The 56334-nt window shown below is 71.9% G+C and carries 53 protein-coding genes and 1 pseudogene (2 of these 54 running past the window's edge); 24 read left to right on the top strand and 30 right to left on the bottom strand.

The window, feature by feature from the left end; all coding sequences use genetic code 11:
• The 3 genes from dapF to miaA all read right to left on the bottom strand — a co-directional run.
• Nucleotides 1–52, bottom strand: the 5' portion of a protein-coding gene (gene dapF, locus AB6L24_RS34575) for a diaminopimelate epimerase (RefSeq protein WP_405661993.1). The gene continues 842 nt to the left of window position 1, outside the view; the window shows 52 of its 894 coding nt (coding positions 1–52); it begins with the start codon at nucleotides 50–52; its stop codon lies beyond the left edge, outside the window.
• 71 nt (nucleotides 53–123) lie between these two features.
• Nucleotides 124–639 (bottom strand): hypothetical protein, encoded by a 516-nt coding sequence (locus AB6L24_RS34570; RefSeq protein WP_405663535.1) that lies wholly within the window; start codon nucleotides 637–639, stop codon nucleotides 124–126.
• A gap of 107 nt (nucleotides 640–746) precedes the next feature.
• Entirely contained in the window at nucleotides 747–1685 is a 939-nt protein-coding gene (gene miaA / locus AB6L24_RS34565) for a tRNA (adenosine(37)-N6)-dimethylallyltransferase MiaA (protein WP_405661990.1), read from the bottom strand.
• 182 nt (nucleotides 1686–1867) lie between these two features.
• Between miaA and AB6L24_RS34560 the strand changes: the two genes are divergently transcribed.
• Both AB6L24_RS34560 and AB6L24_RS34555 read left to right on the top strand, forming a co-directional pair.
• Complete coding sequence (locus AB6L24_RS34560; RefSeq protein WP_405661988.1) at nucleotides 1868–2209, top strand: hypothetical protein; 342 nt, start codon at nucleotides 1868–1870, stop codon at nucleotides 2207–2209.
• Nucleotides 2210–2234: 25 nt separating this feature from the next.
• Nucleotides 2235–2528, top strand: coding sequence for an antitoxin (locus AB6L24_RS34555; protein ID WP_405661986.1), 294 nt, complete (start codon nucleotides 2235–2237; stop codon nucleotides 2526–2528).
• Between the two features lie 160 nt (nucleotides 2529–2688).
• On the opposite strand, the gene AB6L24_RS34550 is transcribed toward AB6L24_RS34555, so the two are convergent.
• Entirely contained in the window at nucleotides 2689–3426 is a 738-nt protein-coding gene (locus tag AB6L24_RS34550; protein WP_405661984.1) for a class III extradiol dioxygenase subunit B-like domain-containing protein, read from the bottom strand.
• Between the two features lie 186 nt (nucleotides 3427–3612).
• Complete coding sequence (gene miaB / locus AB6L24_RS34545) at nucleotides 3613–5154, bottom strand: tRNA (N6-isopentenyl adenosine(37)-C2)-methylthiotransferase MiaB (RefSeq protein WP_405661982.1); 1542 nt, start codon at nucleotides 5152–5154, stop codon at nucleotides 3613–3615.
• 120 nt (nucleotides 5155–5274) lie between these two features.
• Here miaB and AB6L24_RS34540 point away from each other — a divergent pair, with 120 nt between their 5' ends.
• Entirely contained in the window at nucleotides 5275–5781 is a 507-nt protein-coding gene (locus tag AB6L24_RS34540; RefSeq protein WP_405661980.1) for a GNAT family N-acetyltransferase, read from the top strand.
• A gap of 10 nt (nucleotides 5782–5791) precedes the next feature.
• On the opposite strand, the gene AB6L24_RS34535 is transcribed toward AB6L24_RS34540, so the two are convergent.
• The 3 genes from AB6L24_RS34535 to AB6L24_RS34525 are packed head-to-tail and all read right to left on the bottom strand — an operon-like array spanning nucleotide 5792 to nucleotide 7376.
• Entirely contained in the window at nucleotides 5792–6142 is a 351-nt protein-coding gene (locus tag AB6L24_RS34535; RefSeq protein WP_405661977.1) for an Asp23/Gls24 family envelope stress response protein, read from the bottom strand.
• Nucleotides 6139–6801, bottom strand: a complete 663-nt coding sequence (locus AB6L24_RS34530) for a hypothetical protein (protein WP_405661975.1) — start codon at nucleotides 6799–6801, stop codon at nucleotides 6139–6141. The genes AB6L24_RS34535 and AB6L24_RS34530 overlap by 4 nt, the downstream gene beginning before the upstream one ends.
• Nucleotides 6792–7376: an RNA polymerase sigma factor gene (locus AB6L24_RS34525; RefSeq protein ID WP_405661973.1), complete on the bottom strand. Its 585-nt coding sequence runs from the start codon at nucleotides 7374–7376 to the stop codon at nucleotides 6792–6794. The genes AB6L24_RS34530 and AB6L24_RS34525 overlap by 10 nt, the downstream gene beginning before the upstream one ends.
• 298 nt (nucleotides 7377–7674) lie before the next feature.
• Between AB6L24_RS34525 and AB6L24_RS34520 the strand changes: the two genes are divergently transcribed.
• The 7 genes from AB6L24_RS34520 (at nucleotide 7675) to AB6L24_RS34490 (ending at nucleotide 13446) form a co-directional block, all read left to right on the top strand.
• Nucleotides 7675–8190, top strand: a complete 516-nt coding sequence (locus AB6L24_RS34520) for an Asp23/Gls24 family envelope stress response protein (protein WP_030362826.1) — start codon at nucleotides 7675–7677, stop codon at nucleotides 8188–8190.
• A 55-nt stretch (nucleotides 8191–8245) separates the two neighbouring features.
• Nucleotides 8246–8431, top strand: coding sequence for a hypothetical protein (locus AB6L24_RS34515; RefSeq protein ID WP_380860144.1), 186 nt, complete (start codon nucleotides 8246–8248; stop codon nucleotides 8429–8431).
• Nucleotides 8428–9531, top strand: a complete 1104-nt coding sequence (locus tag AB6L24_RS34510) for a DUF6286 domain-containing Asp23/Gls24 family envelope stress response protein (RefSeq protein WP_405661970.1) — start codon at nucleotides 8428–8430, stop codon at nucleotides 9529–9531. Before AB6L24_RS34515 ends, AB6L24_RS34510 begins: the two co-directional genes overlap by 4 nt.
• A complete protein-coding gene (locus AB6L24_RS34505; protein WP_405661968.1) occupies nucleotides 9528–10121 on the top strand; it encodes an alkaline shock response membrane anchor protein AmaP in 594 nt (197 codons plus the stop codon). The genes AB6L24_RS34510 and AB6L24_RS34505 overlap by 4 nt, the downstream gene beginning before the upstream one ends.
• A gap of 300 nt (nucleotides 10122–10421) precedes the next feature.
• Complete coding sequence (locus tag AB6L24_RS34500) at nucleotides 10422–11198, top strand: SAM-dependent methyltransferase (RefSeq protein ID WP_405663532.1); 777 nt, start codon at nucleotides 10422–10424, stop codon at nucleotides 11196–11198.
• A gap of 80 nt (nucleotides 11199–11278) precedes the next feature.
• Nucleotides 11279–12322, top strand: coding sequence for an aminoglycoside phosphotransferase family protein (locus AB6L24_RS34495; RefSeq protein WP_405661965.1), 1044 nt, complete (start codon nucleotides 11279–11281; stop codon nucleotides 12320–12322).
• Nucleotides 12323–12453: 131 nt separating this feature from the next.
• Entirely contained in the window at nucleotides 12454–13446 is a 993-nt protein-coding gene (locus AB6L24_RS34490) for a TAXI family TRAP transporter solute-binding subunit (RefSeq protein ID WP_405661964.1), read from the top strand.
• A gap of 8 nt (nucleotides 13447–13454) precedes the next feature.
• Here the strand turns inward: AB6L24_RS34490 and AB6L24_RS34485 are convergent, their stop codons facing one another.
• Nucleotides 13455–14927: a sensor histidine kinase gene (locus AB6L24_RS34485; protein ID WP_405661962.1), complete on the bottom strand. Its 1473-nt coding sequence runs from the start codon at nucleotides 14925–14927 to the stop codon at nucleotides 13455–13457.
• Between the two features lie 9 nt (nucleotides 14928–14936).
• Nucleotides 14937–15626, bottom strand: coding sequence for a response regulator transcription factor (locus AB6L24_RS34480; RefSeq protein WP_030362834.1), 690 nt, complete (start codon nucleotides 15624–15626; stop codon nucleotides 14937–14939).
• A gap of 361 nt (nucleotides 15627–15987) precedes the next feature.
• Between AB6L24_RS34480 and AB6L24_RS34475 the strand changes: the two genes are divergently transcribed.
• The 8 genes from AB6L24_RS34475 (at nucleotide 15988) to AB6L24_RS34440 (ending at nucleotide 22954) form a co-directional block, all read left to right on the top strand.
• Nucleotides 15988–16764 carry an amino acid ABC transporter ATP-binding protein gene (locus AB6L24_RS34475; protein WP_405661959.1) on the top strand — a complete coding sequence of 259 codons (777 nt, stop codon included), beginning with the start codon at nucleotides 15988–15990 and terminating at the stop codon, nucleotides 16762–16764.
• 132 nt (nucleotides 16765–16896) lie between these two features.
• Nucleotides 16897–17817, top strand: a complete 921-nt coding sequence (locus tag AB6L24_RS34470) for a glutamate ABC transporter substrate-binding protein (protein WP_380860123.1) — start codon at nucleotides 16897–16899, stop codon at nucleotides 17815–17817.
• Nucleotides 17818–17926: 109 nt separating this feature from the next.
• Nucleotides 17927–18574, top strand: a complete 648-nt coding sequence (locus AB6L24_RS34465; protein WP_405661957.1) for an amino acid ABC transporter permease — start codon at nucleotides 17927–17929, stop codon at nucleotides 18572–18574.
• Complete coding sequence (locus AB6L24_RS34460; protein ID WP_405661955.1) at nucleotides 18571–19650, top strand: amino acid ABC transporter permease; 1080 nt, start codon at nucleotides 18571–18573, stop codon at nucleotides 19648–19650. Before AB6L24_RS34465 ends, AB6L24_RS34460 begins: the two co-directional genes overlap by 4 nt.
• 222 nt (nucleotides 19651–19872) lie before the next feature.
• The gene (locus tag AB6L24_RS34455; RefSeq protein ID WP_405661954.1) at nucleotides 19873–21708 is read left to right on the top strand and encodes an FAD-dependent monooxygenase; all 1836 of its coding nucleotides are present in this window, start codon (nucleotides 19873–19875) and stop codon (nucleotides 21706–21708) included.
• 67 nt (nucleotides 21709–21775) lie between these two features.
• Entirely contained in the window at nucleotides 21776–21862 is an 87-nt protein-coding gene (locus AB6L24_RS34450) for a putative leader peptide (RefSeq protein WP_346009348.1), read from the top strand.
• Nucleotides 21863–21932: 70 nt separating this feature from the next.
• Nucleotides 21933–22493 carry a cysteine dioxygenase gene (locus AB6L24_RS34445; protein ID WP_405661952.1) on the top strand — a complete coding sequence of 187 codons (561 nt, stop codon included), beginning with the start codon at nucleotides 21933–21935 and terminating at the stop codon, nucleotides 22491–22493.
• On the top strand, nucleotides 22490–22954 hold the full coding sequence (locus AB6L24_RS34440; protein ID WP_405661950.1) for a rhodanese-like domain-containing protein: 465 nt from the start codon (nucleotides 22490–22492) through the stop codon (nucleotides 22952–22954). The genes AB6L24_RS34445 and AB6L24_RS34440 overlap by 4 nt, the downstream gene beginning before the upstream one ends.
• Nucleotides 22955–23047: 93 nt before the next feature.
• Here the strand turns inward: AB6L24_RS34440 and AB6L24_RS34435 are convergent, their stop codons facing one another.
• The 4 genes from AB6L24_RS34435 to recA form a co-directional block, all read right to left on the bottom strand.
• Nucleotides 23048–25609: an FtsX-like permease family protein gene (locus AB6L24_RS34435; protein WP_405661948.1), complete on the bottom strand. Its 2562-nt coding sequence runs from the start codon at nucleotides 25607–25609 to the stop codon at nucleotides 23048–23050.
• Complete coding sequence (locus tag AB6L24_RS34430) at nucleotides 25606–26382, bottom strand: ArsR/SmtB family transcription factor (RefSeq protein ID WP_405661945.1); 777 nt, start codon at nucleotides 26380–26382, stop codon at nucleotides 25606–25608. Before AB6L24_RS34430 ends, AB6L24_RS34435 begins: the two co-directional genes overlap by 4 nt.
• Nucleotides 26383–26477: 95 nt before the next feature.
• Nucleotides 26478–27239, bottom strand: a complete 762-nt coding sequence (gene recX / locus AB6L24_RS34425) for a recombination regulator RecX (protein WP_405661943.1) — start codon at nucleotides 27237–27239, stop codon at nucleotides 26478–26480.
• A 3-nt stretch (nucleotides 27240–27242) separates the two neighbouring features.
• On the bottom strand, nucleotides 27243–28370 hold the full coding sequence (recA, locus tag AB6L24_RS34420) for a recombinase RecA (RefSeq protein ID WP_380860102.1): 1128 nt from the start codon (nucleotides 28368–28370) through the stop codon (nucleotides 27243–27245).
• 327 nt (nucleotides 28371–28697) lie between these two features.
• Between recA and AB6L24_RS34415 the strand changes: the two genes are divergently transcribed.
• Nucleotides 28698–29495, top strand: a complete 798-nt coding sequence (locus AB6L24_RS34415) for an ArsR/SmtB family transcription factor (RefSeq protein WP_405661940.1) — start codon at nucleotides 28698–28700, stop codon at nucleotides 29493–29495.
• Between the two features lie 189 nt (nucleotides 29496–29684).
• Nucleotides 29685–30620: an SDR family NAD(P)-dependent oxidoreductase gene (locus AB6L24_RS34410; protein WP_405661937.1), complete on the top strand. Its 936-nt coding sequence runs from the start codon at nucleotides 29685–29687 to the stop codon at nucleotides 30618–30620.
• 10 nt (nucleotides 30621–30630) lie between these two features.
• Here the strand turns inward: AB6L24_RS34410 and AB6L24_RS34405 are convergent, their stop codons facing one another.
• Nucleotides 30631–31872, bottom strand: coding sequence for an AI-2E family transporter (locus tag AB6L24_RS34405; protein ID WP_405661934.1), 1242 nt, complete (start codon nucleotides 31870–31872; stop codon nucleotides 30631–30633).
• Between the two features lie 124 nt (nucleotides 31873–31996).
• Nucleotides 31997–32191, bottom strand: a complete 195-nt coding sequence (locus tag AB6L24_RS34400; protein ID WP_405661932.1) for a DUF3046 domain-containing protein — start codon at nucleotides 32189–32191, stop codon at nucleotides 31997–31999.
• A gap of 79 nt (nucleotides 32192–32270) precedes the next feature.
• On the opposite strand from AB6L24_RS34400, the gene AB6L24_RS34395 reads away from it, so the two are divergent.
• On the top strand, nucleotides 32271–33227 hold the full coding sequence (locus AB6L24_RS34395) for a hypothetical protein (RefSeq protein ID WP_405661929.1): 957 nt from the start codon (nucleotides 32271–32273) through the stop codon (nucleotides 33225–33227).
• Between the two features lie 39 nt (nucleotides 33228–33266).
• Here the strand turns inward: AB6L24_RS34395 and AB6L24_RS34390 are convergent, their stop codons facing one another.
• The 3 genes and pseudogenes from AB6L24_RS34390 to AB6L24_RS34380 form a co-directional block, all read right to left on the bottom strand.
• Nucleotides 33267–33575 carry an AzlD domain-containing protein gene (locus AB6L24_RS34390; RefSeq protein WP_405661927.1) on the bottom strand — a complete coding sequence of 103 codons (309 nt, stop codon included), beginning with the start codon at nucleotides 33573–33575 and terminating at the stop codon, nucleotides 33267–33269.
• Nucleotides 33572–34306, bottom strand: a pseudogene (locus AB6L24_RS34385) (AzlC family ABC transporter permease); the annotation flags it as partial. The gene AB6L24_RS34390 and the pseudogene AB6L24_RS34385, both read right to left, overlap by 4 nt.
• On the bottom strand, nucleotides 34249–35259 hold the full coding sequence (locus AB6L24_RS34380; RefSeq protein WP_405661924.1) for an AraC family transcriptional regulator: 1011 nt from the start codon (nucleotides 35257–35259) through the stop codon (nucleotides 34249–34251). The pseudogene AB6L24_RS34385 and the gene AB6L24_RS34380, both read right to left, overlap by 58 nt.
• 89 nt (nucleotides 35260–35348) lie before the next feature.
• On the opposite strand from AB6L24_RS34380, the gene AB6L24_RS34375 reads away from it, so the two are divergent.
• From AB6L24_RS34375 to AB6L24_RS34365, 3 genes are all read left to right on the top strand, one after another.
• Complete coding sequence (locus tag AB6L24_RS34375; protein WP_405661922.1) at nucleotides 35349–40025, top strand: ATP-dependent helicase; 4677 nt, start codon at nucleotides 35349–35351, stop codon at nucleotides 40023–40025.
• Nucleotides 40026–40646: 621 nt separating this feature from the next.
• Entirely contained in the window at nucleotides 40647–41447 is an 801-nt protein-coding gene (locus AB6L24_RS34370; RefSeq protein WP_405661919.1) for an Fpg/Nei family DNA glycosylase, read from the top strand.
• Between the two features lie 103 nt (nucleotides 41448–41550).
• Nucleotides 41551–42327, top strand: coding sequence for an SDR family NAD(P)-dependent oxidoreductase (locus AB6L24_RS34365; protein ID WP_405661917.1), 777 nt, complete (start codon nucleotides 41551–41553; stop codon nucleotides 42325–42327).
• Here AB6L24_RS34365 and AB6L24_RS34360 read toward each other — a convergent pair.
• From AB6L24_RS34360 to AB6L24_RS34310, 11 genes are all read right to left on the bottom strand, one after another.
• Nucleotides 42275–42535 (bottom strand): hypothetical protein, encoded by a 261-nt coding sequence (locus tag AB6L24_RS34360; RefSeq protein ID WP_405661915.1) that lies wholly within the window; start codon nucleotides 42533–42535, stop codon nucleotides 42275–42277. The genes AB6L24_RS34365 and AB6L24_RS34360 overlap by 53 nt on opposite strands.
• Before the next feature lie 135 nt (nucleotides 42536–42670).
• On the bottom strand, nucleotides 42671–42871 hold the full coding sequence (locus AB6L24_RS34355; protein ID WP_405661913.1) for a hypothetical protein: 201 nt from the start codon (nucleotides 42869–42871) through the stop codon (nucleotides 42671–42673).
• Between the two features lie 270 nt (nucleotides 42872–43141).
• Nucleotides 43142–43612, bottom strand: a complete 471-nt coding sequence (locus AB6L24_RS34350; protein ID WP_030362857.1) for a Dps family protein — start codon at nucleotides 43610–43612, stop codon at nucleotides 43142–43144.
• A gap of 272 nt (nucleotides 43613–43884) precedes the next feature.
• A complete protein-coding gene (locus AB6L24_RS34345; protein ID WP_030362858.1) occupies nucleotides 43885–44259 on the bottom strand; it encodes a helix-turn-helix domain-containing protein in 375 nt (124 codons plus the stop codon).
• 109 nt (nucleotides 44260–44368) lie between these two features.
• The gene (locus AB6L24_RS34340) at nucleotides 44369–44884 is read right to left on the bottom strand and encodes a CinA family protein (protein WP_405661911.1); all 516 of its coding nucleotides are present in this window, start codon (nucleotides 44882–44884) and stop codon (nucleotides 44369–44371) included.
• Between the two features lie 107 nt (nucleotides 44885–44991).
• A complete protein-coding gene (gene pgsA, locus AB6L24_RS34335) occupies nucleotides 44992–45705 on the bottom strand; it encodes a CDP-diacylglycerol--glycerol-3-phosphate 3-phosphatidyltransferase (protein WP_405661909.1) in 714 nt (237 codons plus the stop codon).
• Nucleotides 45702–47231: a 30S ribosomal protein S12 methylthiotransferase RimO gene (gene rimO / locus AB6L24_RS34330; RefSeq protein ID WP_405661907.1), complete on the bottom strand. Its 1530-nt coding sequence runs from the start codon at nucleotides 47229–47231 to the stop codon at nucleotides 45702–45704. The genes pgsA and rimO overlap by 4 nt, the downstream gene beginning before the upstream one ends.
• Before the next feature lie 84 nt (nucleotides 47232–47315).
• Entirely contained in the window at nucleotides 47316–48182 is an 867-nt protein-coding gene (locus tag AB6L24_RS34325; RefSeq protein WP_380860063.1) for a helix-turn-helix domain-containing protein, read from the bottom strand.
• A 267-nt stretch (nucleotides 48183–48449) separates the two neighbouring features.
• On the bottom strand, nucleotides 48450–51230 hold the full coding sequence (locus AB6L24_RS34320) for a DNA translocase FtsK 4TM domain-containing protein (RefSeq protein ID WP_405661904.1): 2781 nt from the start codon (nucleotides 51228–51230) through the stop codon (nucleotides 48450–48452).
• 150 nt (nucleotides 51231–51380) lie between these two features.
• Nucleotides 51381–52064 carry a two-component system response regulator gene (locus tag AB6L24_RS34315; protein ID WP_030362864.1) on the bottom strand — a complete coding sequence of 228 codons (684 nt, stop codon included), beginning with the start codon at nucleotides 52062–52064 and terminating at the stop codon, nucleotides 51381–51383.
• 309 nt (nucleotides 52065–52373) lie between these two features.
• Nucleotides 52374–56334 carry the 3' portion of a HAMP domain-containing protein gene (locus AB6L24_RS34310; protein ID WP_405661902.1) on the bottom strand. 1574 nt of this gene lie beyond the right edge of the window, so only the last 3961 of its 5535 coding nucleotides appear in the window; the start codon falls outside the window, past its right edge — the gene reads right to left on this strand; its stop codon occupies nucleotides 52374–52376.

Below are 56334 nucleotides of genomic sequence, written 5' to 3'. Positions count from 1 at the left end.
CGAAGTCGTTCTCGGTCCCGTGCCCCTTGAGGAAGGCGATCCGCGTGCTCATCCCTCGATCGTACGGGGTGGGCAGGACAACCTGTCGGGGGCCGTCCACGGGGAGGGGCGACGTACGGGGACTCAGCGGAGGCGGGCGACCCGCCACACCGCGAGCACCGCGACCACCCCGACGACCAGCGTGTACGCGGACACCACGCGCCAGTCCGGGCGCCGCCCGGAGCCGCGCTCCGGCAGCCCCGGCCAGGTGTGGCCCACGCGGCGGGCGGCCATCATGCCCCAGCCCGCGGCGCAGGAGCTGAGGAGCAGCCCCAGCATCGCGACGACGGCGCCGCCGTCGCCGAACTCGAAGGCCAGCGGGAAGGCGAACATCAGGGATCCGACGGCGGCGAGGATCACGATCGGCGCGAGCTGCCAGATGCGCAGCCTGCGCTGCGGCCGCAGCTCGACCTCGACCTCGGGCTCCGTCGCCAGCTCCTCCTCGGTGGGGCCGTCGTCGGTCATGCCGCTCTCGGTGATCCCGGGGCTGTCGGGTCCGTCCGGGCTGAGCCGCGCGCCGTTGTGCGCGGCGTGCTCCGCACCGTCCTGTGCGGTGTGCTGCTCGCCGTCATGTGCGGTGTCACGAGGGCCGGCCTCCATCGCCACGCGCCCTCCCACTTCGGACTCCACTGGTCGATCGATGGTCGATGATGGCACGCCGTCAGGTGCCTCGATGACCGGCGGAGCGTCCCGATGCCATCACGTGATCAGGCTGTGACCGCTCGTTCGACCAACGCCATTGCACTCCCCGGGAGTTCCCCGCGGTCGGCGACGGCGCCGCTCAGCCAGTGCACGCGTGGATCACGCCGGAACCAGGAGTCCTGTCGGCGCGCGAAGCGTTTCGTGGCGCGCACGGTCTCGGCGCGCGCCTCGGCCTCGGTGCACTCACCGGCGAGCGCCCCGAGCACCTGTTGGTAGCCGAGCGCGCGCGACGCCGTGCGCCCCTCCCGCAGCCCTTGCGCCTCCAGCGAGCGCACCTCCTCCACAAGTCCCGCCTCCCACATGCGGTCCACGCGCGTGGCGATGCGCAGGTCGAGCTCGGGGCGGGCCACGTCGACGCCGATCTGCACGGTGTCGTACACGGACTCGTGACCGGGGAGGTTGGCGGTGAACGGCCTGCCCGTGATCTCGATGACCTCCAGGGCGCGCACGATCCGGCGTCCGTTGCCGGGCAGGATCGCGCGGGCCGCGTCCGGGTCGGCGGCGGCCAGGCGGGCGTGCAGCACGCCGGGGCCCCGCTCCTCGAGCTCCTCCTCCAGGCGGGCGCGGACGGCGGGGTCGGTGCCGGGGAACTCCAGGTGGTCGACGGCCCCGCGCACGTACAGGCCGGAGCCGCCGACCAGGATCGGCCAGCGGCCCTCGCCGAGCAGTCGGTCGATCTCCGCGCGCGCGAGCTTCTGGTACTCGGCCACGCTCGCCGCTTCCGTCACGTCCCAGACGTCCAGGAGGTGGTGCGGCACCCCGTCGCGCTCGGCGGGCGTCAGCTTGGCGGTGCCGATGTCCATCCCCCGATACAGCTGCATCGAGTCGGCGTTGACGACTTCGCCGCCGAGACGCTGGGCGAGGTGGACGCCCAGATCGGACTTTCCGGCCGCGGTGGGCCCGACGACGGCGATGACCCGCGGGGCGGGAGGTGCACTTCTCACCGACCCAGTCTCGCAAATCGCTCGGCGGGTGCCCGAACGAGCTACGTGACGGCACGGCTCCGGGTTCGTTGCCTGTTGCGAGGTTCCGGCCGCCGGTTTCGAGGATCGGTGACCCGGGCGACGCAATCGGACGCACCGGGTGGCGCGGGATTTCGCCCACACGAGTAACGTATGGAGTAGATATGGGCGTTTTTAGTCGGTTTCGCCGGAAGAGCAAGGACACGGACGAGGCATCGACCACCGACGCGGCGGCCGCCACCTTGACGGCCGACGCGGAGGACGCTGAGGCCTCCGCCGAGGCCAAGGCCGATGACGACAAGGCCGAGGACGGAACCGAGGCCGCAGAGGCCACCGCGTCCGCCACGTCCGCCAACGACAAGGACAAGTCCGAGGCGAAGGCCGCTGCCGAGGACGAGACGGAGGAATCGGCCGAGGCGGCTGCCGCGGAGGGTGTGGAGATCCCGAAGCAGCAGTCCGCGCAGGAGGCGGCCGACAACGAGGCCGGTGAGAGCGCCCGCAAGTGACTCCCCCGCGAAGGAAGGCGAATCCGTGGGCTTCCTGAACCAGCTGAAGGACAAACTCGCCCCTGCCAAGGACAAGGTCTCGGGCCTCGCGCAGCAGCACGGGGACAAGATCGACCAAGGCCTGCACAAGGCCGCCGACGTGGTCGATCGCAGGACCAAGGGCAAGTACAGCGACAAGATCCAGGCGGGGACGGGCAAGGCCAAGGACGCCCTGGACCGCCTCGCCGGGACGGACGGCGGCAAGGGCGGGGGCGGCGGTGCCACTCCCCCCGGCGACACCCGGCCCCCGTCACCGCCGACGCCCCCTTCGGCTTCCTGAGCGGCTCTGGACCACCGGCGGACGGCCGTGAAGCGCGACTGGCTTCACGGCCGTCGGCGTGTCCGGGAGACGGCTTCCTGGGGGCGTCGGCCGCGGCCGCGGCGTCCTCCCGAGAGCCCTCGGGCGGACCGGTGGTCCTCGACGGGGTCTCGGCGTCGCCCTACGACCAGGCCGCCACCAGGTAGCCCACCCCGTACGGCGCGTCGTCGAAGAGCAGCTCGCCGCGCAGGCCCGCGCCGTCGGCCGCGCCCGCGAGCACCTGCCAGGGCGCCCGGCCCGCCGCCTTCAGCTCCTGCGCGAGCTCCGCGTCCAGCGCCTTGAGCGCCGCCACGTCCGCCGCGGCGAGCGCCCGCGCCACGTCCGCGTCGAACCCCGCGGCCCGCTCGTCCAGATAGCCGGGCGCCTTGAGCGTGCGGCACGCGCTGGCGTCGCCCATCACGAGCAGCGCCACCCGGTCCGCGCGCGCGGCGATCTCCCCTCCCAGTTGGATACACCGCTCGGGCGCGAGAGGTTCCCCCACACCGAGGCCTTCGAGCGGGGCTGCCGACCACTCCGTACGCCCGAGCAGCCAACCGGCGACGGCCAACGGCACCGGAAGCCGACGCTCCGTGGCCTCACCCGTGCCGGCCCCGCCGTCGTCCGCGGGGGCCTCTCCGAGGCGTACGTCGAGGTCCACGCCGAAGCCCCGGAACGAACCGCGCGCCCCCTGGGCGTGCGGTCCGCGGTCCTGCTGCTCCGCGGGGCCCACGACGACGAGCCGGTCGGGCCGGGACGCGGCGAGCACCCCGATCGCGTCCGTGCACGCCGCCCGCGCGGCATCCAGTTCCGGCGCGGCGCCCGCGGCGACCTCAGGCACGAGCAGGGGCGGACAGGGGCAGACGGCTGCGGCGACAAGCATGATCCGCAGCGTACAGACAGGGCGGACGGACGCGGCGGACAGGCGCAGCGGACGCGGCTCCGGGAAGGAGACGCGGCTCTCCGTAGAGGCCGACACGCTCCGTAGAGGCCGACGCTCTCCGTAGAAGACGACACTCTCCGTAAAGGCCGTCTTGCGCCGCGCCCCGTCCTGGGAACGCCGGATGCGTCAGTCGATGGTGCAGCCGCCCGTGGCCACCGGAAGCGGCTCGGGGACGCCCACCTTGGGGAGGCCGAGGAGCACTCCGGAGGGCTTCGGGGCGTCGGCCGTGTTGCGCTTCTCCCAGGCGTCGCCCGCGCGGGTGCGCCGGACGTCGCGGACGGCGCCCTCGGCAAGCAGGTGGTGCGGCGCCGCGTACGTGATCTCGACCGTCACCACGTCACCGGGGCGCACCTCGGTGTCGGGCTTGGTGAAGTGCACCAGGCGGTTGTCGGGGGCGCGGCCGGAGAGGCGGTGCGTGGTGCCGTCCTTGCGGCCCTCGCCCTCGGCGACCATCAGCTCCAAGGTGCGGCCGACCTGCTTCTTGTTCTCGGCCCAGGAGATCTCCTCCTGGAGGGCCACCAGGCGTTCGTAGCGCGCCTGGACGACCTCCTTGGGGATCTGGTCGTCCATCTCGGCGGCGGGCGTCCCGGGGCGCTTGGAGTACTGGAAGGTGAAGGCGTTGGCGAAGCGGGCCTCACGGACCACGTGCATGGTCTGCTCGAAGTCCTCCTCGGTCTCACCGGGGAAGCCCACGATGATGTCCGTGGAGATCGCCGCGTCCGGCATGGCGGCGCGGACCTTCTCGATGATCCCCAGGAAGCGGTCCTGGCGGTAGGAGCGGCGCATCGCCTTCAGGACCGGGTCCGAGCCGGACTGCAGCGGCATGTGCAGCTGGGGCATCACGTTCGGCGTCTCGGCCATCGCGGCGATCACGTCGTCCGTGAAGTCGCGCGGGTGCGGGGAGGTGAAGCGCACCCGCTCCAGGCCCTCGATCCGCCCGCAGGCGCGCAGCAGCTTGCTGAAGGCCTCGCGGTCGCCGATGTCGGAGCCGTACGCGTTCACGTTCTGGCCGAGCAGCGTGATCTCCGAGACACCCTCGCCGACGAGCGCCTCGATCTCGGCGAGGATGTCGCCGGTCCTGCGGTCCTTCTCCTTGCCGCGCAGGGCGGGCACGATGCAGAAGGTGCACGTGTTGTTGCACCCCACGGAGATCGACACCCATGCCGCGTACGCGCTCTCGCGGCGCGTGGGCAGGGTCGACGGGAACGCCTCCAGGGACTCGGCGATCTCGACCTGCGCCTCTTCCTGCACACGGGCGCGCTCCAGGAGGACCGGCAGCTTGCCGATGTTGTGCGTGCCGAAGACGACGTCGACCCAGGGCGCCTTCTTGACGATGGTGTCGCGGTCCTTCTGGGCCAGGCAGCCGCCGACGGCGATCTGCATGCCGGGGCGCTGGGTCTTGCGGGGGGCGAGGCGGCCGAGGTTGCCGTAGAGGCGGTTGTCGGCGTTCTCCCGGACCGCGCACGTGTTGAAGACCACCACGTCCGCGTCGCCGTCGGAGCCCTCCGGAGCGCGCACGTAACCGGCGTTCTCCAGGAGGCCGGAGAGACGTTCGGAGTCGTGGACGTTCATCTGGCACCCGTAGGTGCGGATCTCGTAGCTTCGCGCGACGGCCGCTTCGTCCACTGCTTCGTCCACTGCTCCGGTCCGGACACTGCTGCTGGTCATCCCTCAAGGGTACGGGGGCTGCGGCAGTGGGCTCTCACCACCTTGGTCCCCGCCCCTGTCCCCGCGTCGCCCCGCCTCATTCAAGTGCGACCCACGGGGCGGTCCCCCTAGCTTCGGGTCATGAGCGCTTCCTTCGTCCCCGACGACTTCGTCGTCCCCTTGGAGCTGGTCACCCCGGAGTTCCGCCTGGAACCGCTGGAGGGCCGGCACAACACCGAGGACCTCGCCGCCTGGACCGGCAGCATCGAGCACATCCGTGCCACTCCGGGCTTCCGGGGCCGGAGCTGGCCCCCGGTGGCCGGGATGTCGCCGGAGGAGAACCTGCGCGACCTGCACGAGCACGCGGAGGACTTCGCCCGGCGCGGCGGGTTCACGTACACCGTGATCGAGACGGCGAGCGGCGAGGTCGTCGGGTGCCTCTACATCTATCCGCGCCGTGCCGACGGCTCTCCGCCCCATGCCGACGGTTCCCACACCGATGCCTCCGGAGGCGACGGTTTCGACGCCGACGTCCGGTCCTGGGTCCGGGCCGACCGCGCCGCCCTCGACGCGACCCTGTACACGGCCGTGAGCGCGTGGCTGGCCGCCCGCTGGCCGTTCGGGAAGGTCGACTACGCGGCCCGCTGACCCCACGCCGCTACACGACCCCGGTCACCGTCACCCTGACCCGCGCGGACGCCGCCTCCGGTGCCTGCTCCTCCAGAGCCGCCACGACCGCCGAGCGCACCGCGCGGGTCACGTCCAGGGCGCGGTGCCCCCGGCTCAGCACCACGTACACCTCGATGTCCAGGCCCTGGGAGCCCTTCCCGCGCTCCACGCGCACTCCGGAGGCCCCGGCTGCCCCGGACGTGCCGCGGCCCGCTCCCAGGCCCACGGAGGAGCGCAGGAGCTCGGCCAGGCCGGGGCGCAGGAAGGCCACGCCACGGGTGGCGAGCACGGCACTGCCGACGAGGTCCGCGAGTGCGCGCGGAGCCTGTTGTTCCGTCATCCCTGCCGCCCTTCGGTGCCCGCGTCGTCGAGCAGGTCGGTGATCACCACGTCGACCGCCGCGACCCGCATGCCCAGCTCGCGGTCCGCGGCCGCGACGATCCGGGTGCGCACCTCGTCCGCGACGAGCTGCAGGTTCCAGGAGAGGCCGACCTGTACTTCGACGCGGATCCTGGCCGGTCCGCGCGGCAGCCGTCCCGGGGGCGGTGCCGCGGCCGGGCGGACGGTGTCCTGGGGGTCGGCCTCTATGCGGCAGCTGCCCGCGCGGACGCCCGGCAGGGAGTCCACGGCGGCCCGGAACGTCCGCGCTGCCGCCGCCTCCACGATCCACGCGTCCTCGTCGGCCTCGCCCAGCGGCAGGGTGCGGCCAGGACGCAGCTCCAGGCGTACGACGTCCATGACGCGGCCGGCGAGCGCGGCGGTGTCCCACGTGTGTTCCTGGGGCTCGTCGTCGCGTGTCCGGGCGACGGCGTCCTCCAGGGAGCGCAGCGCCCGCAGCGCGTCGGCGCAGTGCGGGCAGCCGGCCGTGTGCGGGTCCGGCTCGCCCGTCTCCGCCTGCTCCCACACCTGCGCGAGTTCGCGGCCGCAGGGCAGGATCTCGTCCTCGGGCACGTCCTCGAACGACGTCCCGCCCGGTGCCCCGCCTTCGTTCATCGCCATCCGGCCATCGCCTCCGTCAGATAGCGCCGGGCCCTGAAGACGCGGCCTCGCACCGCCTCCTGGCTGATGCCGACCGACTCGGCGATGGACTCGTAGGGCACGCCGTCCAGCTCCCGCAGGACCCAGCACACCCGCTGCTCCGGTGAGAGCCCTTGTATCGCCCGTGACAGGTCCTGGACGGCGGCGTGCGCCTCGGCGACCCGCGGCGGGGACACCTGGTGCTCGGGAGCCTGCGGCTCCGCAACGCTGTCCAGGGCCGTCACGGGCTGCCGCGAACGCAGCACGTTGAGACAGCGGTTGGTGACGATCCTGTGCATCCAGGTGCCGAACCGGGCGTCCCCGCGGAACTCCGGAAGCTTGCGCCAGGCGCTCACGAAGGCCTCCTGCACGGCGTCCTCCGCCTCTGTCGGGCTGCCGAGCAGCCGTGTGGCGAGGCGCAGCAGGACGGGCGCGTGCCGGTGCACGAGCGCCTCGAAGGCCTCGTCGTCACCTTCGGCGGCACGCACCACCAGCAGCGCGTCCTCATGCGGCAACGCATCCTCGTCCTCCGGCGCTCTGCCCCGTTCCCCGGGCACACGTGGCTCCTCTCGCTCCGGTCGTCCTCTTACGACACACGACAAGCCGCCCGCGTTACGCGGCGCAGGCACGCTACCCGTCCGGGGAAGAAATTCCCGAGAGGCGCGTAACGGATCCGGGGCACCCGTGTCAGTGGAGGTGAAGGGCGCGACACGAAGTGGTGCGGCGCGGCGAGCGCCGTACGACGCGGAACGCGCCACGGGGGCAGCACAGCGACACGGTCGGCACGGCGTGCACGGCCGTTGAAGACCCGCACGACCAACGAGACAACGAGACCAACGACTAGGAGATGCCGATATGGCGACACAGGAGCTCACCTCGAAGTCGGCCGCTTCCAGCAGCACGGAGAAGGAACTCGTCGGCGGCCAGAAGAGCACCGAGGGAGCCACCACCCTCGCGGGCCGCACCGGCGCGAGCGAGCCGGCGGCGACGCGCGGCAAGACCTCGATCGCGGACGTCGTGGTCGTCAAGATCTCCGGCATGGCGGCGCGCGAGATCCCCGGAGTGCACGACATGGGCGGCGGTCTGTCCCGCACCATCGGCGCCGTGCGCGACCGCGTGCCCGGCGGGCGCCCGAACGTGGGCCGCGGCGTGAAGGTCGAGGTCGGCGAGCGGCAGACGGCGATCGACCTCGACATCGTCGTCGAGTACGGCGTGCCCATCACGGACGTCGCCCACGACGTGCGCGAGAACGTCATCGCGGCCGTGGAACGCATCACCGGCCTGGAGGTCGTCGAGGTCAACGTCGCGATCAACGACGTGCACCTGCCCGACGACGACCGGGACGCCACCGCCGAGACCCGCGTCGAGTAGGGCCAGGCCCCTTGCCCGACGGCTCCGATGTTCCTTCTGCGGTGTGAGGTGAGTGGTGAACAAAGCCCTGGTGGGCCTGTTTTCGGGGATGGCGCTGGGATTCGCCGGGTGGTTCGGCGGCTTCGGCGCGTTCCTGCTGGTCGCCGCGCTCGGCGCGGTGGGCTTCGTCCTGGGGCGCCTCGTGGACGACGGGATCGACGTCCGGGAGTTCCTGTCCGGGCGTGACCGGGAACGGCGATGAGCACCCCCGCCGCGGAGCGCGGTGCGACCACCGTCGCGGACCGCGCGGTGCGCCGGATCGCGGAGCGCGCCGCCACGGAGGCGCTGGGGCCTGGCGAGGTCCGGGTCAGCGGGGGCTCGGCGGCCGTGCGCGGTCGCCGAGCCCGTGTGGACGTCACCGTGACGGTGCCCTACGCGGGCGTGCTCGACGACACGGGCGAGAGCGTCCGCTCGCACGTCACCGACCGCACGGCCCACCTGACCGGCCTCTCCGTGGACTCGGCCCGCGTCCACGTACGGGAGTTGTCCCTGCGGGAGGCCTCTACGGAGAGGGTTGATCACGCGGAGGGCACCGGGTACGCCGAGGGCGCTCGGTACGCGGAGGGCGCCGGGTACACCGAGGGCCCTGCGTACGCCACAGGCACCGTAGACGCGCGGGACGCCAAGGCGAGCTCTACGGAGGCGATGGTCACGCGCGGCGCGCGGCGCCCGTGGTCCGAACGCCGGTGGCCGGTGGCCGTGTTGGCCCTGGCTGCGGCCGTCGCCTCCGGAGTGCTGCTGTACGACGTCGTGGCGGTGCACGCGGCGGACCGGTCGCCCGCGCGGTGGCGGGTGCGGCTCGTGGACTGGCTGGCCACGCACGGGCCGGACGGCGGTACGGCGGTGACCATCGCCGCCGCGGCGGCCGTGTTGGCCCTCGGCGTGTGCCTGCTGGTCCTGGCGGTCACCCCGGGGCAGCGACGGCTTCTCCCGATGGCGGCGCCGCTGCCCGGGGTGCGCGCGGTCCTCGAACGCGGTGCGGCCGCGGCCCTGTTGCGGGACGCCGTGGTCCAGGTGCCGGGCGTCACGCGGGCACGGGTGCGGGTCGGACGCCGTCGGGCGCGGGTGCGGGTGGGGCTCGGGTTCGGCGACCCCGCCACGGCCCGCCAGGAGGCCCTGAGGGCGGCCGAGGCGGCGTTGGCGGAGTGCGGGCTCGCCAGGCCGCCGCGGCTGCGCGTACGGCTGCGTACGGAGCCCACGTGGCGTGAACCGGCGCCGCCGGCCCCGGCGGCCTCGCCCCCGGCCGGGACGACACCGCAGACCGCCGCCCAGGAGACCGCACCGGGGAGCGGCCCCTCATGAGCGCGCTCCGGCAAGGCGTGAACCGCGCGACGCTGCTGTGCGCCGCGGTGCTGCTGCTCGGTTCGGGGGCCGCCCTGGCCACCACCGCGGACCCCGTCCGGGACCGGCTGCCGTCCGGCTGGCCGCGCCTCGGCACCGACCGCGTGTGGCTGGACGGCGCCGCGCTCGGGCGCTGGCGCGACCACGGCTGGTGGCCGCCCGTCGTGATCGCGGCCCTGGCGGTCGCCCTGTTGCTGTTCCTGTGCTGGGTCGCCCTCGAGGTCCGCGCGGGGCGCCTGCGGGTGCTCCCGCTCGGGCGGGACGGGGTCACCCTCGCGGGCCCGGCGCTCGCGGCGGCGATGGCCGGGCGCGTCCAGGCGGTCGACGGGGTGGCCCGTGCCCACGTGCGCCTCCTCGGCCGCCCCCACCGGCTCCGGGCACGCATCACACTGGTCCTCGCGGCGGACGGCTCGCCCCGCGCGGTCCTGCGCCGGCTGGCCGGGCAGGCCGTCGCGGAGGCCCGTGCGGCGGCGGCACCGCGCACCCTGGAGGCGGAGGTGCGGATCGACGTCCGGACGCACAGGGCGCCCCCGCGCCGCCGCGTCCGCTGAACAACGCCCCGCGCTCCGACAGCGTGCCCCGGAGGGCGCACCTGCCGCGAAAACCGCCCCTCCGTAAGGGCGTTCAGGGGCGCCTTGCCGCCCGTGTGAGATGGACGCTCATATTCCGCGACTAGATTGCCTCCTGGCACCTCAGCGGCCGCGCGCGTCACGGCCCTCACCCCGCCACAAACCTCACAACGTCACACGTAAAACGTCACGCCAGGAGGCGATCACGTGACCGCGAGCCCTTCTCCGCAGGAGTCGAACCCGCAGGACTCGGCCGACGCGGCCGACGCCGTACGGAACCGGATCAACACCGCGCAGCCGCACACGGCCCGCATCTGGAACTACTGGCTCGGCGGCAAGGACAACTACGCGGTCGACCGCGAGGCGGGCGACAGCATCCGTGAACTCCACCCGGGAATCGGCGACTACGCGCGCGCGGACCGCCTCTTCCTCGGCCGCGCGGTGCGGCACCTGGTGGCCGACTGCGGGGTGCGCCAGTTCCTCGACATCGGCACCGGACTGCCGACCGCGGACAACACCCACGAGGTGGCCCAGCGGATCGCTCCGGAGTCACGCATCGTCTACGTAGACAACGATCCGCTCGTCCTCACCCACGCGCGCGCCCTCCTGACGAGCTCCCCCGAGGGCCGGACGGACTACCTGGACGCCGACATGCGTGACGTCGAGGCCGTCCTGGAACACGCCTCCCAGACGCTGGACTTCAGCCGTCCGGTCGCGTTGATGCTCCTGGGAGTCGTGATCTTCATCGAGGACGACAAGGAGGCCCAGGGCCTCGTGCGCCGCATCATGGACGCGCTGCCCTCGGGGAGCTATCTCGTCCTGTCGCACACGATCACCAGCCCGGCGATGCCGGACGTCGACGCGGCGGTGGCCTTCTGGAACGAGCACGGCACTCCGAAGCTGACGCAGCGCACTCCGGAGCAGGTCGCCAAGTTCTTCGACGGCCTCGAACTGCTTGAGCCCGGCGTGGTCTCCTGCTCCCGGTGGCGCCCGGAGTCGACGGGGCTCGGCGAGCCGGACGAGGTGGCGATGTTCGGGGGCGTGGCCCGCAAGCACTGACGCGCGCCGCGCAGGTCACGCGCCGTCGACCGGTGAGAATTCGGTTTCGCCGGGGCGGTGCGGCCACGAAGAATGCCCCCATGACGACGCCCACCGATGAGCCCCACCAGCACGGCAAACTGCACGCCGGGGAGCCCGACATCGACGTACCGCTGGTCCGAAAGCTGCTCGCGGCCCAGCTCCCGCAGTGGGCGCACCTGCCCGTCGAGCAGTTCCCGTCGGCGGGGACCGTCAACGCGGTGTTCCGGCTCGGCGACGACATGGCCGTGCGCGTCCCCCGGATCGCCGGGGGCGCCGAGGACGTGGCCAAGGAGAGCCGCTGGCTGCCCTGGCTCGCGCCCCAGCTCCCGACGACGATCCCCAGCGTCCTTGGCCGCGGCGAGCCCGGCGAAGGGTATCCGTGGGTCTGGTCCGTCCACAGCTGGCTCGACGGCGAGAACCCGGCCGTCGGGGCGCTCACCACGCCCGACGCGCTCGCCGCGGACCTGGCCGCGTTCGTCACGGCCATGCGCCGCGCCGACCCGACGGACGCGCCGCCCGCCTATCGCGGGGCCCCGGTGGCGACGCAGGACGCCGAGACGCGTGCGGCGATCGAGGAGCTGCGACGGCTGGGACGGTCGGGGCCAGAGGACCAGCCGAGCCGACCGGATCACGCCGATCACGCCGATCACGCCGATCACGCCGATCACGCCGAAGCGAACACCACCCCCTCCCCCGCCGTCGACACCCGCATCGACCTCGACGCCGCCACCGCCGCCTGGGAGGCCACCCTCCGCACCCCCGAGTGGGACGCCCCGCCCGTCTGGGTCCACTCCGACCTCATGCCCGGCAACCTGCTGGTCCGCGACGGCCGCCTCCAGGCCGTGATCGACTTCGGTACGGCGGGCGTGGGCGACCCCGCCTGCGACCTGATCGTGGCGTGGAACCTGCTGCCCGCCGGCGCGCGTGAGACGTTCCGCGCCGCGACCGGCGCGGACGACGCGACCTGGGCGCGCGGGCGCGGCCGTGCGCTGTCCATGGCGCTCATCCAGCTGCCGTACTACGCCGTCACGAACCCGGCGCTCGCCGCCAACGCGCGCCATGTGATCCACGAGGTCCTGGCGGACCACGCGAGCGGCGCCTGACACCGGCGCCCCTACCCGGACCGGCACGGCCGCCAAGCGCCACGCCCGCACCGCCACAGCCGGGCGCCCCCGCCCGCACAAGCACCGCCCTCCCTGGCCAGCACGCCGCGTGAGGTGGCAGGATCGCGCCCATGTTCGCGGCCCTCCACCTCAGCCGGCGCCGGGCCCTGCAGGCCTCGGCGGCGGCCCTCGTGGTGTTCGGGCTGCTCCTGTGGTGGCTGCTCCCGGTGGGCGAGAGTTCGCCGCAGGGCCGGATGACCTTCAGTACGGGAGTGAAGGGCGCCGTCTACGAGACGTACGGGAAGCTGCTGCGCAACGCCGCCGCGGACGACATGCCGGACGTCGACATCGATCTCCTCAACAGCGAGGGCTCGCAGGAGAACGTCGAGCGCGTCGCGACGGGCCAGGCCGACTTCACCATCGCGGCGGCCGACGCCGTGGAGAAGTACCGCCTGGAGGACCGGCCCGGCGCGGACCGGCTGCAGGGCTGCGCACGGCTGTACGACGACTACGTACAGCTCGTCGTGCGGCGCTCCTCCAAGATCGAGGAGGCCAAGGACCTGCGCGGCCGACGCGTCGCCGTGGGGCAGCCGCGCTCGGGCGTGCGGCTGATCGCCGACCGGGTGCTCAAGGCCGCGGGGCTGCGGCTCGACAAGGACATCACGGCGCTGCCCGCGGGCATAGACACCGCCCCCGACCTGCTGCAGAGCGGCGACATCGACGCGTTCTTCTGGTCAGGCGGGCTGCCCACCAGCTCGGTGCGGGAGCTGTCCGAGGGCCTCGCCATCCGCCTCGTACCGCTCGGCGACCTCGTCAAGGCGCTGCACAAGCAGGGCGGCGCGTCCCGCTACTACCGCGCCGCCACCATGCCGGCCGACGCCTACCCGCAGGCCCAGCAGAGCGCGTCCGTGCCGACCCTGGCCGTGGCGAACCTCCTGGTGACCACCGACCGGGCCGACCCGGAGCTGACGGAGGGGCTGACCCGGACCGTCATCGACAGCCGGGACCACATCGGCGCGCAGGTGCACGCGGCGCAGCTGGTCGACCTGCGCACCGCCCTGTACACCGACCCCCTGACCCTGCACGAGGGCGCGCGACGCTACTACCGCTCGGTCAAACCCTGAGGCACCGCTCAGCCACCCCCGATCCCCCCGCCCGGCTCCGCTCCGGGGCCCTGCTTCCGCACCGGCTCCGCCCCCTCCGGCGCCTGCCGCGGAATGCCCACCGTCACCTTCAGGCCCCGCGGTTCATGGCGTTCGTACGCCATCGTGCCGCCGCCCGCCGCGAGCAGGGCCCGCGAGATCGACAGGCCGAGGCCCGAGCCCTTGACGTTCTGGTGGCGGTTGCTGCGCCAGAAGCGGTCGCCGATGCGGGACAGTTCGTCCTCGGCGAGGCCAGGGCCGCCGTCGGTGATGACGATGGTGGTCCTGGAGTCGGCGGCGGCGACCCGCACCCGCACCTCGGCTCCCTCCGGTGTGAACTTCAGGGCGTTGTCGATCACCGCGTCCAGGGCGCTGGACAGGGCGATCGGGTCCGCCCAGCCGGTTGTCGCCGGGCACTCCCCGGCCAGCCGCACGCCCCGCTCCTCGGCGAGCGGCCGCCAGGCGGCGACGCGCTCGGCCGCCAGCTCGCCGATGTCGGTGAGCTGGAGATCCGCCGCCGCGTGTTCCGCGAGCGCCAGGTCGAGCAGGTCGTCGAGGACCTGCGCGAGGCGCTTGCCTTCGGTGCGCACCGAGGCGATCTCCTCGTTGCCCTCGGGCAGTTCGAGGGCCAGGAGCTCGATGCGGAGCAGCAGGGCGGACAGCGGGTTGCGCAGTTGGTGCGAGGCGTCGGCGACGAAGGCGCGCTGCTGCTCGAGGACGTCTTCGACGTTGTCCGCCATCTCGTTGAACGACCGGGCCAGGCGTCTTAGTTCCGGCGGACCGCCGGCGGCCGCGACGCGGGAGGCGAGGCGCCCGGTGGCGATGTCGTGGGTGGTGGCGTCGAGGACCCGCACCGGGCGCAGGACCCAGCCGGTGAGGCGCAGCGCGGCGCCGACCGCGAGGAGCATGGCGGCGGACTCGCCCGCGCCGATGAGCAGCCAGCCGTGCAGGGTCTTCGCGCGCATGCGCCCGGTGGGCGAGTCCGTGACGACGACGGCCACGACGTCGCCGTCGCGGATCACCGGTGAGGCGACGACGATCCGTCCGCCCTCGTTCCAAGGCCACACCTGGGGCGGGTTGTGGCTGCCGCGGGAGCGCAGGGCCTCCTCGAAGGCGTCGCTGACGCCCCCGCCGCCGGTGGGCAGGTACCAGTCGCCGGGGGCGTGTGCCATGGGGAAGCGGTCGCGGAAGAACACGCCCGCCTTGATGCCGTACACCTCGTGGTAGTAGTCGAGTTCCTTCTGCAGGGTCTCGCGCCGCTCGTCCTTGTCGCGCACCCGTGAGCCGGAGGGGCGCTGGGTGACGAACTGCGCGAGCGCGGCGAAGCGCGCCGTGTCGTCGATGCGGTCGACGACCACCTTCTGCTGCTGTGCCGACGCCACGCTGACCGCGAGCGGGAAGCCCAGGGCGAGCAGCACGCCGGCCATGAGGACGATGAGGAGCGGAAGGAGGCGGGCGCGCACCTGTGCCCGCTACGACGCCGGGGCGACGAGCCGGTAGCCGACTCCGCGCACGGTCTCGATCAGGGCGGGCATGTGCAGCTTGGCGCGCAGGGACGCCACGTGCACCTCCAGCGTGCGCCCCGTGCCCTCCCAGCTCGTGCGCCACACCTCGCTGATGATCTGCTCGCGCCGGAAGACGACTCCCGGGCGCTGGGCGAGCAGCGCGAGCAGGTCGAACTCCTTGCGGGTCAGCTGGACCACGTCGCCGTCCACGCTGACCTGCCGGGTGGGCAGCTCGATGCGGACGCTGCCGAGCCGCAGCTCGGTGTCGGCGGACTTCTTCGCGGCACCGGCCGAGGGGCGGCGGATGACGGCGTGAATGCGGGCGATGAGTTCCCCGGTGTCGTACGGCTTCACTACGTAGTCGTCGGCTCCGAGGTTGAGGCCGTGGATGCGGGAGCGGACGTCGGCGCGGGCGGTGACCATGATGACGGGGATGGAGGTGCGCTTGCGGATCTTTCCGCAGACCTCGTAGCCGTCCTGGTCGGGCAGGCCGAGATCGAGGAGTACGACTCCGAAGGGCGCCGCTTCGCCGGGCAGCAGGGCCTGCAGTGCCTCCTCGCCGCTGCGGGCGTGGGTGACGGCGAAGCCGTGCCGGGCCAGGACCGCGGACAGGGCGGCGGCCACGTGGTCGTCGTCCTCGACGAGCAGCAGTCTCATGCGGTCTCCCCCCAGCCCATCGGCCCCCCACTCGTTCATCGATCGTTCCGTTCCCGCTCACGCGGTCCCGCATGTGTGTTCGCGGCCGTCGCGCACGCGCGCGTGCGCGCGGATTTCAAGCGGCATACGGGCGCACGAAAGCACCCAAGGCATCCACGCCGATGGATAAGGACCGCGTCAAGGCCCTTAGGGTCACGGACACGTTCCGTTATGCACCCGGTACGCAGCCGGGGCGCCCCCTTCACACGGAGTGTCCGGTTGCGGCCGGATCGTTATGCTCAATTTCCCCTCAGATGTAATGACGCTGGTCGCACCGGGTTACTACTGTCCTCCCAACCCGAGGAGGATGGAGCAACAAGCCGTGACCGAAGTATCGGTGACCAAGGACGCCAAGCCCGCGGCGGACGACCTTGTCGTGCTGAAGGGTGTCAACAAGCACTTCGGCGCCCTGCACGTCCTCCAGGACATCGACCTGACCATCACCCGTGGTGAGGTCGTGGTCGTGATCGGCCCCTCCGGGTCGGGCAAGTCGACGCTGTGCCGCACCATCAACCGCCTGGAGACCATCGATGCGGGAGCGATCTCGATCGACGGCAAGCCGCTGCCCCAGGAGGGCAAGGAACTGGCCCGGCTCCGCGCGGACGTGGGCATGGTCTTCCAGTCCTTCAATCTCTTCGCGCACAAGACCGTGCTCGAGAACGTGATGCTGGGCCAGACCAAGGTGCGCAGGACGCCCAAGGCGGAGGCGGAGGAGAAGGCCCGCGCCCTGCTCGACCGGGTGGGTGTCGGCTCCCAGGCCGACAAGTACCCCGCGCAGCTCTCCGGCGGCCAGCAGCAACGCGTCGCGATCGCCCGCGCGTTGGCGATGGGACCCAAGGTGATGCTCTTCGACGAGCCCACCTCGGCCCTCGACCCCGAGATGATCAACGAGGTCCTCGAGGTCATGCAGCAGCTCGCCCGGGACGGCATGACCATGGTCGTCGTCACGCACGAGATGGGCTTCGCCCGCTCGGCGGCCAACCGTGTCGTCTTCATGGCGGACGGCCGGATCGTCGAGGAGGCCGTACCGGACCAGTTCTTCAACAATCCGCGCAGCGACCGCGCCAAGGACTTCCTTTCGAAGATCCTGCATCACTGACGCGCACCCGCGTGCGGCCCGTCGGCACGGCCCGTGCGCCGACGGCATCGGGGCCGCCGGGGACGCCACCTTCGATGCCAGGACGCACCACAGCGTCTCCCCCAACCTCCGCCGAAACAAAGGATGTCCACCATGAAGGTTCGCAAGTCCGCCGCCGCGGCGGCGGTGATCGCCGCTCTCGCCCTGACCGCCACCGCCTGCGGCGGTGACTCCGGGACCGCCGGTGACAAGCCGAAGGGCGGCGCCGGTGGCAAGAACCAGCCGAAGCTGCCCACGTACACGGTCGCCAAGGACGTCAAGATCGACTCGCCGACCCTGAAGAAGGCGCAGAAGGACGGCGAGATCGTCTTCGGCGCCAAGAACGACCAGCCGTTCCTCGGCTTCGAGGACACCGACGGCAAGCGCTCCGGCTTCGACATCGAGATCGCCAAGATGGTGGCGGCCGACCTCGGCTTCCCCGCGAACAAGGTCAAGTTCGAGACGATCGACTCGAACGTGCGGGAGACGGCCATCTCCAAGGGCCAGGTCGACCTCTACGTAGGCACGTACACGATCAACGACGAGCGCAAGAAGCAGGTCGGGTTCGCCGGACCGTACTTCCTGGCCGGTGCCGACCTGCTCGTCCGCAAGGACGAGAAGGGCATCACGGGTCCGAAGTCCGTCAAGGGCAAGACGGTCTGCTCCATCAAGGGCTCCACGCCGCTGCAGGAGATCAAGAAGTCCAAGTACGGCGCCAAGACCGTCGAGCTGTCCAAGTACTCCGAGTGCGTTCAGCAGCTTCTGAACAAGGAGGTCGACGCCGTCACCACCGACGACGCGATCCTCAAGGGCTACGCCGCCCAGCGCCCGGAGAAGCTGAAGGTCGTCGGCGACCCCTTCACCAAGGAGCCGTACGGCGTCGGCATGAACAAGGACGACAAGGCCCTGCGGGACGCCGTCGCCGACGCCCTCGAGGCGCACCAGAAGAACGGTGACTACAAGAAGGCGTACGACGCGACCCTCGGCCTGTCCGGCTCCCCGTACCAGGAGCCCCCGGCCCTCGAGCGCTACTGACACCTCCGTTCGATCCACCGGCACTGAGCGTCGCGCCCTGTGGGTGCCGTCACGGCACGCGCAGGGCGCGGCAGCTCCGCCCGACAGCAGCCGCCGCTAGGACATCTCCGTGAATGTTTTGCTCGATCATCTCCCGGAATTCCGGGAGGGGTTCATAGGAACCATCCTGCTGACCCTGGCCAGCGGAGCCCTGGCGATGGTGCTGGGGATCGTGATCGCCGGGTTCCGCGTGTCCCCCGTGCCCCCGCTGCGCTTCTTCGGCGCGGCCTGGGTCACGCTCTTCCGGAACACCCCGCTCACGGTGCTCTTCCTCGTGGCGTGGTTCGTCGTTCCCGTGATCTTCATGCCGGGTCTCAGCCCCTGGGCCAAGGCGCTGATCGCGCTCGGCTTCTACACCTCGGCGTTCGTCTGCGAGGCCATCAGGTCCGGCATCAACACGGTGCCCCTGGGCCAGGCGGAGGCCGCCCGCTCCATCGGCATGACGTTCTTCCAGACCCTGCGTCTGATCGTCCTGCCGCAGGCCACCCGCACGGTGATCCCTCCGCTCAGCTCGATCTTCATCGCCCTGACGAAGAACTCCGCCATCGCGGGCGCGTTCAGCGTGACGGAGCTGTTCGGCGTGCAGAAGCTGCTCAGCGACAAGGGCTTCGACATCGCCTGGATCTTCCTCTGGGTGGCCATCGGCTACCTGATCATCACCTTCACCATCAGCGGTCTCTTCCGGCTGCTTGAGCGCCGCTTGGGGGTCGCGCGATGAGTGCGAGCGTCCTGTACGACGCGCCGGGACCGAAGGCCCGTCTGCGCAACCGGATCTACACGGTCATCGGCTCGCTCGCCGTGCTCGGCCTGATCGTCTTCGCGATCTTCCGACTGCACGACAAGGGCCAGCTGGAGCCCGAGGTCTGGGACATCTTCAACAACGCGGGCGTGCGGAACAAGATCCGCGACGGCCTCCTGAGCACCCTCAAGGTGTTCGCCCTCGCGGGAGTCCTCTCGCTCGCCCTCGGCCTGCTGCTCTCGGTCGGCCGGCTCTCGGACCACCGGGCGATCCGCTGGTTCGCCACGGGCTTCATCGAGCTGTTCCGCGCCGTCCCGCTGCTGATCACCATCTACGCGCTGTGGGTGCTGATCCTCACCTACCAGAACGACCTGGGTGTGATCGGCGAGAACAGCTCCTTCTGGGCTCTGGTCATCGGCCTCACCGTGTACAACGGCTGCGTCCAGGCCGAGGTGTTCCGCGCGGGCGTCAACGCCGTGCCACGCGGTCAGGTCGAGGCCGGTTACGCGCTCGGTCTGCGCAAGTCGCAGGTCATGATCACCCTGCAGATGCCCCAGGCGATCCGCGCCATGCTGCCGACGGTCATCAGCCAGCTGGTGGTGACGCTGAAGGACACGTCCCTCGGCTACATCATCACGTACGACGAGCTGCTCTTCGCCGCCCGCACGATGGCGAACAACATCATCGTCAACGGCGAGAACCCGATCACCCCCGTGGTCATCGTGGTCGGCGCCATCTACATCGTGATGTGTCTGGCCCTCTCGTCCCTCGCCACGTGGATCGAGCGGCGCGGCAGCCGGGCGAAGACGGGCATCAGGGTGGCGGCCGCCGCGGAGCCCGCCGAGGCCCCGCAGGTGCTCGACAAGCCCGTGTCGCCCGTCGTCCCGCCGACGGCGGACAGCGTGGCCGTGGCGGAGGAATCGGCCTCTACGGAGAGGGCGACTTCCGCGGAAGGGACGACGTCCACGGACGGTACGGCTGACGGTACGGCCCCGACCGACGGCGGTGCCTCCGAGCCGCCGGAGGACACCCCGCCCCCGGACCTCAAGAAGTAGCGTTCGCGCACGCACACCGCGATGGCCCGCCGGAACACCGGCGGGCCATCGCCGTTCCGGTGCGCCGCCCAGTCTCCCGACGGGGTACGCCCCGAGCGTCCGCTTGACGGGGTGCCATGCAGTCTGTTGCATACGTTCTGTGATCGTGCACCGGGCTCCAACTGCCATTTCCTGTACGTACGTCCAGCGCCCCCGGACCGTCCTGGCAGGAGGCCGCGCGCCGTGGACCCGGTGATCGTCGTCGGCGCGGGTCCCGTCGGCCTCACCCTCGCCCTGGCTCTCGCACGTCACTCCGTCCCCACCGTCGTCCTCGACGAAGGACCCGGCAAGGACGAGCAGCGCCCCGCGCGGACCGCTGTCCTGCGCGAGGACACCACGGCGCTCGTCGAACGGCTCACCGGGCACTCCTTCGGCGACGTGGAGACCGGCGCGCGCTGGATCGGATGGCGTTCGATGCGCCGCAAGCAGGTGATGCGCGAGCTCACGTTCAGTGACGAGCTGCCCTCTCCACTGCACGTCCCGCAGCACGAGCTGACCGGCGCGCTGCGGGCCGCCATCGCCGACGAACGCCTCGTCAAGGTCGCCGTGGAGAGCAAGCTCGACGCCCTGGAGCAGGACGCCTCCGGGCTCACCGCCCACACGCGGGGCCTCAAGGACACCTGGTGGCGTGGCAGTTATCTGGTGGGGTGCGACGGGCCCCGCTCGACGGTGCGCAAGCTGCTCGACGTCCGCTTCCCGGGGCGCACGGCGGTGGAGCGGCACGCGGTCGCCGCGCTGCGCACGGAACTTCCGTGGCCCGGCCAGGCGTTGTTGCACCGGAGCCCTCCTTGGCGCGGTGGCGGTGCCGAGGTGACGGGACGTCCGCTGGCCGACGGCGCGTGGCGGATCGACTGGCTCCTGCCGCCGCGCGGCGAGCTGGTGACACCCGACGTCCTCGTGACCCGCATCCGCGAGACGCTCGCCGGCTGGTGCGGCGGCGCCACACCGGCGTACGAACTGCTCGACACCGGCGTCCACACCGTCCACCACCGCCTCGCCCGCCGGTGGCGGGTCGGCCGCGCCTTCCTGGCCGGGGACGCCGCGCACCTGCTCGGCGCGCTCGGCACCCACGGCCTGGACGAGGGCCTGCGCGACGCGGACAACCTCGCCTGGAAGCTGGCCCTCGCCTGGCACCACGGCTCGCGCGAGGCCCTGCTCGACAGCTATCAGGCCGAGCGCCGCGGCGCCGTCTCCGGTCGGCTGCGCGCCGCCGACCAGGCGCTGCCCGCACTGCGCGGCGGCAAGGGCCTGCGGGCGTACGTCCCCGGGACCGCGCGCGGGCAGGACGCCCTGCTCATGGACGGCCACGTGGGCAACGGACAGCTGGGCGGCCCCGGCAGGTACGCCGACTCGCCGCTGGCCCCGGAGAGTTCGGACTCCGTCGTGGCGGTGGACACGGAACCGGGCAGTCCGGTCACCGATGTGGGCGTGACCGCGCCCGACGGCACCTTCGTCCGGCTGCGGGACCGGCTCGGCCGCGGCCATCTGCTCGTCGTTCTTGTGGCGCCGGGCACCGTCGTGTGGGAGCGGCGGCACTGGGTGACGGCCGGGATCATGCCCCGGCTCGCCGCCGCGGTCACCGCGCTCCCCCACCCCGCAGAACTCCTCGTCGCGGAGGCCTACCCGGGCGCCGCGGCGCACAGCGTCCTTCTCGTACGCCCCGACGGCCATCTGGTCACCGCGCTCAGCGGGGTCCGTCCGGCGGAGCTGTACGCGGCGGCCGAGGCGGCGCTGGGGGAGGGGGCGCTGGGCGAAGCGGCGGGCAAGGGTGGTGCGGGCGGGAGGGGTGCGGATTCCCGCTCCGGTTCGGGTCCCGGTTCGGGTCCTGGTTCAGGTCCCGGTTCCGGCCCCGGTCCCGGCGAGGCGTCCGACGCCTCACCCGAGCACACGTCCGACTCCGGGTCCGACGCGCCCTCCCGGGCCCCGTCCAACACCCCCTCCAAAGCCTCCTCCAAGCCTCCCTCCAACGCTCCGACCAGCGGAAAGCGCGGTCCCAAGAAGCCCGGTGGTTCATCCTGAGATCACCGACCGACCGGATGCTGAACATGAGTTGACCGTCTCCCGGCCGCATGGTCTACTCCGGACCATGACCGACACCGCTGTTCGCCTGTGGCGGAGGGTCCATATGGACCTCGTCCGCTATGCGGGCTGCGTGTGTCGGCCGTCCTGCTGAATTCGCCATTCCCCTTTCCGCGCATGCCGTACGTCGGCGTGCGCTTCCGCGAACTCACTGGACGGACCCCATGTCTGCCTCCGTACCGGCCTCTGCTCCCGTACCCGCCGCGCTGCCCACGCCCGCCCGGCCGACGGCGAAGCCCACCTCGGCCGAGCTCCTCGACTTCGTGCGCCGCGCCGCGGCCGACACCGACCTCATCGCCTCGCTGCCCCTGGACGCGGAGGGCCGCACCTGGGTCCGCCTCGAAGGCCCCCAGGGCAGCGAGGCCTGGCTGATCGGCTGGCCGCCCGGCACCGGCACCGGCTGGCACGACCACGCCGAGTCGGTGGGCGCGTTCACCACCGCCGCGGGCACCCTCAAGGAGAACTCGCTCGCCGCCCGCCTGCCCACCGACGGCTGGAAGACCCTGGAACTCACCGAGGGCGTCGACCGCGAACGCCGCCTCGCCACCGGACAGGGCCGGGCCTTCGGCCGCAACCACGTGCACGAGGTGCTCAACGAGTCCACGGACCAGCACGCCATCTCCGTGCACGCCTACTACCCCCCGCTCCCACAGATCCGCCGCTACAGCCGCACCGGCGCAGTGCTGCGCCTCGAGCACGTCGAGCGCCCGGAGGACTGGCAGTGAGCGCGGGCCTGGAAGTGAACGGCGTCCCCGGAGTCCCGGCGGAACAGCACCCCTCCGGAGAACCCCAGTCCCCCGTGGGCATCGACGAGTTGCTGGAGCGGGTACGGCGCGGGCTCGACCGGGTCACCCCTGAACAGGCGCACGACATCGCTGACTCCGGCGGTCTGCTCGTCGACACCCGGTACGCGGAGCTGCGCGAGCGGGACGGCCTGATCCCCGGCGCCCTCGTCGTCGAACGCAACGAACTGGAGTGGCGCCTCGACCCCCAGGGCAGCCACCGCGCCCCCGAGGCCACCAGCCACGAACTGCGGGTCGTGGTGTTCTGCAACGAGGGCTACGCGTCGAGCCTCGCGGCCGCCTCCCTGCGGCAGTTGGGGCTGCGACACGCGACGGACCTCATCGGCGGGTTCCAGGCGTGGAAGGCGGCGGGGCTACCGGTCGAGCAGGCCGCGCAAGGGTAACGAGTAAGCGAGTAAAACGAGTAAGCGAGTAAGGGGCGTCCGCAGTGGCGGACGCCCCTTACTCGCTTAGTACTCCCTCAGTGCGTACGCCGCTTACTCCCTGGCTGTCGCGAGCGTGACCGGGCGCGGCTTCAGGGCGGCCCGGCCGGGCAGTGCCGTCGCCGTCAGGGCGAGCAGGCCGGCGACGCCGACCACCGCCGCGAGGACGAGGGGCAGGACGGCCGGCGCCGCGGCGCCGGTCATGCCGACGCTGAAGCCGGTCAGGACGGCGAGGGCGATGCCACTGCCGAGCACGGTCGCGAGGAGCAGGACGGCGAGTGCCTCGGTGCGCAGCATCCGCAGGACCTGGCGGCGCGTCGCCCCGGCGAGGCGGAGCAGCGCGAACTCCCGGGCGCGTTCGGAGATCGACATGGCGAACGTGTTGACGACGGCGATCGCGGTGAAGGCCAGGATCAGACCCATGGCCACGTGGTTCGCCTCGGCGTTCGCCTGCCCGCGCTCGGCCTGGAGGGTGCCGACCGCGGAGGGTGACTGGACCTGTACGTTCGGGAACTTCGTGAGGGCCTTCGCGAGTTGATCCTTCGTACGGTCGGTCTTGACGAGGACCGTGGCGGCGAGCGGGTTGTCGACGTGGCGGGCGACCAGTTCGTGGGCCATGGTCAGATCGCCGAAGCCGAGCCCGCGCGCGTAGACGGCGGTGACCTTCAGGGTCGTCGGGGTGCCGTCGCCGAGGGTGAGCTTGAGGCTGCTGCCGGGCCGCACGCCGAGCTGGTCGGCGGCGACCTCGCTGAGGGCGACGTCGCCCGCGCCGAAGGACGTCAGCGAGCCCGCGGTGACGTCCGGGTCCCAAGTGCGCCCGAGGCCCGCCGGGGTCACGCCCTGCGCCGGGTACTTGTCGAGGCCGACGCGGACGGTCGTGCGGACGACCTCGGTGACGGCGTCGACGCCCGCGGCCGTCCGCAGCTGCCCGGCGGCCTGCCCGGGCACGCCCGGCCCCCGCGCGGTCAGGACCCAGTCCGCGCGGACGCCGTCGCGGGCCTGGGCGGTGGCGGCGGCGTCGAGGGTGGGCTGGACGAACAGGACAGTGCAGGTCATGCCGATGAGCAGGACGAGGGGGGTGACGGCTGCGGCCATGCGGGCGGCGTTTCCGCGCAGGTTGGCGTGCGCGAGGCGGCCGCCGGGTCCGGTCGTGCGCAGCGGGAGGCGGAGGAGAGCGGCGGCCGCCTTCACGGTGAACGGCCCGAGCAGGGCGACGGAGGTGGCGAGGACCACAACGGCCAGGAAGGTGACGGGAGTCGAGGCGGGTTCGGTGCGCAGGCTGCCGAGGACGACGACGAGGACGATCCCTCCGGCGAGGAGGGCGAGGCCTGCCCCGATGCGGGCCCAGGACGGCCTTGCGGGCTCGACGCGGGCCTCGGCGAGGGCTTCGCCCGGGCGGATCCGCACGATGCGGCGCGCGGAGAGGCGGGCGGCGGCCCAGGCGCCCAGGAGCGTCGCGGCGAAGGCGGCGAGCAGCGGAAAGGGGCTGACGACACGGTCGAGGGTCGCCGGGACGGCGCCGCGGGACACGAACTCGTCGTACAGCAGGCCGCCGAGCGGGATTCCGGCGAGCGCGCCGAGCGCTCCCCCGGCCGCTCCGACGATGAGCGCCTCACGGCCGAGCAGACGGCGGATCTGCTTGGGGCTCGCGGCGATGGCGCGCAGCAGGGCCAGTTCGCGGTGGCGCTGCTGGATGGAGAGCGCGAAGGTGCCGACGACCACGAGGACGGCGACGAGCAGGGATGTGCCGCCCATCGCGCCGCCGATGCTGACCAGGCGCACCCGGGCGCCCGCGGCGTCGAGGAACTCGACCGGCCCCCGGTCACCACCGGTGCTGACCTGCGCAGTCGTGCCGCTGAGCGTCTTCTTGACGGCGGCCTTGAGCTGGTCGGCGGAGGTGCCGTCGGCCGGTACGACACCCACGGCGGTGACCTTGCCCGGGTGGGCGGCGAGCCGCTGGGCCTCCTGGGTGGAGAAGAACAGCGCGGTCTGGTGTGCGAGCGCGCCGTCGCCACTGTCGTCGCCACGGCCGGGAGTGGCGATGCCCGTGACGCGGTACGTGCGCGGGGCCTGCGTCGACTGCACGGTGAGGCGGTCGCCGGGCTGGAGTCCGGCGCGGTCGGCGAGGCCACGGTCGATGACGAGGTCGGTGTCGGCGCGCGGTACCCGGCCTTCGGCGATCCTGAAGGGCGTGAGGGCGGCCGACGTCCAGGCGTGGCCGTACGCGGGGCGGTTCGCGTCGCGCGCCCCCGGGGGCGTCAACGGCTCTGCCAGAAAGGTCAGTTCGGGCACCACCTTGCCGACGCCGGGGACGCCCTTGAGCCGTTGCGTGACACTGTCCGACAGCCAGGCCCGCTCGGCTATCGGCTTGGCCTTGTGCTTGACCTTGGTCTTGCCCTTCTTGTGCTTGACCGTCGTCTTGTGGACGTTCTGGTCCGCGGAGACGATCACGGGGGCGGCGGCGTAGCGCTCGGTGCGGATGGTGCCGCGCAGGCCTGTCTCCAGGAGCGTGCCGCAGGCCGTGATGAGCGCTGCGGCGCACATCAACGCGACGAACGCGCCGAGGAATCCGCCTTTGCGGTCCCTGATCGTCTGCAGTGCGTAGCTCAGCATCATGGCGTCTGGGGACCTTTGCGGTTGTCGGCGGCCTCGTCGGTCACCGGGGTCGGGAAGGCGAGGAAGCGGGTGAGCACCGTGCGCGCGCCGGACGGGGTGTCGGCTTCGGGGCGCTTGTAGCGGTTGAGGAGCGCGATGTACTCCTCGAAGAACTCACGGAGTTCGGCCACCGTCAGGCGCATCGTGCCGCGCGAGTACGGGAAGGCGTCGGCCCATTCGCCGGCGTCGTCGGCGTCGGTCTCCTGCTGGAGCCGGGCGAAGAGTTCGAGGTCGGCGGCGTACGCGTGGTGGTTCAGCTCGTCCATGACGAGCCGCGTCTCGGCGCTCTGCCGACTGCGGGGCGGGAAGCGCCGGTCGCCGGGGATCATGCGCCACCAGCGCTCCCGCCCGTGCCCGGGGCCCGGTGTCTCCTCGACGAAGCCGTAGCGCGCCAGTTCGCGGAGGTGGTAGCTGGTGGCCCCGGTGTTGAGGCCGAGGGCGCGCGCCAGCGTCGCGGAGGTGGCGGGGCCGTGCAGGGTGAGGTGCTGGAGCATCTGCTGCCGCCGGGGCTGCGCGAGCGCCTTGAGCACCTGGAGGTCGTCGAGCTCCTGCGGTGCGGGCGGGAGGTGGCTGCTCGCGGGGGTGCCGCCCGCCGACGCCTCGGCGGGGGTGCCGCTCTTCGGTGCCCCGACCTGCGCGCTGCTCTCCGGAACCCCGGCGGGGGCGCCGTCCTGGGAGGCACTGCCCTCGCCGGGCACGGCGTCGTCGTCAGTCGTGCTCTCGTCCTGAGCCATGCGTACACAGTCGCCTGTGCACAGGTATCTGTGCACTGAGGCGGCCAGGCATGTTCAGGGTGGGGACAACCCCACCTTCCGGCCGGGATACCAGGTCAGTACGCCTCGTACCCCAGGTCGTCCGTGTCCTCCCCCTCTTCCTCCAGGGCCTGGCGCACGACGCGGAGCGCCATGCCCTCCGCGTACCCCTTGCGGGCGAGCATGCCGGCGAGGCGGCGGAGTCTCTTGTCCCGGTCGAGGCCGCGGGTGGAGCGGAGCTTGCGGGCGACGAGCTCGCGGGCGGTCGCTTCTTCCTGGTCCGCGTCCAACTGCCCGACGGCCTCGTCGATCACAGCCGAGTCCACGCCCTTGGTGCGCAGCTCCCGCGCGAGCGCCCGCCGCGCCAGGCCCCGGCCGTGGTGCCGGGACTCGACCCAGGCGTCCGCGAAGGCCTCGTCGTTGATGAGGCCGACCTCTTCGAAGCGGGACAGCACTTCCTCCGCCACGTCGTCGGGGATCTCCCGCTTGCGCAACGCGTCGGCGAGCTGTTTGCGCGTGCGCGGGGTCCCGGTGAGCAGGCGCAGGCAGATGGCCCGTGCCCGCTCAGCCGGGTCCCCCGTGGGCGGTTCCCCGTCCTCGGCCCTCGACGAGGACGGGGAACCGCTGTCCTGTTGGCCGCCGAAGCCGCCGCGCCGCCGACGGCCACCGGCGCGACCACCCCTGCCGCCACGACCGCCCCCGTACGGGCCGCCGCTCTCGTCGTCGCCCGGGAGTCCCGGGGCGACACCGGCCGGGGCGCGGCCGTCCGGGCCGACGGCCTCGGGGCGGCTTCGCCCCGCGGGGTCGGCGCGGTCCGCCCAGTCGGTTCGTCGCGTCATGGCCTAGCTCTTGGCCGCAGCGGCCTTGGACTTGGTGGCCTTGACCGCGGGGGCGGGCACGGTCTTGGCGGCGTCCTCCTCCGCGGGGGCCGCGCCGACCGCGGCGTCCGCGCCCGGCTCCGCCGGGGTCTCCGGGCGCACACCGACGCCCAGCTTCTCCTTGATCTTCTTCTCGATCTCGTTGGCGAGGTCGGGGTTGTCCTTGAGGAAGTTGCGGGCGTTCTCCTTGCCCTGGCCGAGCTGATCGCCCTCGTACGTGTACCAGGCGCCGGCCTTGCGGACGAAGCCGTGCTCCACGCCCATGTCGATCAGGCCGCCCTCGCGGCTGATGCCCTGGCCGTAGAGGATGTCGAACTCGGCCTGCTTGAAGGGGGGCGCGACCTTGTTCTTGACGACCTTGACGCGGGTGCGGTTGCCGACCGCGTCCGTGCCGTCCTTGAGGGTCTCGATGCGGCGGATGTCCATGCGCACGGAGGCGTAGAACTTCAGCGCGCGGCCACCGGTCGTGGTCTCCGGGGAGCCGAACATCACACCGATCTTCTCGCGGAGCTGGTTGATGAAGATCGCGGTGGTCTTGGACTGGTTGAGCGCGCTGGTGATCTTCCGGAGCGCCTGGCTCATCAGACGGGCCTGCAGACCCACGTGCGAGTCGCCCATCTCGCCCTCGATCTCCGCGCGCGGCACCAGGGCGGCGACGGAGTCGATGACGATCAGGTCGAGGGCGCCGGAGCGGACGAGCATGTCGACGATCTCGAGGGCCTGCTCGCCGTTGTCCGGCTGGGACAGGATGAGGTTGTCGATGTCGACGCCGAGCTTCTTGGCGTACTCCGGGTCGAGGGCGTGCTCGGCGTCCACGAAGGCCACCGCGCCGCCGGCCCGCTGGGCGTTGGCCACGGCGTGCAGGGTGAGGGTCGTCTTGCCGGAGGACTCCGGGCCGTACACCTCCACCACGCGGCCGCGGGGGATGCCGCCCACGCCGAGTGCGACGTCGAGCGCGGTCGACCCGGTGGGGATGACCTCGATGGGCTCGTTCGGCCGCTCGCCCATGCGCATCACTGCGCCCTTGCCGAATTGCCGTTCAATCTGTGCGAGCGCGGCGTCGAGCGCCTTCTCGCGGTCGGTTCCTGCCATGGGTTCCACCCGATTTGCTTGAGTCGATCGCTTCACGTCAAAGACGCTAACGCCTGCCACTGACAATGCGCCCCGACGCCCGCCCGGCCTGTGGATAACTCCGGGCGATCCGCCCTCCTCGAGCCACCGGCGCGGCCCGGGGATCCCCCCGTGAACCCCCGGGAACGCGCCACCAGAACCCCTATATGAATGGATGTTCGATTTTACTGTCAAGCGCACCACGCGGCACCCTGCGAGCTTCATCTCGACCTCCCGCTTGACATGCAGCCAATTGGCTGCCCATCATGAAAAGGCAGCCACCTGGCTGCATGACTGGGGGTGGCAGACATGGACGCGGTGTTCAAGGCACTGGCCGACCCCAGTCGCCGTCGGCTGCTGGACCGGCTCCGGGACCGCAACGGGCAGACCCTGCGGGAGCTGTGCGCCGGACTGGACATGGCCCGGCAGTCGGTCAGCAAGCACCTGGCCGTGCTGGAGGCGGCCGAGCTGGTGACCACGGTGCGGCAGGGGCGGGAGAAGCTGCACTACTTGAACGCCGCTCCGATCAACGCCATCGCGGAGCGATGGATCAGCCGATTCGACCGCGAGCGGGTCAACGCGCTCGCGGACCTGAAGAGAGCCCTGGAGCAACCTCCCATGGACAACAAGACCTTCGTCTACACGACCTACATCCGCACGACCCCCGAACGGCTCTGGCAGGCCCTGACCGACCCGGCCTTCACCGACCGCTACTGGGGCGTGAGCTTCACGACCGACTGGGCCGAGGGATCCCCCATGGCCTGGACCGAGTCCGACGGCAGCGTCACCGAACACCCCGAGCAGATCGTCCTCGCCCACGAACCCCACAGCCGACTGTCCTACACCTGGCACACCTTCACCCCGCAGTGGGCCAAGGCCAACGGCGTCAGCGAGGAGACACGCGCCCAGCTCGCCGCGGAGCGCCGCTCCCAGGTCACCTTCGACCTCGAGCCGCACGGCGATCAGGTCAAGCTGACCGTGACCCACGAATTCGACCCCGCCGGCGTGCTGCACTCGATGTGCAGCCAGGGCTGGCCGGCCATCCTCTCCAGCCTGAAGAGCCTCCTGGAGACGGGCGAACCGCTCGCCGACGCACACGAGGGCTGACTCCGTAGTTCGACGGCACAGACAGGACCGCGCCCCCCTCGGCCCGACAGCCCGCCCGGTGTTCCCGGAGGGCTGTCGGCAGCCTGTCGGCGCCGACGGACGAACCATCGCCAGGGTGTCGGCAGCGGCTGTGACGGTGAAAGCGTCGATGCCGCCCGCGTGAGCGGCACCCGAGCGCGAGGAGCCGCTGTGCACCAGCCCTGGGACGTCCACGTCCTGCCGTCCGCCCCGGGACGGACCTTCCTGATCACCGGGGGCAACGCCGGTATCGGCTACTTCGTGGCGGAGCAGCTCGCCGCGACCGGAGCCCGGATCGTGCTCGGCAGCCGGGACCCGCGGAAGGCCGAGGCCGCCATGGCCTCGATCCGCTCGTACGTCCCCGGGGCCCGCCTGCACCACCTGCCGCTGGACCTGGCCGAACCGGCGTCCCTGAAGTCCGCCGTGGACGCGTGGGACATCGACCGCCTGGACGCGGTGGTCCACAACGCCGGGATCGCGCTGGACGATCCACCGCGTCGCGAGAACAGGCACGGCCACGAGCTGATGTTCGCCACCAACCACCTCGGCCACTTCGCGCTGACCGGATGGCTCGCACCGCTGCTCACCGCGGCACCGACGGGCCGTGTCGTGACGGTCGGCAGTTTCGCGGCCCGGTCCGAACGCCTCGACCCGGCCGATCTGCAGTGCGCCCACGACTACCGGCCGAAGCGCGCCTACGGCCGCTCGAAGCTGGCGCAGATGGCCTTCGGCTTCGAGCTCGACCGCCGCCTGCGCGCCGTCGGCAGCCCGGTACGCAGTGTGGTGGCCCATCCCGGGGGCGCGCTGGACGCCCTGACGCCTTCCCGGCCGCCGGTGCACTCCCGGAGCGTCGGCGAGCGGCTGCGCGGCCTGCCCGCCGGGCTGCTGGTCCAGGGCAAGGACGCGGGAGCGTGGCCCCTCGTGCGGGCCGCCCTGGACCCGGACGTGCGCGGAGGGCAGCTGTGGGGGCCGAGCGTCTTCGGCCTGCGCGGCAGGCCCCGCCTTGAGCCGGTACCGCCGCACATGGCCGATCCCGCGGTCGCGGACCGGCTGTGGGCGGCCAGTCGCGACCTCGTGGGCGTCGACCCGGGCCTCGGCCTGACGTAGCCGCGCTCCGCTACCGCGCGTCGGGCGGCGTCTCGTCCCCGGGCCCCGACACCAGACGCCGCACGCGCGCGAGGAGGGACGATCCGTCGCGGCGACGGTGCCCGTGCACACGCGGGTCGTCCATGACGTCGTACCGCTTCACGTACGCCCCCAGGAAGGCCTGGAGCGTCGCGACCGCCGGGATGGCGACCAGGGCGCCGACCGCGCCGAGGAGCGCCGTGCCGGCGATGACCGACCCGAAGGCGACCGCCGGGTGGATGTCCACGCTCTTGGCGGTGAGCTTGGGCTGCAGGACGTAGTTCTCGAACTGCTGGTAGATCACGACGAAGATCAGCACCCACAGCGCGTACCAGGGGTCCACGGTGAAGGCGATCAGCATCGGCAGGGCGCCCGCTAGATAGGTTCCGATCGTCGGGATGAACTGCGAGACCAGGCCGACCCACACCGCGAGCACGGGGGCGTAGGGCACTTCGAGTACTTGGAGCAGGATGTAGTGCGCGATCCCGGAGATCAGCGCCATCAGACCGCGGGAGTAGAGGTAGCCGCCGGTCTTGTTGACCGCGATCTCCCAGGCGCGCAGGACCTCGGCCTGCTTGGCGGGCGGCAGCACGGAGCACAGCGCGCGCCGCAGCCGGGGCCCGTCGGCGGCGAAGTAGAACGAGAACAGCAGGATCGTCAGGAGCTGGAAGAGACCGCCGAGCACCTGGGCGGAGACGTCCAGGACGCCGCTCGCGCTGTTCTGGACGTACTTCCGCAGCCAGTCGGAGTGGATGAGGCTGTCCTGGACCTCGACCCGGGACAGGTCCGTGTCGAAGGTCATGTTGATCCAGCGGATGACCTTGTCCAGATAGTCGGGGAAGTCCTCGACCATGTCGACGATCTGGCCCGCGAGCATGGATCCCATCATGGTGATGAAGCCCGCGCTCGCGATCAACACGCCCAGGAAGACGATGGCCGTGGCCAGGCCCCTGCGCAGTCCGCGGGCCGCCATCCAGCTCACGGCGGGCTCGACGGCGAGCGCCAGGAAGAACGCGATCAAGATATTGATCAACAGTCCGGTGAGCTGGTGGAAGGCCCAGCTGCCGAGCTGGAAACAGGCGACCAGAGCGAGCGCGAGCACCATGGCGCGCGGCAGCCAGCGCGGCATGCCGGTGCCACGGGCCTGCTCCGCCGAGGGGGGCTGGGCGGGCGGGGTGGTGCCGGGCGGTGCTGCCTCGGGGGTGATCTGTGCGGTCTCGTCTGTGGGTGCCACCGTGCCAGTCTCGCCCACGCCACGACCGTTCAGCCGCCGCCCCCGGATTTCATGGCCCTACGCGCGCGTGGAGTACGTCACCGCGTGCGTGCAGGCACGCCCTCCGCGACCGAGCTGCCCGGTGTCAGCGGTTTTCAGCCGGTACGTTCATGGCCGAGCACACCGCCTGCCACACGTCCTTCGCCTCCCAGCCCGCGTCAAGGGCCTGGTGCACCGTGCGCCCGCCGAGCTCCGTCATCACATGATCGCGCGCGAAGGTCTCGGCGTACCCCGCGCCGAAGTGAGCCGCCATCCGCTGCCAGAAGACCGTCAACCGCATGCGTCCAGTATCGCGCCCCTGAGAGTGCAGCCCCGCACAGAGGGCTTCCCCCAGCCGCGTTCCGCCCTACCTTCGGAACATGGCCGAAAACGGAGCGTCCCCGCACGCCGCTTCCTCCCCGTCGCCGTCCTCCCCGCTGCGCCGCGCCGAGCAGTTCGTCTGGCTCACCGCGCGCGTGCTCGAACAGCGACGGTTCGCGTACCACTTCCTGGACGGCGACACCGGGAGCGCCGACGCGGTGGAGACAGCGCTGGCCGCGTACGGCAACGAGGACGGCGGGTACGGCCACGCGCTCGAACCCGACCTGCGCGGACCGGTCAGCCAGCCGCTGCACACCGGGCACGCGCTGCGCGTCCTGGACTCCATCCAGCGCTGCGGCGGCATGCGCGTGGAGCGGGTGTGCCGCTATCTGACCTCGGTGTCGACACCGGACGGCGCGCTCCCGGCGATCCACCCCAGCCAGCGCGGCTACCCCTCCGCGCCGTTCGTGCCCGTGGTGGCCGACCCGCCCAGCGAACTGCTCGCCACGGGCCCTGTGGTGGGCCTGCTGCACCGCAACGAGGTGTGGCACGCCTGGCTGTTCCGGGCCACCGACTTCTGCTGGCAGACCGTGGAGAGCCTGGAGAAGTCGCATCCGTACGAGATCCAGGCCGCCGTCGCCTTCCTGGACGGCGCGCCCGACCGCCCGCGCGCGGAGGCGGCCGCCGACCGGCTGGGCAGGCTGGTCCGCGAGCAGCGCCTGGCGGTCCTCGACCCGGAGCAGGCCGACGCCAACCCGGTCTCCCCGGGGTACGGCCCCGGGGAGCATCACTTCGCGTACGACTTCGCCAAGGCTCCGGAGTCGCTCGCCCGCGCGTGGTTCACGGATGACGAGATGGCGCGCTCCCTGGACTTCCTCGCGAACGAGCAACAAGGAGACGGCGGTTGGCCGATCCGGTGGCGTCAGTGGGCGCCGGGCACGGCCTTGGAGTGCCGTCCGATCGTCACGGTCGAGGCGCTGCGCACGCTGCGGGCGTACGGGCGGTCCATCGGCTGACGGCCCGCCCGGGCGCACTGCGGAGCAGCCCTCCGCGGCTCACCCCGCCAGGGCCCGCACGCCCGCTGTGACGACCACGGCCGCCCCGATGACCATCAGGAAGGGCGCGCGCAACAGCAGCGCCAAGGCGGCTGCGGCCAGGCCCGCCGCCTTGGCGTCGAGCACGAGCACCCGGCCGTCGGCGAAGGCCTGCTGGGCCGTGAGGGCGGCGAGCAGTGCCACCGGCAGCAGGGCGGCCGTGCGCTGGACGAGCGGCCGCTCCAGGGCGCCCGCGGGCACGAGCAGACCCGCGAGCTTGACGGCGTAGCAGCCGACGACCGTCACGGCGATGGCGATCCAGATGTTCAACGGTCTTCCCCTTGCGCGCTGTCGTCGGGTGCCTGCTGTGCTCGCTGTGCTCTGCGCCCCTCTACGAGTTTGTGGCCCTCTACGTAGAGGACGACCGGGACAGCGAGGGCGGCGGCGAGGACCGGCACTCCGGAGGGCAGCACCGGTAGCAGTCCGAGTCCCAGGAGGACGGCGACAGCCGCGACGGCCCGTTGCGTCGTGGTCCGCACCATCGGCGCGAGCAGCGCGAGGAACACGGCGGGACCGGCGGCGTCGAGCCCCCAGGTGGCGGTGTCCCCGATGGCCTCCGCGCCGAGGGCACCCAGGAACGTCGAGAGGTTCCACAAGAGGTAGAGGCTGACTCCGGTCACGACGAAACCGATCCGTGCCGCGCGCCGGCCGTGCTGCGCCAGGGAGACGGCCGTCGTCTCGTCGATCACCATGTGGGCGGCGAGCGGGCGCACCGCGCGCGGGAGGGCGAGCAGTTGGGAGAGCCTGATCCCGTAGAAGGCGTTGCGCATGCTGAGGAAGACGGCGCCCACGGCGGCCGTGAACGGGCTCCCGCCCCCGGCGAGCGCGCCGACCAGGGCGAACTGGGAGGCGCCGGTGAAGGCCAGCAGGCTCAGCACGCAGGTCTGGAGCACGGTGAGGCCGCTGCCGGCCGACGTCACCCCGAAGGCGAAGCCGGAGAGGCCTACGGCGATTCCGACGCCGAGGGCGTCGCGGACGACAGCGGAGTCGGGACGGGCCGGACCGGGACCGGCGCCGACCGCGGGCCCCGGGGCCTCAGGGGCTGCTTCGGAGTGCCCGGGTATGTCTGGGGATGATGTTCGCTCTGCCACCCCCCGGACGCTACGAGGGACAGGTCGGGGCGGTCTTGTACGTTCTTGCGCTCCCGCTGGTAGGCACCCGGGGGCACCCCGACGATCCGCGCGAAGTGCCGGTTGAGGTGCGGCTGGTCGGTGAAGCCGACGGCGACGGCCGCCTCCGCGGGGCTCGTACCGGCGTCCAGGAGGCGGCGGGCGCGCCGCACGCGCGCGTCGGTGAGCCAGGCGTGCGGCGGCATGCCGTACGCGTCGCGGAAGGCCCGCAGCAGGGCGAAGGAGCTGACGCCGAGACCGGCGGCGAGGCGCTCCAGGCTCGGCGGGTCGACGAGCCGTTCCTCCAGGACGGCACGCGCGCGTGCCGCGACCCGCGCGCCCGCGGAGCGCACACCGCGCTGCGGCAGGTTGCCGCCGTTCGACCGCAGCAGCCGGGTGACGGCGACCCGCAGGAACGTGTCGGCGGCGAGCGCGTTGCCCTCCTCGGCGGCCCGAAGGACCCGGTGGACCAGGGCCACGGCGTACGGGTCGTCGAGGACCGGCAGGACGAAGCCGGGCGTCCCCCGCAGGGTGGTCGTCTCCCTGGCGATGGCGGCGACCACGTCGGGGGCCGGATAGACGGCTCCGTAACGCCAGCCCTCGGGGTCTCCGGCGCGGCCGGTGTGCGGTGTGTCGGGGTTGATCAGGGCGATGCTGCCGGGTCCGGCGTGCCGGTCGGCGCCGGTGTGCTGGAACACGTCGACGCCCTCGCGGATCGCCGCCATCACGAAGTGCTCGTGGGTGTGGCGCGCGAACGTCTTGCGGACGTAGTGGGCGCGCAGCAGGTCGACGCCGGGCAGCTCGGCGTACGTCCAGTGCCGTGCCTGCTCCGCCGAACCAGCCATACCCCCATTCTGCGCCTGTTCGGCGCCGCGGGTGCAAGCGCTTTTCGCAGGTCGGAGCCATTGTCAGTGGCGGGGTGCACGATGGGGGCATGGTCAGGTCCGCAGGCAGTCACGACGGCGCCCTCGACGGCTTCTCCCCCGCGACCCGCGGCTGGTTCACGGGGGCCTTCTCCGCGCCCACGTCCGCCCAGGCCGGGGCGTGGCGGGCGATCGCGGAGGGCTCGGACGTGCTGGTGGTCGCCCCGACCGGCTCCGGCAAGACCCTGGCCGCCTTCCTCGCCGCCCTGGACCAGCTGGCCTCGACCCCGCCCCCGGCCGACCCCAAGCAGCGCTGCCGCGTGCTGTACGTATCCCCGCTGAAGGCCCTCGCGGTCGACGTGGAGCGCAATCTGCGCAGCCCGCTCACGGGCATCCGTCAGGAGTCGGTGCGCCTCGGCCTGCCCGAGCCCGAGGTCCGGGTGGGCATCCGCTCCGGGGACACCCCGGCGGCCGAGCGCCGGGCTCTGGCCACGCGCCCGCCGGACATCCTGATCACGACGCCGGAATCGCTGTTCCTGATGCTCACGTCGGCCACCCGGGACGCGCTCACGGGCATCGAGACGGTGATCCTGGACGAGGTGCACGCCGTCGCGGGCACCAAGCGCGGGGCTCATCTGGCGCTGTCCCTGGAGCGGCTTGACGCGCTCCTGAAGCGCCCCGCCCGCCGTATCGGCCTGTCGGCGACGGTCCGCCCCGTGGACGAGGTCGCCCGCTATCTGTCGCCGCAGCGCCGGGTGGAGATCGTCCAGCCGGAGTCGGGCAAGGAGTTCGACCTCTCCGTGGTGGTGCCGGTCGAGGACCTGGGGGAGCTGGGCGGCTCGCCGGTGGCGGACTCCGACCAGGCCGGGGAGCGCCCGTCGATCTGGCCGCATGTGGAGGAGCGCATCACCGACCTCGTGCAGGCGCACCGCTCGACGATCGTCTTCGCCAACTCCCGCCGCCTGGCGGAGCGCCTGTGCAACCGGCTCAACGAGATCGCCTACGAACGCGCGACGGGCGAGGCCCTCCCGGACGACCACAGCCCGGCGGAGGTGATGGCGCAGTCCGGTGCCGCCCAGGGTGCGCCGCCCGTCCTCGCCCGCGCGCACCACGGCTCGGTCTCCAAGGAGCAGCGCGCCCAGGTCGAAGAGGACCTGAAGGCGGGCCGGCTGCCCGCTGTCGTCGCCACGTCCAGCCTGGAGCTGGGCATCGACATGGGCGCGGTGGACCTGGTGGTGCAGGTCGAGTCGCCGCCGTCCGTGGCGTCCGGCCTGCAGCGGGTGGGCCGCGCGGGGCATCAGGTGGGCGCGGTCTCCACGGGCGTGGTCTTCCCGAAGTACCGCGGCGATCTGGTCCAGGCCGCCGTCGTCACGGAGCGGATGCGCACGGGCGCCATCGAGTCGCTGCGGGTCCCCGCCAACCCCCTGGACGTGCTGGCACAGCAGTTGGTCGCGATGGTCGCCCTGGACAGCTGGCAGGTGGACGACCTGCTGGCCCTGGTCCGCCGTGCCGCGCCGTTCGCCTCGCTCCCGGAGTCGGCGTTCACCTCCGTCCTCGACATGCTCGCCGGCCGCTATCCGTCCGACGCCTTCGCGGAGCTGCGCCCGCGCGTGGTGTGGGACCGCGTCGCGGGCACGGTCACGGGGCGTCCGGGGGCGCAGCGCCTGGCGGTCACCTCCGGGGGCACGATTCCCGACCGCGGTCTGTTCGGGGTCTTCCTCGCGGGCGCCGACCCGAAGAAGGGCGGCGGCCGCGTCGGCGAGCTCGACGAGGAGATGGTCTACGAATCCCGTGCGGGCGACGTCTTCACTCTCGGTACGAGCTCCTGGCGCATCGAGGACATCACGCGCGACCGCGTCCTGGTCTCCCCCGCGCCCGGCGTCCCCGGAAGGCTGCCGTTCTGGAAGGGCGACCAGCTGGGCCGCCCGCTCGAACTGGGCCGTGCGCTCGGCGCGTTCCTGCGTGAGGTCGGCTCGCTGCCGCAGTACGACGCGCGCGGCCGTCTCCTCGCCGCGGGCCTCGACACCTGGGCCGCGGACAACGTCCTGACGTACCTCGCGGAGCAGCGCGAGGCCTGCGGCCACATCCCGGACGACCGCACGATCGTGGTGGAGCGCTTCCGCGACGAGCTGGGCGACTGGCGCGTGGTGGTGCACTCCCCGTTCGGCGCCCAGGTGCACGCCCCCTGGGCCCTCGCCCTCGGCGCCCGCCTCACCGAGCGGTACGGCATGGACGCCCAGGTCATGCACGCCGACGACGGCATCGTGCTGCGCCTGCCCGACGCCGACCTGATGGGCCTCGACCTGCTCGACCAGGACCCGGCCGATCTCGGCACGACCGTGGACTCGACACTCGACCCGGACAAGGCGCCCGTGGGCGCGGGAGACGTGGCCTTCGACAAGGGCGAGGTCGGCCAGATCGTCACCGACCAGGTGGGCGGCTCGGCGCTGTTCGCCTCGCGCTTCCGCGAGTGCGCCGCCCGCGCGCTGCTGCTGCCGCGCCGCAGCCCCGGCAAGCGCACGCCCCTGTGGCAGCAGCGCCAGCGCGCCGCCCAGCTCCTGGAGGTCACCAGCGAGTTCGGTTCCTTCCCGATCGTCCTGGAGGCGGTCAGGGAATGCCTCCAGGACGTCTTCGACGTACCGGGCCTGACCGAGCTGATGGGTGACATCGAGTCCCGCCGCGTCCGCCTCGTCGAGGTCACCACCCCGGAGCCGTCCCCCTTCGCCCGCTCCCTCCTGTTCGGGTACGTGGCGCAGTTCCTGTACGAGGGCGACTCACCGCTCGCCGAGCGCCGCGCCGCCGCCCTGTCCCTGGACTCCCGTCTCCTGGCCGAGCTGCTCGGCCAGGCCGAGCTGCGCGAGCTCCTCGACGCGGACGTCCTCGCCACCCTGGAGCAGGAACTCCAGTGGCTCACCGACGACCGCCGCGTCAAGGACGCCGAAGGCGTGGCCGACCTGCTGCGCCTCCTCGGCCCGCTCACGGACGCCGAGTTGGCCGACCGGGGCGCGGAGCCCGCCTGGGCCGAGCAGCTGGCGGGCGCCCGCCGGGCGATCCGGGTCCGCGTCGGCGGCGGCGACCACTGGGCGGCGATCGAGGACGCGGGCCGCCTGCGGGACGCGCTCGGCACGGCGCTGCCGGTCGGTGTCCCGGAGGCCTTCACCGAGCCCGTCAAGGACCCCTTGGGCGACCTCCTCGCGCGCTACGCCCGCACGCACGGCCCGTTCACGTCCGCCGCGGCCGCCGCCCGCTTCGGCCTGGGCGCGGCGGTCACGGACGGGGCCCTGCACCGCCTCGCGGCGAACGGCCGTGTCGTACAGGGCGAGTTCCACCCCGCCGGCATCGGCCAGGAGTGGTGCGACGCCACCGTTCTGCGCCGTCTGCGCCGCCGCTCGCTGGCCGCCCTGCGGCACGAACTGGAACCGGTGCCGCCAGCCGCCCTAGCCCAATTCCTGCCCCAGTGGCAGCACTTGAGCGGGCACGGGCTCCGCGGTGTCGACGGCCTGGTGCGCGCCATCGAGCAGCTCCAGGGCGCGTCGGTCCCGGCGTCCGCCCTGGAGAAGCTCGTCCTGCCCTCCCGGGTCACCGGGTACGCCCCCGCGATGCTCGACGAGCTGACGGCGGCCGGGGAGGTGGTCTGGGCGGGCGCCGGAGCCCTCCCGGGCAAGGACGGCTGGATCAGCCTCTACTTGGCGGACGCGGCGCCTCTCCTGCTCCCGCCCCCGCACCCCCTGGAGCTGACCGCGCTCCACCAGTCCGTCCTGGACACGCTCTCCGGGGGCTACGGCCTGTTCTTCCGGCAGATCGCCGACCAGATCCGCGCGACCACCCACCCGGACGTCTCCGACCCCCAACTGGCCGACGCCGTCTGGGACCTGGCGTGGTCCGGCCGCCTCACCAACGACACGCTCGCCCCGATGCGGTCCCTCCTGGGGTCGGGGCGCACCGCCGGCTCCACGGCCCACCGCGCGAAGCGCAGCGTCCCGCGCGGGCGGTACGGCTCACTGACGGCCGCCGCGCGCCCCGCCTCCCGCACGGGGCCGCCCACGGTCGCCGGCCGCTGGTCCCTGCTGCCCGCCCGCGAGCCCGACCCGACCCTGCGGGCCCACGCCCTGGCCCGCACGCTGCTCGACCGGCACGGCGTGGTGACCCGCGGGGCGGTCGGGGCCGAAGGCGTCGAGGGCGGCTTCTCCGCGGTGTACCGCGTCCTGTCGGCCTTCGAGGACAACGGCCAGACCCGCCGGGGTTACGTGGTGGAGGGGCTCGGGGCCGCGCAGTTCGCGATGGACGGCGCGGTGGACCGGCTGCGGGCCGGGGCCACCGCCCGTGAGCGCGGGGACGGCTCCCGGCCGTCCGACGCCCAGGCCGTCGTCCTGGCCGCCGCCGACCCGGCCAACGCCTACGGCGCCGCCCTGCCCTGGCCCGAGCCCCCGGCCGAGGCCGGCCACAAGCCCGGCCGGAAGGCGGGGTCCCTGGTGGTCCTGGTGGACGGCGAGTTGACCCTGTACATGGAGCGCGGCGGCAAGTCGCTGCTCGCGTGGTCCACCGCGCCGGACGGCTCCGCCCCGTCGGAGGATCCGCGGCTGGCCGCGGCGGCCTCGTCGTTGGCCTCTGCGGCAAAGACGGGCGCACTCGGTACGGTCACCGTAGAACGCATCAACGGCTCCCCCGCCCTGACGTCCCCCCTCTCCCCCCTCCTGGAACTCTCAGGCTTCCACGCCACCCCCCGCGGCCTCAGAATCCGCCCCTGACCTCCCCACACGAGCGCCGCCGGCCTGGGCTGCTCCCCCAAGCCGGGACGGCAGGCACCGCCGACCCACCGGGCCAAAGGCCTCTCGAGCCCCCACATCAAGGGCACCGTCGGCCTGGGCTGTGCCCACCCTCCCCCAAGCTCTCGGCTTCGCTCGAGCAGGGGGGACCCCCATCGCCCCTGGCGGCCCAGCTGCCCACAGCGGGGGCATGGACGACAGGCACCGCCGACCACAGAGCAGGGAAGCCACCGGGCCGACGACCGGGGCGGGAACCCCCACCGGGCCGAAAGCCGGACGCTAGGCCCCCACCGGACCGATCCCCGCGAACGGAACCGGAGGGGACGTGCCGGTATGTCCGCGCGCAGCTCGGACGACCACGATGGACGTACACACAACGCGTACCAGGCCACACACGCGAGCACGGACATACCGGCACGGCCCCGCACCCACGAACCGGACAGAGGGCGAAGAACAGCAACCACCCACCGGAGCGAGGGCGAAGAACAGCAAGCTCAACAACCGGACCGAGGGCGAAGAGACCGCAACCCCACAACCAGCCCCGGACAAGACCCACCCCACCACCCAAGGCGCCCCCGCCAGCAAAAGTGGAACGCTACCCCCATGCCCGAAGGAGACACCGTCCACCAATCCGCCCACCGCCTCCACACAGCCCTCTCCGGCCACCCCCTCACCCGCTCCGACCTCCGCGTCCCCAAGCTAGCCACCACCGACCTGACCACCCGCACCGTCCTGGACGTCACCGCCCGCGGCAAACACCTCCTCACCCGAGTGGAAGGCGGCCTCACCCTCCACTCCCACCTGGGCATGGACGGCTCCTGGCGCGTGTACTCCCCCCAGGAGCGCTGGCGCGGCGGCCCCGCCCACCAGATCCGCGCCATCCTCGCCACCACGGACCACACAGCCGTCGGCTACCGCCTGCCGGTCCTGGAACTGCTCCGCACGACCGACGAACACCGCGCCGTGGGCCACCTGGGCCCCGACCTCCTGGGCCCGGACTGGGACCCGGAGCTGGCGCTGCGGAACCTACGGGTGGACCCCGAGCGTGCCCTGGGCGAGGCACTGCTCGACCAACGGAATCTCGCGGGCATCGGCAACATCTACAAGAGCGAACTGTGCTTCCTGCTCAGGGCCACTCCCTGGCTTCCGGTCGGCGAGCTGTCCGAGGAGCAGGCGACCCGCCTCCCCACCCTGGCGAAGAAGCTCCTGGAGGCGAACCGCGACCGCCCGGCCCGCACGACGACGGGCAGCACCCGCCCCGGCCAACGCCTGTACGTGTACGGCCGCGCACCCCGCCCCTGCCTGCGCTGCGGCACCCCCCTGCGCGCGGCGGAACAGGGCGACCCGACCCGCAGACGCCCCACGTACTGGTGCCCGACCTGCCAACAGGGCCCCACTCCCTAAGAGCACAACGCACCGCACCCACGCACCCACACACCCACACACCCACACACCCACACGAACCAACCAGTTGACGCCCCGTCAGATCCCGCCGTACGGTCCCGCCATGCCCATAACGGCGTACGACCTCACCGACCGCACCGCGTTCGTCACAGGCGCCGCCAGCGGAATCGGCCGCGCCACCGCCGTACTACTGGCCGAGGCGGGCGCGGCGGTGCACTGCGCCGACCGCGACGCCCAGGGCCTGAAGGAGACGGCGACCCGCATCAAGGCGGACGGAGGCACGGCGTTCACGTACACCGTGGACGTGGCCGACAAAGCGCAGGTCGACAAGGCCGTCGCGGACGCGGCCGAGGCGACGGGCCGGCTGGACGTGATGGCGGCCATCGCCGGGATCATGCACAGCAGCCCGGTCCTGGAGACCCGCGACGAGGACCTGGACCGGGTCCTGGGCGTGAACTTCAAGGGGGTCCTGTACGCGTGCCAGGCGGCGGCCCGGACGATGATCTCCGCGGGGACGGGCGGCAGCATCGTGACGATGGCGTCGAGCGCGGTCGACACCAGCCACCCCGGCCTGCTCTGCTACGCCTCGGCGAAGGCGGCCGTCGTACAGCTGACGAAGACGCTGGCGGCGGAGGTGGGCGAGCACGGAATCCGCGTCAACGCGGTAGCCCCAGGGTGGACGCGTACGCCGATGACGCACCGGCACGAGGAGGAGGCGCAGGCGGCGACGGAGGCCGCGCTGGCCCGCAGGTCGCCCCTGGGCAGGGTGGGCGAGCCGGAGGACGTGGCGCACGCCGTACTGCACCTGGCGTCGGACGCGTCATCGTTCACAACGGGTCAGATCCTGCGCCCGAACGGCGGCGTCGCGATGCCGTGGTGACTTGTCTCGGCGACCTGCGCCGAGCGACCCCCGCGGCCCGCGCCTTGGCCACACAGTGCACCGGCAGCAGGCTCAGCCCCCACCCACCGGCGGCGACGGCCCCCTCCAGGACCCCCGCCTCGGGCGCCAGGGCGAGCCGGAAGACGGCCCACCACCACAGCGCGGAGATCCCCAGCACAGGCGCCCACCGCACGAAGCGCCACGCCACGGCTGTCACCTCCCACCAGGAGCCAGGCCACCTGCACGGCCACACAGAGCCCGCCGGGAGCGACACCAACGGCAGGCCTCCCGAGTCTCCCCCGCCCCGCAGACCCCCGCATCCGAAGAGCACACGGCCCCGGCATCACCGACGGAACCAGCGCCACCACCCTGACTGATCCCCCCCCGAAATCTCCCGCTCCAACCGCGCAAGCCGCCGATACCCCCGCATGGCCCGCACCATCGGCACCAGCGGCACCAGCGGCACCAGCGACACCAGCGGCACCAGCGACACCAGCGACACCAGCGACAGCCGTACCAACGGCTGCAGGACGACCCAGAACATCCCGAGGGTCAGACTCGCCAGGCAGAAGACGGCTTGCGCACGGTCGGCGGGGGCGTCGGGACGGGCGAGCCAAGAAGTTCGCGGCGATGGAGTCGCGCACGGCCTTGCGGCGCGCGTCCATCTCCACGACGCCGACGAACACGATCACGGGCGCGACGACTGCGACGGTGGTGGCGAAGGTGTCGGTCACCCGCGAACCGACCCCGCGAACCGAACCCACGAACCGAACCCACAAGCGCCACCCCGTCCCCCGAGGCGCCCCCGCCGGCCCTATCCGTTCTCGGCCTGGAACATCCAATGATGCTTCTCCAGATCAGCCGTGATCTGGATGAAGATGTCCTGGCTGACCGGATCCGCGTCACCGGTGGCCCCCACCCGCTCCCGCATCCGTGTGATCACCGCTCCGAGCGCGTCCACGAGCGCCCCGACCGCGTCGGTGTCCTTGACCCAGCCGTCGGGGACCTGGCCGATTCCGCTGCTCGACGCCACCGTCCCGGCCCGCCCGTCGGGCGAGACGCCGAGCGTGGAGGCGCGTTCGGCGACGGTGTCGGAGTGCAGCCGGGCGGTGTCCACGACCTCGTCGAGCTGCAGGTGCACGGAGCGGAAGCGCGGGCCGACCACGTTCCAGTGGATCTGCTTGGCCACCAGGGACAGGTCGACGAGGTCCACGAGGGCGCCCTGCAGCGCCTCGGACACAGTCTTCAGATCGTCGTCGGGCAAGGGGCTCTTCACGACGTACATCGATTCCTCCGTGTCTTGACGGTCTTGACGGTCTTGACGGTCTTCGCGTCTCTGGGTGTCTCTTGGCGTCTTTGGCGCCTCTTCACGTCTCGGCTGTCCAAACAACGGCGCCCAAAACACCATCAACCATCCCGCAAGCGCTTCACTGCGGCCACTTCTGGTGCTTCGGGCACCACACGCAGGCAAGAGCGCCGGACGGACCCGCGAGAAGACAGCGAAAGCCCCGGCCGGGCGACCCGGCCGGGGCTCTGTGCGCGTAAGGGGCCCGAACGTCAGGCGGCGACGACGTCGACCGCTTCCGCAGGCGCCTTGATGGTCACCCGTTCCGGTGGCACACCGGTCACCGAGACGGAATTGAGCATCGGACGCATCGGCGCACGCACCGGTTCCGTAGCCGCTGCCGACTGGGCCAGCTCGGCGAGCGAGAGCTCGTCGCTCACTTCTCGCATGAGCTCGGACATCCGTACGTCAAGCGCGTCGCAGATCGCGGAAAGCAGCTCGGAGGAAGCCTCCTTCTGCCCCCGCTCCACCTCGGAGAGATAGCCGAGTGAGACTCGGGCGGACGAGGAGACTTCGCGCAGAGTACGGCCCTGGCGCTGGCGCTGCCGACGCAGCACGTCACCCAGCAGGCGACGGAGCAGAATCATCGGTGGCTCCCTCCTCGGACCGCGTAGCCGCATCCTTCACGCCCCACCGTACCGCCTCGCGCGGCGGCCGTGCGGGGAGCGATGTCGTGTTCACTCAGGGCTGCAAACATCAAGTCCCCCCGTTCTGTTCCGTATCCTGTGCCCGCTCATTCCCGGCGCGTTCTCCTGAGAGCCGCCGGAGGAGCAGTCCCAGCACACTGCGTACGCTCTCTCTACGGATTTCCGTACGGATTCCGTTCAACCTCAGGCCGGCCACATTCCCCTCAGAGCGAAGCGGGGAACCAGGGCCGACGACCGCGACGAACACCGTTCCGACCGCCTGTCCGTCCTGCGGATCGGGGCCGGCGACGCCCGTCGTGGCGAGCCCCCAGTCCGCGCCGAGCAGCTCGCGCACACCGGCGGCCATCTGCAGGGCGACGTCGCCGTCCACGGCTCCGCGGGCGGCGAGCAGCTCGCCGTCCACCCCGAGGACATCCCGCTTCAGCTCCGTCGCGTACGCCGTGACGGAGCCGCGGAAGACCTGCGAGGCACCCGGCACCGACGTTACCTCGGCGGCGACGAGACCGCCGGTCAGGGATTCGGCGACGGCAAGCGTCTCACCGCGCCCGGCGAGCAGCCGCAGCACCTCGGCGGCGACTCCGGCCCCGGCGGAGGCATCCCCACCAGCAGCCGCACCGGCCTCAGCACCGGCTCCGGCCCCCGCACGGGCTTCCGCCCCCGGCCCCCCGGCACTCACTTCGCGGCCCCCCGCTCCGGCTCAGGACCGGCCTCCTCACGCGCCGCTGCCGCGGCCGCGCTCGCCGCCATGCCCTGCCTGCGCAGCACCACGGCCTGCTTCACATAGTCCAGGCCGGTGACGACGGTGAGGACGACGGCGACCGCCATCACCCAGAACCGCAGGGTCGCGAGCGGGCCGGTCAGCGCGAGGACGTACATCCCGACGGCCGTGCCCTGCGCGAGCGTCTTCATCTTGCCGCCGCGGCTGGCCGGGATGACGCCGTAGCGGATCACCCAGAAGCGCAGCAGCGTGATCCCCAGCTCACGCCCGAGGATCACGCCGGTCACCCACCAGGGCAGGTCGCCCAGCCAGGACAGACAGATGAGCGCCGCCCCCATGATCGCTTTGTCGGCGATGGGGTCGGCGATCTTCCCGAAGTCCGTGACCAGGTTGTACGTACGGGCGAGGTGACCGTCGAAGAGGTCGGTGATCATGGCGATGGCGAAGGCGGCCCAGGCGAACGAGCGCCAGGCCGGGTCGTAGCCGCCGTTGCCGAGGAGCAGCATCACAAAGCCGGGCACGAGCAGCAGCCGGACCATGGTCAGCAGGTTCGCGACGTTCCACAGGCTGGCCTGGTCGACCGCCGCGGCGCCCAGCTTCCCGCCGCGCACCGGCTTCGCGCCGTGCGCGCCGGAGCCGCCCGCCGCGGATGCCGGGACTTGGGTCATCTGCCCGTCCCTTCGCCGACGCCCCGGGACCGGCCCGCGCCGGGGCCCTCGGGGCCGGTCCCGGCCCCTTCTCCCAGGAGCTCGCACTGCTCCGCCACCAGATCCACGCCTTCCGTGCCGACCACCTTTGCCACGACCATACGGCCGACGTGCAAGGGCTCCCCAGCCGTCGCGTCCGCGAATCGGATCTGGCCGTCCGTCTCGGGCGCCTGGTGCGCGGCGCGGCCGATGGCGCCGTCCTCGTCGTCGACGGACTCGATCAGCACCTCCAGGCGCTCGCCGAGGCGCTCCTCGGCACGCTGGGAGGTCAGCTCCTCCGCGAGCCGCGAGACCCGCGCGAGGCGCTCGTCGACGGTGTCCTGGTCGAGCTTGTGCTCGTACGTGGCCGCTTCGGTGCCCTCCTCGTCGGAGTACCCGAAGACGCCGATCGCGTCGAGCCGGGCGCCCGTGAGGAACCGCTCCAGCTCGGCGACGTCGGCCTCGGTCTCGCCGGGGAAGCCGACGATGAAATTGGAGCGCACACCGGCCTGAGGCGCCTTGCCGCGGATGGTCTCCAGGAGCTCCAGGAAGCGGTCGGTGTCTCCGAAGCGGCGCATCGCGCGCAGCACACCGGGCGCGGAGTGCTGGAAGGACAGGTCGAAGTACGGCGCGACCTTCTCCGTGGACGTCAGGACGTCGATGAGCCCGGGGCGCATCTCGGCGGGCTGCAGATAGCTGACCCGGATGCGCTCGATGCCGTCGACGGCCGCCAGCTCGGGCAGCAGCGTCTCCAGGAGGCGGATGTCGCCGAGGTCCTTGCCGTACGAGGTGTTGTTCTCGGAGACCAGCATGACCTCCTTGACGCCCTGCTCGGCCAGCCAGCGGGTCTCTCCGAGCACGTCCGAGGGGCGGCGCGAGATGAAGGAGCCGCGGAAGGACGGGATGGCGCAGAAGGAGCACCTGCGGTCGCAGCCCGAGGCGAGCTTCACCGAGGCGACCGGGTTGGTCCCCAGGCGGCGGCGCAGGGGCGCACGCGGCCCGGAGGCGGGCGCGAGGCCCTCGGGCAGGTCCACGGGCGCGTGGCCGGGCAGGGAGACCTCTGTGCCCGCTTCCTGGCGCTCCGCGGGGCTGATCGGGAGCAGCTTGCGGCGGTCGCGCGGAGTGTGCGAGGCGTGGATGCCGCCGTTGAGGATGGTCTGCAGGCGGTCGGAGATGTCGGCGTAGTCGTCGAAGCCGAGGACGCCGTCGGCTTCGGGCAGCGCCTCGGCGAGATCCTTGCCGTAGCGCTCGGCCATGCAGCCGACGGCCACGACGGCCTGCGTCCTGCCGTGACCCTTGAGGTCATTGGCTTCGAGCAGGGCGTCTACGGAGTCCTTCTTGGCGGCTTCGACGAAGCCACAGGTGTTGACGACGGCGACGTCCGCGTTCTCGGCGTCCTCCACGAGGTCCCAGCCGTCCGCCTCCAAGCGGCCTGCGAGCTCCTCCGAGTCCACCTCGTTACGGGCGCAGCCAAGCGTGACAAGGGCGACGGTGCGGCGTTCGGGCATGGAATCAAGACTACTTCGTCCATGCGTCGGCGCCCGCCGCCAGGGTTCACCGTTGATCGCGACGGGCGCTCGGGGCGGGGCAGGTCAGCCGACTTCCGGGTCACCCTTCGTGTACGAGAGGCGCTCGACCTGGCCCGGCTCGAATTCGTTGTCGACCGGCTTGCCGTTCACGAACAGCTTGATCGCGCCGGCGTCACCGAGGACGAGGTCGATCTTCTGCTTGTCCTGGAAGGTCTTGGTCTGGCCCTGCTTGAGCAGGCCGTCGAACAGCTGTCGGCCGTTGTGGTCCTTCACGGAGATCCAGCTGCGGCCGTCGGCGGCGTCGACCTTGACGGTCACCTTGTCCTGCGGCACTCCGGCGACGGCGCTGTCGGACGGGTCCGGCTTGGGGTCGGCGGGCTTGCTGGCGCTCGGCTTCGGGGCGGTGGACTTGCTGGGCGTGGAGCCCTCGGCGACCTGCTGGCCGTCGTCGCTGTCGTCACCGCCGCTGAAGGCGGTGTACCCGACGAAGGCGATCACGGCGACGATGGCGGCCACCATGGCCGCGGTCCAGTTCGGGCGGCGCGGCTCGGAGCGGATCCGCTCGGCCTCGAACAGCGGCGCGGCCGGGGTGGGCGCGGGCGGCCTGCCGCCGTGGCCCGCGTCGTACTGCGCGATCAGCGGGGCGGGGTCGATGCCGACGGCGCGCGCCAGCGTACGGATGTGTCCGCGGGCGTACACGTCGCCGCCGCAGCGGGAGAAGTCGTCCTGTTCGATCGCGTGCACGATCGGGATGCGCACCCGGGTGGACGTACTGATCTCGTCGACGGTCAGTCCCGCGTCCACGCGTGCCTGCCGAAGGACGTGACCGATCGAGGGACGCTCTTCCGCGGGGCGTTCGGCCGCGGGGCTGTCCTCTGCGGGGCGGTCGTCTGAAGGGTGGGCGTCTTCAGGGGAGTTGCCGATGGACACGGGTGCGCCTTTCGAGCGTGTAGCCACCTGCCGGACATTCAGTCTAGGGGGGCCGAGAAAGGGTGGGGCAACCGGGCGGACGGACTTTGTACGCCATCAGAATGGCCGGACATCCTGATGGTGGGACCTCGTGCTGTTCTTCCCCTCAACTTGACGTGAGCCGAAGAGAAACGGTTGCTTGCGTTCTCGAACGGGTGAGCACGTCCCCGTACGGGTGAACACGATTCCCTCGGGCCAAACCGGCTCCGTACGGGCGAACCGGCTCCGTCAGTCAGCCTCCCCGCGGATCACGGCGAGCACTCCATCCAGCTCATCGGGTTTCACAAGAACGTCACGTGCCTTTGAGCCTTCGCTCGGTCCGACGATGTTCCGGGACTCCATGAGGTCCATCAGGCGGCCCGCCTTGGCGAAGCCGACGCGCAGCTTGCGCTGGAGCATCGAGGTGGACCCGAACTGGGTGGAGACGACCAGCTCGGCCGCCTGGCACAGCAGGTCGAGGTCGTCGCCGATGTCCTCGTCGATCTCCTTCTTCTGCTTGGTGGCCACGGTGACGTCGTCGCGGAAGACGGGCGTCATCTGGTCCTTGCAGTGCTGGACGACCGCGTGGATCTCGTCCTCGGTGACGAAGGCGCCCTGCATACGGGTCGGCTTGTTCGCACCCATGGGCAGGAACAGGCCGTCGCCCTTGCCGATCAGCTTCTCGGCACCCGGCTGGTCGAGGATGACGCGGCTGTCGGCGAGCGAGGAGGTGGCGAAGGCGAGCCGTGAGGGAACGTTTGCCTTGATGAGGCCGGTCACGACGTCCACGGAGGGCCGCTGCGTGGCGAGCACCAGGTGGATGCCGGCGGCGCGCGCGAGCTGCGTGATGCGCACGATCGAGTCCTCGACGTCGCGCGGTGCGACCATCATCAGGTCGGCCAGCTCGTCCACGATGACCAGCAGGTACGGGTAGGGCTGCAGCTCCCGCTCGCTGCCCTCGGGCGCGTTGACCTTGCCCGCGCGCACGGCCTCGTTGAAGTCGTCGATGTGCCGGAATCCGTACGCGGCGAGGTCGTCGTAGCGCAGGTCCATCTCGCGTACGACCCACTGCAGCGCCTCGGCCGCCCGCTTGGGGTTGGTGATGATCGGCGTGATCAGGTGCGGGATGCCCTCGTACGCGGTGAGCTCGACGCGCTTGGGGTCGACGAGGACCATCCGGACGTCCTCGGGCGTCGCTCTTATCATGATCGAAGTGATCAGACAGTTGATGCACGACGACTTTCCGGAGCCGGTGGCTCCGGCCACCAGGATGTGCGGCATCTTGGCCATGTTGGCCATCACGTAGCCGCCCTCGACGTCCTTGCCGAGCGCCACCAGCATCGGGTGGTCGTCCTCGGCGGCGTCCGCGAGGCGCAGGACGTCACCCACGTTGACCATCTCGCGGTCGGTGTTGGGGATCTCGATGCCGACCGCGGACTTGCCGGGGATGGGCGAGATGATCCGCACGTCCGGGGACGCGACGGCGTACGCGATGTTCTTGGCCAGGGCCGTGATCTTCTCGACCTTCACGGCGGGGCCGAGCTCGATCTCGTAGCGCGTGACCGTCGGGCCCCGGGTGAAGCCGGTGACGTCGGCGTCGACCTTGAACTCGCTGAAGACGTTCGTGAGGGAGTCCACCACCGCGTCGTTCGCGGCGCTGCGGGCCTTGCCGGGGCCGCCGCGCTCCAGCAGGTCGAGCGAGGGCAGCGCGTAGGTGATGTCTCCGGAGAGCTGCAGTTGCTCCGCGCGCGGAGGCAGGTCGCGGGGCTCGTCGGGGGCGGCCTTCGTCAGGTCGGGGACGCCGGTGCCCCCGGGGGCCTTGGGCGCCGCCTTCCGGCCAGGGACGGGGGCCTCGGTGGCGCGGGCCGGCGGCACGGGGGCGGACCGCTCGTGCTCCTCGCGGTCCACGGCGACGCCCTGCGTGAGGTCGGCGACCAGGGCCGAGGGCGGCATGCCGTGCATGACGGCGCCGTCGAGCGCGGCGGCCGCGGCGGCGGCCACGTCCACGGCGTCCATGGGGCGGTCCGGGCCGGGTCGCACAGACGCGCGACGCGGCCTGCGCCGCTTCGACAGCGCCTCTTCCTCCGCCTCGTCGGCCGAGGGCCCCTGCGGGCCGCTCCCGGGCTTCCTGCGGCGCCGCGCGGGCAGGGCCTCGCGCCACTGCTCGTCGTAGCGCTCGTCGTCGTCCGAGTACTCGGGGTAGTCGGCGTACTCACCGTGGTCGCCGTACGCACTCTCCGTCGCGGGCGCCTCCACGACGCCGAGCCGCACGCCGAGCTGCCGCAGCCGCTGCGGGATGGCGTTGACGGGGGTGGCCGTGACCACGAGCAGCCCGAAGACGGTCAGCAGGACCAGCATCGGTACGGCGAGGACCTCGCCCATGGCCTTGTTCAGCGGCGTGGAGACGCCCCAGCCGATGAGCCCGCCCGCGTCCCTTATCGCCTGCATGCCGTCGTCGCGCGCGGGCGAACCGCACGCGATGTGCACCTGGCCGAGCACGCCGATGACGAGCGCGGACAGACCGATCACGATGCGGCCGTTGGCGTCGATCTTCTCGGGGTGCCGGATGAACCGCACGGCGATGGCCGCGAGCAGTATCGGCACCAGCAGGTCGAGCCGCCCGAAGGCCCCGGTCACCAGCATCTCGACCAGATCGCCGACGGGCCCGCGCAGATTGGACCAGGTGCCCGCGGCGACGATCAGGGCGAGGCCGAGGAGCAGGAGCGCGATGCCGTCCTTGCGGTGCGCCGGGTCGAGACCCTTGGCGCCGCGTCCCACGCCGCGGAACATCGCGCCCACGGCGTGCGCGATGCCGAGCCAGATGGCGCGCACCACGCGGTAGAGGCCGTTGGTGGGGCTGGGCGCCGGCTTCGGGGCGGGCTTCTTGGCCGCGGCCTTCTTGGCGGGCGCCTTCTTCGCCGCGGGCTTCGCGGGCGCTTTCTTGGCGGCGGCCTTCTTCGCCGGAGCCTTGGTCGGCGCGGCCGCCTTCTTCGCGGGCGTCTTCTTGGCTGCGGGCTGACGTGAGGCCATGGGTGTGAGGTTACCGGGGGAGGCGACGGTGGACACGTGTGCCCACTGCTTCACCCGTCTGTGTCGCCCTTGCCGGGGCGGAGAACTGACGGGTTTTCACAGTGGGCGAGACGGGTGTTCACAAGGGGGCGGGCGGGACCTGCGCGCGCGTCAGTTCTGCGACGGCACCGAAGCGGCGCCGTTGCCCGTGCCCGGCTCGAGGGCGTCAAGAGCCCTGCGCAAACCCGTGAGTTTGCGTTCGAGATGGGCTGCCGTGGCGACGGCGGCGGCGTCCGCCGAGTCGTCGTCGAGCTGCTTGGACAGCGCCTCGGCCTGCTCCTCGACGGCCGCGAGGCGCGCCGACAACTCGGCGAGCAGACCGGCGGGCTCCTTGGCCTCCGCGGCCGCGGCCTTGGCGCCGCCTTCGAGCTGGAGCCGCAGCAGCGCCGCCTGCTCACGCAGTTGGCAGTTCTTCATGTACAGCTCGACGAACACCGAGACCTTGGCGCGCAGCACCCACGGGTCGAAGGGCTTGGAGATGTAGTCCACGGCGCCGGCCGCGTACCCGCGGAAGGTGTGGTGCGGGCCGTGGTTGATCGCGGTGAGGAAGATGATCGGGATGTCCCGGGTCCGCTCCCGCCGCTTGATGTGCGCGGCGGTCTCGAAACCGTCCATTCCTGGCATCTGGACGTCCAGCAGAATGACCGCGAAGTCGTCCGTCAGCAGCGCTTTGAGCGCTTCCTCCCCGGACGATGCCCGCACCAGCGTCTGATCGAGCGCAGAGAGGATGGCCTCCAGCGCCAGCAGATTCTCCGGCCGGTCATCGACCAGGAGGATCTTGGCCTTCTGCACCATGGCCCGCCCTCCTCGCCCCGGCGGTACACCGGGCGCCGCCCCAGGGGACGGCTCCCTTGCGCCGTCCGTCCTTGTGCCGGTCATGGTAGCCGCACCCCGCCTGTCGCCACACCCTGTCACCGCGATGTCACTGTGCACGTAGCAGAAACGCAGCGGCGGACCAGAAGGTTCCCCGAATACCGCGGTTCTACACGACGTCGGCCACACTCTGTCAGCAACTCCGCGTAATGGTGCGGCTTCTTGACACCGACCGCGAGCCGCCTTCCCGCCGTACCTGAGTCGGCTTCCGGCCGCGCCCGGGCCGCCGGGTCACTCCTGGTGCATCCACTGGTGCATCACCGACAACAGATGATCAGGGTCGACCGGCTTGGTCACGTAGTCCGAGGCCCCGGAGTCGATGGCCTTCTCCCGGTCGCCCTTCATGGCCTTCGCCGTGAGCGCGATGATCGGCAGACCGGCGAACTGCGGCATGCGGCGGATCGCCGTCGTCGTCGCGTAGCCGTCCATCTCCGGCATCATGATGTCCATCAGGACGACCGTCACGTCGTCGTGCTGCTCCAGGACCTCGATGCCCTCCCGGCCGTTCTCCGCGTACAGCACGGACAGGCCGTGCTGCTCCAGGACGCTGGTGAGCGCGAACACGTTGCGGATGTCGTCGTCGACGATGAGGACCTTCTCGCCGCCGAACTGGATGCGCACCCGCGGGGCCGGAGCCTCCTGCCCCGCGCCCTCCTGCCACTGCTCCGGCGTCCCCGCGCCGGACCCGGCCGCGGGCTGCCCCGGAACCGCCCGCGCGGGACCCGTGGCGGGCGGCGCGCCCCGGCGGCGGCGCCGGAACAGCGCGGCGGGGCCAGGAGCCGCCTGCGGGGGCGTGGCGGAGGGCGGCTGGGACTCCGGGCGCCCGCCGTCGTCCGCGGCGGTCTCCCGGGACTGCAGGGACTCCAGGGACTCCAGTGCGGGCAGCTCGGGCGTCGCGGAGGGCGGCGGGAGCTGGGTGTAGCCCTGCGGCGGCAGTTCGCTGGGGTGCAGCGGCAAATACAGGGTGAAGGTGGAGCCGCGACCCGGTTCGCTGGCCGCGTGGATCTCGCCGCCGAGCAGCCGCGCGATCTCCCGGCTGATCGACAGGCCGAGACCCGTGCCGCCGTACTTCCGGCTGGTCGTGCCGTCGGCCTGCTTGAAGGCCTCGAAGATCACCCGCATCTTGCTGGCCGCGATCCCGATGCCGGTGTCGGCCACGGAGAAGGCGATCAGGTCGGCGTCCGCGTCCCGCAGCGACCCGGCTTCGAGCAGCTGCTCCCGGATGGCGTGGGGCACGTCGTTGCTGGCGAGCCGGATGACCAGCTCGACCGCTCCGGAGTCGGTGAACTTCACCGCGTTGGCCAGCAGGTTGCGCAGCACCTGCAGGAGGCGCTGCTCGTCCGTGTGCAGCGTCGCGGGCAGCTCCGGCGACACCCGTACGGAGAAGTCGAGTCCCTTCTCCGCGGTGAGCGGGCGGAAAGTGGCCTCTACGTAGTCGACGAGTTGGACGAGGGCGATGCGCGTCGGGCTGACGTCCATCTTGCCCGCCTCGACCTTCGACAGGTCGAGGATGTCGTTGATCAGCTGGAGCAGGTCCGAACCCGCGCCGTGGATCGTCTCGGCGAACTCCACCTGCTTGGGCGTGAGGTTCGCGTCGGCGTTGTCGGCCAGCAGCTTGGCGAGGATCAGCAGCGAGTTCAGCGGGGTGCGCAGCTCGTGCGACATGTTCGCCAGGAACTCGGACTTGTAGCGCATCGACACCGCGAGCTGTTCGGCGCGCTCCTCAAGGACCTGCCGGGCCTCTTCGATCTCGGTGTTCTTGACCTCGATGTCGCGGTTCTGCTGGGCGAGCAGCGCCGCCTTGTCCTCCAGCTCGGCGTTCGACTCCTGCAGCGCCTTCTGCCGGTTCTCCAACTCCGCCGAGCGTTCCCGCAGTTGCTCGGTCAGCTCCTGCGACTGCTTGAGCAGGATCTCCGTCTTCGTGTTGACGCTGATGGTGTTGACGCTCGTCGCGATCATCTCGGCGATCTGGCTGAGGAAGTCCTTCTGGATGTGCGTGAACGGCTGGAAGGACGCCAGCTCGATGACACCGAGGACCTTGCCTTCGAAGAGCACCGGCAACACGATGACCTGCGCCGGCGGCGCCTCACCGAGCCCGGAGGCGATCCGCAGATAGCCGGAGGGCGCGTTCTCCACGAGAATCGTGCGCCGCTCCTTGGCGGCCGTGCCGATCAGCGTCTCCCCCGGCCGGAACGACGTCGGCATCGACCCCATCGAATAGCCGTAGCTGCCGAGCATGCGCAGTTCGTACGCGTCCTCGTCACCGCCGAGGTCACTCGCGTCGTCGGTCGGCATGGCCAGGAAGAACGCGCCGTGCTGCGCCGAGACGACCGGCGTCAGCTCGCTCATGATCAGCGAGGCCACGTCCTCCAGGTCGCGGCGGCCCTGCATCAGGCCGGAGATCCGCGCCAGGTTGCCCTTGAGCCAGTCCTGCTCCTTGTTGGCGAGGGTGGTGTCGCGAAGGTTCGCGATCATCGTGTTGATGTTGTCCTGGAGGACCTGGATCTCGCCCGCCGCGTCCACGTCGATCTTCAGGTTGAGGTCGCCGCGCGTCACCGCCGTGGCGACGGCCGCGATGGCACGCACCTGCCGGGTGAGGTTCCCGGCCATCTCGTTCACGGACTCCGTGAGGTCCCGCCAGGTCCCGTCGACGTCCCGCACCCGCGCCTGACCGCCCAGCTGCCCCTCGGTACCCACCTCGCGGGCGACGCGCGTCACCTGCTCGGCGAACGAGGAGAGCTGGTCGACCATCGTGTTGATGGTGGTCTTGAGCTCCAGGATCTCCCCGCGCGCGTCGATGTCGATCTTCTTGGTCAGGTCGCCCTTGGCGATGGCCGTCGTGACCATCGCGATGTTGCGCACCTGACCGGTCAGGTTGGACGCCATCCCGTTCACGGACTCGGTGAGGTCCTTCCACGTACCGGACACGCCCGGGACGCGCGCCTGGCCGCCGAGGATGCCGTCCGTGCCCACCTCACGGGCCACCTTGGTGACCTGGTCGGCGAACGAACTCAGCGTCTTCACCATCGTGTTGAAGGTGTCCGCGAGCTGCGCGACCTCGCCGCGCGCCTCGATCGTCACCGTCTTCGTGAGGTCGCCGTTGGCGACGGCCGCGGCGACCTGCGAGATGTTGCGCACCTGCATGGTCAGGTTGTTGGCCATCAGGTTGACGTTGTCGCTGAGGTCCTTCCAGATGCCCGTGACGCCGACCACCCGCGCCTGGCCGCCCAGCTTGCCCTCGGTGCCCACCTCACGGGCCACCCGTGTGACCTGCTCCGCGAACGACGACAGCTGGTCGACCATCGTGTTCACGGTCGTGACGAGCTCGAGGATCTCGCCCTTGGCGTCGACGGTGATCTTCTTGGACAGGTCACCCATGGCGACGGCCGTCGTGACCTCGGCGATGTTGCGCACCTGGAGGGTGAGGTTGTTCGCCATGCCGTTGACCGACTGCGTCAGGTCCTTCCACGTACCCGACACGCCCTGCACCTCGGCCTGGCCGCCGAGGATGCCGTCCGTGCCCACCTCGCGGGACACCCGCGTGACCTGCTCGGCGAAGGCGGACAGCTGGTCCACCATCGTGTTGAGGGTGTTCTTCAGCTCCAGGATCTCGCCGCGGGCGTCCACGTCGATCTTCTGCGACAGGTCACCGCGCGCCACCGCCGTCGCGACCTGCGCGATGTTGCGCACCTGGGCCGTGAGGTTCCCGGCCATGCCGTTCACGGAGTCGGTCAGGTCCCGCCACACACCGGCGACGCCCGGCACCTGCGCCTGGCCGCCGAGTCGCCCTTCCGTGCCCACTTCCCGCGCCACGCGCGTCACCTGATCGGCGAACGCGGAGAGCTGGTCCACCATCGTGTTGATGGTGTTCTTCAGCTCCAGGATCTCGCCGCGGGCGTCCACGTCGATCTTCTGCGACAGGTCACCGCGCGCCACCGCCGTCGTCACCTGGGCGATCTGGCGCACCTGCGAAGTCAGGTTCCCCGCCATGAAGTTGACGGAGTCCGTGAGCTCCTTCCACGTACCGCTGACGCCGTCCACGCGCGCCTGGCCGCCGAGCCGCCCCTCCGTGCCCACGTCCCGCGCCATCCGCGTGACCTGGTCGGCGAACGACGACAGCTGGTCCACCATCGTGTTCACGGTGTTCTTGAGCTGGAGCATCTCTCCGGAGACGTCGACCGTGACCTTCTGG

The sequence above is a fragment of the Streptomyces sp. RK9 genome (genome assembly GCF_045070545.1).
GTDB lineage: Bacteria > Actinomycetota > Actinomycetes > Streptomycetales > Streptomycetaceae > Streptomyces > Streptomyces alboflavus.
The sequence above is the reverse complement of the archived record's forward strand: the minus strand, read 5'-3'. Positions and strand labels throughout refer to the sequence as shown.

Excerpts from the sequence above, each read along its gene's own strand:
- AB6L24_RS34380 (WP_405661924.1), bottom strand. The coding sequence starts at position 35,259 with ATGGCTGGTTCGGCGGAGCAGGCACGGCACTGGACGTACGCCGAGCTG.
- AB6L24_RS34460 (WP_405661955.1), top strand. The coding sequence starts at position 18,571 with ATGAGTGCGAGCGTCCTGTACGACGCGCCGGGACCGAAGGCCCGTCTG.
- AB6L24_RS34480 (WP_030362834.1), bottom strand. The coding sequence starts at position 15,626 with ATGAGACTGCTGCTCGTCGAGGACGACGACCACGTGGCCGCCGCCCTG.
- AB6L24_RS34415 (WP_405661940.1), top strand. The coding sequence starts at position 28,698 with ATGGACGCGGTGTTCAAGGCACTGGCCGACCCCAGTCGCCGTCGGCTG.
- AB6L24_RS34375 (WP_405661922.1), top strand. The coding sequence starts at position 35,349 with ATGGTCAGGTCCGCAGGCAGTCACGACGGCGCCCTCGACGGCTTCTCC.
- AB6L24_RS34320 (WP_405661904.1), bottom strand. The coding sequence starts at position 51,230 with ATGGCCTCACGTCAGCCCGCAGCCAAGAAGACGCCCGCGAAGAAGGCG.
- AB6L24_RS34505 (WP_405661968.1), top strand. The coding sequence starts at position 9,528 with ATGAGCGCGCTCCGGCAAGGCGTGAACCGCGCGACGCTGCTGTGCGCC.
- AB6L24_RS34315 (WP_030362864.1), bottom strand. The coding sequence starts at position 52,064 with ATGGTGCAGAAGGCCAAGATCCTCCTGGTCGATGACCGGCCGGAGAAT.
- AB6L24_RS34365 (WP_405661917.1), top strand. The coding sequence starts at position 41,551 with ATGCCCATAACGGCGTACGACCTCACCGACCGCACCGCGTTCGTCACA.
- AB6L24_RS34520 (WP_030362826.1), top strand. The coding sequence starts at position 7,675 with ATGGCGACACAGGAGCTCACCTCGAAGTCGGCCGCTTCCAGCAGCACG.
- recA (WP_380860102.1), bottom strand. The coding sequence starts at position 28,370 with ATGGCAGGAACCGACCGCGAGAAGGCGCTCGACGCCGCGCTCGCACAG.
- AB6L24_RS34470 (WP_380860123.1), top strand. The coding sequence starts at position 16,897 with ATGAAGGTTCGCAAGTCCGCCGCCGCGGCGGCGGTGATCGCCGCTCTC.
- pgsA (WP_405661909.1), bottom strand. The coding sequence starts at position 45,705 with ATGACCCAAGTCCCGGCATCCGCGGCGGGCGGCTCCGGCGCGCACGGC.
- AB6L24_RS34345 (WP_030362858.1), bottom strand. The coding sequence starts at position 44,259 with ATGATTCTGCTCCGTCGCCTGCTGGGTGACGTGCTGCGTCGGCAGCGC.
- AB6L24_RS34355 (WP_405661913.1), bottom strand. The coding sequence starts at position 42,871 with ATGTTCTGGGTCGTCCTGCAGCCGTTGGTACGGCTGTCGCTGGTGTCG.
- AB6L24_RS34350 (WP_030362857.1), bottom strand. The coding sequence starts at position 43,612 with ATGTACGTCGTGAAGAGCCCCTTGCCCGACGACGATCTGAAGACTGTG.
- AB6L24_RS34550 (WP_405661984.1), bottom strand. The coding sequence starts at position 3,426 with ATGCTTGTCGCCGCAGCCGTCTGCCCCTGTCCGCCCCTGCTCGTGCCT.
- AB6L24_RS34400 (WP_405661932.1), bottom strand. The coding sequence starts at position 32,191 with ATGCGGTTGACGGTCTTCTGGCAGCGGATGGCGGCTCACTTCGGCGCG.
- recX (WP_405661943.1), bottom strand. The coding sequence starts at position 27,239 with ATGACGCGACGAACCGACTGGGCGGACCGCGCCGACCCCGCGGGGCGA.
- AB6L24_RS34490 (WP_405661964.1), top strand. The coding sequence starts at position 12,454 with ATGTTCGCGGCCCTCCACCTCAGCCGGCGCCGGGCCCTGCAGGCCTCG.
- AB6L24_RS34435 (WP_405661948.1), bottom strand. The coding sequence starts at position 25,609 with ATGATGCTGAGCTACGCACTGCAGACGATCAGGGACCGCAAAGGCGGA.
- AB6L24_RS34495 (WP_405661965.1), top strand. The coding sequence starts at position 11,279 with ATGACGACGCCCACCGATGAGCCCCACCAGCACGGCAAACTGCACGCC.
- AB6L24_RS34370 (WP_405661919.1), top strand. The coding sequence starts at position 40,647 with ATGCCCGAAGGAGACACCGTCCACCAATCCGCCCACCGCCTCCACACA.
- miaB (WP_405661982.1), bottom strand. The coding sequence starts at position 5,154 with ATGACCAGCAGCAGTGTCCGGACCGGAGCAGTGGACGAAGCAGTGGAC.
- rimO (WP_405661907.1), bottom strand. The coding sequence starts at position 47,231 with ATGCCCGAACGCCGCACCGTCGCCCTTGTCACGCTTGGCTGCGCCCGT.
- AB6L24_RS34510 (WP_405661970.1), top strand. The coding sequence starts at position 8,428 with ATGAGCACCCCCGCCGCGGAGCGCGGTGCGACCACCGTCGCGGACCGC.
- AB6L24_RS34430 (WP_405661945.1), bottom strand. The coding sequence starts at position 26,382 with ATGGCTCAGGACGAGAGCACGACTGACGACGACGCCGTGCCCGGCGAG.
- AB6L24_RS34445 (WP_405661952.1), top strand. The coding sequence starts at position 21,933 with ATGTCTGCCTCCGTACCGGCCTCTGCTCCCGTACCCGCCGCGCTGCCC.
- AB6L24_RS34530 (WP_405661975.1), bottom strand. The coding sequence starts at position 6,801 with ATGGCGATGAACGAAGGCGGGGCACCGGGCGGGACGTCGTTCGAGGAC.
- AB6L24_RS34535 (WP_405661977.1), bottom strand. The coding sequence starts at position 6,142 with ATGACGGAACAACAGGCTCCGCGCGCACTCGCGGACCTCGTCGGCAGT.
- AB6L24_RS34450 (WP_346009348.1), top strand. The coding sequence starts at position 21,776 with ATGACCGACACCGCTGTTCGCCTGTGGCGGAGGGTCCATATGGACCTC.
- AB6L24_RS34540 (WP_405661980.1), top strand. The coding sequence starts at position 5,275 with ATGAGCGCTTCCTTCGTCCCCGACGACTTCGTCGTCCCCTTGGAGCTG.
- AB6L24_RS34560 (WP_405661988.1), top strand. The coding sequence starts at position 1,868 with ATGGGCGTTTTTAGTCGGTTTCGCCGGAAGAGCAAGGACACGGACGAG.
- AB6L24_RS34570 (WP_405663535.1), bottom strand. The coding sequence starts at position 639 with ATGGAGGCCGGCCCTCGTGACACCGCACATGACGGCGAGCAGCACACC.
- AB6L24_RS34395 (WP_405661929.1), top strand. The coding sequence starts at position 32,271 with ATGGCCGAAAACGGAGCGTCCCCGCACGCCGCTTCCTCCCCGTCGCCG.